This window comes from Streptomyces sp. SAS_272 (assembly GCF_052543235.1).
Window position 1 is genome coordinate 1 of record NZ_JBMNDR010000068.1, and the last position, 52,005, is coordinate 52,005.

The 52,005-nt window shown below is 72.8% G+C and carries 33 protein-coding genes and 2 pseudogenes; 23 read left to right on the forward strand and 12 right to left on the reverse strand.

Annotated elements, in window-relative coordinates; genetic code table 11:
• Window positions 1-229: 229 nt before the first annotated feature.
• Together ACN6LD_RS30570 and ACN6LD_RS30575 are read right to left on the reverse strand one after the other, a co-directional pair.
• Window positions 230-2,926: a SpoIIE family protein phosphatase gene (locus ACN6LD_RS30570; RefSeq protein WP_319195414.1), complete on the reverse strand. Its 2,697-nt coding sequence runs from the start codon at window positions 2,924-2,926 to the stop codon at window positions 230-232.
• Between the two features lie 68 nt (window positions 2,927-2,994).
• A complete protein-coding gene (locus tag ACN6LD_RS30575) occupies window positions 2,995-5,778 on the reverse strand; it encodes a SpoIIE family protein phosphatase (RefSeq protein WP_445044884.1) in 2,784 nt (927 codons plus the stop codon).
• A 121-nt stretch (window positions 5,779-5,899) separates the two neighbouring features.
• On the opposite strand from ACN6LD_RS30575, the gene ACN6LD_RS30580 reads away from it, so the two are divergent.
• A complete protein-coding gene (locus tag ACN6LD_RS30580; RefSeq protein WP_445044885.1) occupies window positions 5,900-6,745 on the forward strand; it encodes a DUF72 domain-containing protein in 846 nt (281 codons plus the stop codon).
• Window positions 6,746-6,811: 66 nt separating this feature from the next.
• On the opposite strand, the gene ACN6LD_RS30585 is transcribed toward ACN6LD_RS30580, so the two are convergent.
• The gene (locus tag ACN6LD_RS30585; RefSeq protein ID WP_445044886.1) at window positions 6,812-7,450 is read right to left on the reverse strand and encodes a lipoprotein; all 639 of its coding nucleotides are present in this window, start codon (window positions 7,448-7,450) and stop codon (window positions 6,812-6,814) included.
• A gap of 273 nt (window positions 7,451-7,723) precedes the next feature.
• Here ACN6LD_RS30585 and ACN6LD_RS30590 point away from each other — a divergent pair, with 273 nt between their 5' ends.
• Both ACN6LD_RS30590 and ACN6LD_RS30595 read left to right on the forward strand, forming a co-directional pair.
• Entirely contained in the window at window positions 7,724-8,260 is a 537-nt protein-coding gene (locus ACN6LD_RS30590) for a cysteine hydrolase family protein (protein WP_445044887.1), read from the forward strand.
• A gap of 171 nt (window positions 8,261-8,431) precedes the next feature.
• Window positions 8,432-9,859 carry an alkaline phosphatase family protein gene (locus ACN6LD_RS30595; protein WP_445044888.1) on the forward strand — a complete coding sequence of 476 codons (1,428 nt, stop codon included), beginning with the start codon at window positions 8,432-8,434 and terminating at the stop codon, window positions 9,857-9,859.
• Window positions 9,860-9,927: 68 nt separating this feature from the next.
• Here ACN6LD_RS30595 and ACN6LD_RS30600 read toward each other — a convergent pair whose 3' ends face one another.
• Window positions 9,928-10,314 carry a cupin domain-containing protein gene (locus tag ACN6LD_RS30600; protein ID WP_319195424.1) on the reverse strand — a complete coding sequence of 129 codons (387 nt, stop codon included), beginning with the start codon at window positions 10,312-10,314 and terminating at the stop codon, window positions 9,928-9,930.
• Window positions 10,315-10,616: 302 nt separating this feature from the next.
• On the opposite strand from ACN6LD_RS30600, the gene ACN6LD_RS30605 reads away from it, so the two are divergent.
• The 4 genes from ACN6LD_RS30605 to ACN6LD_RS30620 all read left to right on the forward strand — a co-directional run bounded on the left by ACN6LD_RS30605 (window position 10,617) and on the right by ACN6LD_RS30620 (window position 16,191).
• Window positions 10,617-11,420: a hypothetical protein gene (locus tag ACN6LD_RS30605; RefSeq protein ID WP_319195429.1), complete on the forward strand. Its 804-nt coding sequence runs from the start codon at window positions 10,617-10,619 to the stop codon at window positions 11,418-11,420.
• Between the two features lie 216 nt (window positions 11,421-11,636).
• On the forward strand, window positions 11,637-13,805 hold the full coding sequence (locus ACN6LD_RS30610) for a DUF1996 domain-containing protein (protein ID WP_445044903.1): 2,169 nt from the start codon (window positions 11,637-11,639) through the stop codon (window positions 13,803-13,805).
• Window positions 13,806-14,234: 429 nt separating this feature from the next.
• On the forward strand, window positions 14,235-15,626 hold the full coding sequence (locus tag ACN6LD_RS30615; protein WP_445044889.1) for a diacylglycerol/lipid kinase family protein: 1,392 nt from the start codon (window positions 14,235-14,237) through the stop codon (window positions 15,624-15,626).
• Entirely contained in the window at window positions 15,619-16,191 is a 573-nt protein-coding gene (locus tag ACN6LD_RS30620; protein WP_319195450.1) for a phosphatase PAP2 family protein, read from the forward strand. The genes ACN6LD_RS30615 and ACN6LD_RS30620 overlap by 8 nt, the downstream gene beginning before the upstream one ends.
• 19 nt (window positions 16,192-16,210) lie before the next feature.
• Here the strand turns inward: ACN6LD_RS30620 and ACN6LD_RS30625 are convergent, their stop codons facing one another.
• A complete protein-coding gene (locus ACN6LD_RS30625; RefSeq protein ID WP_445044890.1) occupies window positions 16,211-16,846 on the reverse strand; it encodes a class I SAM-dependent methyltransferase in 636 nt (211 codons plus the stop codon).
• 202 nt (window positions 16,847-17,048) lie between these two features.
• On the opposite strand from ACN6LD_RS30625, the gene ACN6LD_RS30630 reads away from it, so the two are divergent.
• The gene (locus tag ACN6LD_RS30630; protein WP_319195446.1) at window positions 17,049-17,222 is read left to right on the forward strand and encodes a hypothetical protein; all 174 of its coding nucleotides are present in this window, start codon (window positions 17,049-17,051) and stop codon (window positions 17,220-17,222) included.
• 149 nt (window positions 17,223-17,371) lie between these two features.
• On the opposite strand, the gene ACN6LD_RS30635 is transcribed toward ACN6LD_RS30630, so the two are convergent.
• Window positions 17,372-19,129, reverse strand: a complete 1,758-nt coding sequence (locus tag ACN6LD_RS30635) for a C40 family peptidase (protein ID WP_445044891.1) — start codon at window positions 19,127-19,129, stop codon at window positions 17,372-17,374.
• Window positions 19,130-19,440: 311 nt separating this feature from the next.
• The gene (locus ACN6LD_RS30640; RefSeq protein ID WP_319195444.1) at window positions 19,441-19,761 is read right to left on the reverse strand and encodes a helix-turn-helix transcriptional regulator; all 321 of its coding nucleotides are present in this window, start codon (window positions 19,759-19,761) and stop codon (window positions 19,441-19,443) included.
• Window positions 19,762-19,887: 126 nt separating this feature from the next.
• Between ACN6LD_RS30640 and ACN6LD_RS30645 the strand changes: the two genes are divergently transcribed.
• The 8 genes and pseudogenes from ACN6LD_RS30645 to ACN6LD_RS30680 all read left to right on the forward strand — a co-directional run bounded on the left by ACN6LD_RS30645 (window position 19,888) and on the right by ACN6LD_RS30680 (window position 29,579).
• Window positions 19,888-20,691, forward strand: coding sequence for an anti-sigma factor antagonist (locus ACN6LD_RS30645; RefSeq protein WP_319195442.1), 804 nt, complete (start codon window positions 19,888-19,890; stop codon window positions 20,689-20,691).
• 85 nt (window positions 20,692-20,776) lie between these two features.
• A complete protein-coding gene (locus ACN6LD_RS30650; RefSeq protein WP_319195440.1) occupies window positions 20,777-21,382 on the forward strand; it encodes a flavin reductase family protein in 606 nt (201 codons plus the stop codon).
• Window positions 21,383-21,406: 24 nt separating this feature from the next.
• A complete protein-coding gene (locus ACN6LD_RS30655) occupies window positions 21,407-21,763 on the forward strand; it encodes a hypothetical protein (RefSeq protein WP_445044892.1) in 357 nt (118 codons plus the stop codon).
• Window positions 21,764-22,183: 420 nt separating this feature from the next.
• A pseudogene (locus tag ACN6LD_RS30660) lies at window positions 22,184-22,645 on the forward strand (hypothetical protein); the annotation flags it as partial.
• Between the two features lie 99 nt (window positions 22,646-22,744).
• On the forward strand, window positions 22,745-24,085 hold the full coding sequence (locus tag ACN6LD_RS30665) for a hypothetical protein (RefSeq protein WP_319195452.1): 1,341 nt from the start codon (window positions 22,745-22,747) through the stop codon (window positions 24,083-24,085).
• 8 nt (window positions 24,086-24,093) lie between these two features.
• Entirely contained in the window at window positions 24,094-25,629 is a 1,536-nt protein-coding gene (locus tag ACN6LD_RS30670; RefSeq protein ID WP_445044893.1) for a VWA domain-containing protein, read from the forward strand.
• A 30-nt stretch (window positions 25,630-25,659) separates the two neighbouring features.
• Complete coding sequence (locus tag ACN6LD_RS30675; protein ID WP_057582699.1) at window positions 25,660-26,784, forward strand: ATP-binding protein; 1,125 nt, start codon at window positions 25,660-25,662, stop codon at window positions 26,782-26,784.
• Window positions 26,781-29,579, forward strand: a complete 2,799-nt coding sequence (locus ACN6LD_RS30680; RefSeq protein WP_445044894.1) for a hypothetical protein — start codon at window positions 26,781-26,783, stop codon at window positions 29,577-29,579. Before ACN6LD_RS30675 ends, ACN6LD_RS30680 begins: the two co-directional genes overlap by 4 nt.
• Here ACN6LD_RS30680 and ACN6LD_RS30685 read toward each other — a convergent pair.
• The gene (locus ACN6LD_RS30685) at window positions 29,572-31,140 is read right to left on the reverse strand and encodes a hypothetical protein (RefSeq protein ID WP_445044895.1); all 1,569 of its coding nucleotides are present in this window, start codon (window positions 31,138-31,140) and stop codon (window positions 29,572-29,574) included. The genes ACN6LD_RS30680 and ACN6LD_RS30685 overlap by 8 nt on opposite strands.
• A 92-nt stretch (window positions 31,141-31,232) precedes the next feature.
• Window positions 31,233-36,410, reverse strand: a complete 5,178-nt coding sequence (locus tag ACN6LD_RS30690; protein ID WP_445044896.1) for a family 43 glycosylhydrolase — start codon at window positions 36,408-36,410, stop codon at window positions 31,233-31,235.
• 463 nt (window positions 36,411-36,873) lie between these two features.
• Here ACN6LD_RS30690 and ACN6LD_RS30695 point away from each other — a divergent pair, with 463 nt between their 5' ends.
• Window positions 36,874-40,248, forward strand: coding sequence for a pyruvate carboxylase (locus ACN6LD_RS30695; RefSeq protein WP_319190897.1), 3,375 nt, complete (start codon window positions 36,874-36,876; stop codon window positions 40,246-40,248).
• Window positions 40,249-40,320: 72 nt separating this feature from the next.
• Here the strand turns inward: ACN6LD_RS30695 and ACN6LD_RS30700 are convergent, their stop codons facing one another.
• On the reverse strand, window positions 40,321-41,247 hold the full coding sequence (locus ACN6LD_RS30700; protein WP_445044897.1) for a GNAT family N-acetyltransferase: 927 nt from the start codon (window positions 41,245-41,247) through the stop codon (window positions 40,321-40,323).
• Window positions 41,248-41,427: 180 nt separating this feature from the next.
• Between ACN6LD_RS30700 and ACN6LD_RS30705 the strand changes: the two genes are divergently transcribed.
• The 6 genes and pseudogenes from ACN6LD_RS30705 (at window position 41,428) to ACN6LD_RS30730 (ending at window position 47,705) form a co-directional block, all read left to right on the forward strand.
• Window positions 41,428-42,156 (forward strand): FAD binding domain-containing protein, encoded by a 729-nt coding sequence (locus tag ACN6LD_RS30705; RefSeq protein ID WP_445044898.1) that lies wholly within the window; start codon window positions 41,428-41,430, stop codon window positions 42,154-42,156.
• Window positions 42,157-42,437: 281 nt separating this feature from the next.
• A pseudogene (locus tag ACN6LD_RS30710) lies at window positions 42,438-43,393 on the forward strand (STM4015 family protein).
• A gap of 12 nt (window positions 43,394-43,405) precedes the next feature.
• Window positions 43,406-44,551 carry an STM4014 family protein gene (locus tag ACN6LD_RS30715; RefSeq protein ID WP_445044899.1) on the forward strand — a complete coding sequence of 382 codons (1,146 nt, stop codon included), beginning with the start codon at window positions 43,406-43,408 and terminating at the stop codon, window positions 44,549-44,551.
• A 7-nt stretch (window positions 44,552-44,558) separates the two neighbouring features.
• On the forward strand, window positions 44,559-45,461 hold the full coding sequence (locus ACN6LD_RS30720) for an STM4013/SEN3800 family hydrolase (RefSeq protein ID WP_445044904.1): 903 nt from the start codon (window positions 44,559-44,561) through the stop codon (window positions 45,459-45,461).
• Entirely contained in the window at window positions 45,458-46,816 is a 1,359-nt protein-coding gene (locus ACN6LD_RS30725; RefSeq protein WP_445044900.1) for an STM4012 family radical SAM protein, read from the forward strand. The genes ACN6LD_RS30720 and ACN6LD_RS30725 overlap by 4 nt, the downstream gene beginning before the upstream one ends.
• Window positions 46,817-46,826: 10 nt before the next feature.
• Window positions 46,827-47,705 (forward strand): STM4011 family radical SAM protein, encoded by an 879-nt coding sequence (locus ACN6LD_RS30730; protein WP_445044901.1) that lies wholly within the window; start codon window positions 46,827-46,829, stop codon window positions 47,703-47,705.
• Between the two features lie 46 nt (window positions 47,706-47,751).
• Here the strand turns inward: ACN6LD_RS30730 and ACN6LD_RS30735 are convergent, their stop codons facing one another.
• Entirely contained in the window at window positions 47,752-49,779 is a 2,028-nt protein-coding gene (locus tag ACN6LD_RS30735; RefSeq protein ID WP_319190884.1) for an RICIN domain-containing protein, read from the reverse strand.
• 146 nt (window positions 49,780-49,925) lie between these two features.
• Complete coding sequence (locus ACN6LD_RS30740) at window positions 49,926-51,971, reverse strand: beta-galactosidase (protein ID WP_445044902.1); 2,046 nt, start codon at window positions 51,969-51,971, stop codon at window positions 49,926-49,928.
• Window positions 51,972-52,005 lie beyond the last annotated feature (34 nt).

Consider the following 52,005-nt stretch of genomic DNA (forward strand, 5'->3'; position numbering starts at 1 on the left):
ATCCCGGCGGGGCCGGCTCCGACAATGGCTACCCGCAGGGGGCGGGGCATGATCAGGTTCCCTTCGAGCGGCGACAGATCGACTCGGGGGAAGCCTAAACTAAGGCATACCTAACTCGGTACGCGGGTCCACTCTATGAGCTCATAAACGCCATTTATGAGCGGACGGCGCTCCCCGACCCCAGCCGGCAGCGGTTCCACGCGTATGCAGGACGGCGGTCCACGCACCCTCAGGGCAGCGGCTGTTCGGCCCAGATGACCTTGCCCTTGGGCGTGTACCTGGTGCCCCAGCGCTCGGTGAGCTGCGCCACCAGGAACAGCCCGCGCCCGCCCTCGTCGGTCATCGCCGCGTATCGCAGGTGCGGCGAGGTGCTGCTGCCGTCGGAGACCTCGCAGATCAGCGTGCGGTCGCGCAGCAGCCGCACCCGCACGGGCGCGCTGCCGTAACGGATCGCGTTGGTGACCAGCTCGCTGAGGATCAGCTCGGTCGCGAAGGACAGCTCGTCGAGGTCCCAGCGCGCCAGCTGCCGCATCGCCGCCGACCGCACCTCGGCGACCGCCGCCGGGTCCACCGGCACGTCCCACTCGGCGACCCGGTCGGCGCCCAGGGCCCGGGTGTGCGCGACGATCAGCGCGATGTCGTCGCCCTGCCGAGCCGGCAGCAACGCGTCCAGGACCGCCTGGCAGGCCTCCTCCGGCGAACCGTCGGCGCTCCGCTCCAGGGCTGTGCGCAACATCTCCAGACCGGTGTCGATGTCCCGCTCCCGGTCCTCCACCAGCCCGTCCGTGTACAACGCCAGCCGGCTGCCCTCGGCCAGCTCCAGCTCGACCGTCTCGAACGGCAGACCGCCGAGCCCGAGCGGGAGCCCCGCCGGCACGTCGGCGTACTCGACCCGGCCGTCGGGATGCACCACCGCCGGCGGCGGATGACCGGCCCGGGCGATGGTGCAGCTCCGGGACACCGGGTCGTAGATGGCGTACAGGCAGGTCGCCCCGGAGACGGCGGCGTTGCCCCGGTCGCCCGCCTCGTCCTGGTCGATGCGCGCCACCAACTCGTCGAGCAGCCCCAGCAGTTCCTCGGGGGACAGATCCAGCGCGGAGAAGTTGTGCACCGCGGTGCGCAGCCGCCCCATGGTGGCCGCCGCATGCAGTCCGTGGCCCACCACGTCACCGACGACGAGAGCGACCCGGGCACCCGACAGGGGCAGCACGTCGAACCAGTCGCCACCCACACCGGCCTGCGCGGGCAGATACCGGTAGGCGATGTCCAGGGCGTTCTGCTCCGGCAGCGTACGGGGCAGCAGACTCCGCTGCAGCGTGACGGCCATGCCGTGCTCGCGGGTGAAACGGCGCGCGTTGTCGATGGAGATCGCCGCGCGCGCCACCAGCTCCTCGGCGAGCGCCACCTCGTCCGGATCGAACGGGTCGGGCCGCTCCGAACGCCAGAAACTGACCACGCCCAGGATCAGCGCTCCGGCCCTCACCGGCACCGTGATCAGCGAGTGGATGCCGAACTCCACGACCTGCTCGGTCCGTTCCAGGTCCTGGGCCCGCCAGCCCGGCGCCCGGGTCAGCCGGGCCTCCAGGACGGCCCGTGCGGTGCTCAGACTGCGGGCCTGCGGCGCGGAGTCGACGAACCGGATCCGATCGCCCACCGCGTACAGCGGGGCGCCCTTGCGGATCCCGTCGACCGCGGTGCGCCGCAGCGAGCCCCGCGCCTGAGGCTCCTCGCCGTCCAGGACGGCGTCGAACAGGTCGACGGTCGCGAAGTCCGCGAACCGCGGCACGGCCAGCGCCGTCAGCTCCTCGGCCGTCCGGGTCACGTCCAGGCTCGTCCCGATGCCGACTCCGGCCGCGTACAGCATGTCGAGACGCTCGCGGGCCGCCTCCGCCCGCCCGGACAGGGCGCGCAGCTCGGTGGAGTCGCGCAGCGTCGCGACGCTGCCGGCCGGACCGCCCGCCAGGTGGGTGGGCCGCTGGTTGATCGCCAGCAGCCGTTCCCCGACCAGGTGCACCTCGTCCGTGACCATCCGCCCGGAGGCCAGCAGCCGGGCGGTGTCCTGGTCCAGGCCCAGATCGAGGACTTGCCGCCGCTCGGCGTCCGGGGGCAGGTCGAGCAGCCGCTGCGCCTCGTCGTTGGCCAGCAGCAGATCGCCCTCGTCGCCGACGATGATCACGCCCTCCCGCACGGCGTGCAGCACGGCGTCGTGGTGCTCGTACATCCGCGTCATCTCGCGCGGTCCGAGACCGTGCGTCTGGCGCTGCAGCCGGCGGCTGACGAGTGCGGTGCTCGCCGTGGCCAGCACCAGGGCCAGAGCGGCGCTGCCGAGGACGAGCGGCAGCTGCCGGTCGGCGTTGCCGCCCACGTGCGCGGTCGTGATGCCGGACGACACCAGTCCGACCACCTGCCCGTCGGGGGCCTTCACCGGGACGACGGCCTGGACCAGCCGGCCGATGGTGCCGTCGACCTCCTCGACCACGACGCCGCCGTCCAGCGCCGGTTGGAGGGTCCCGACGAACTTCTTGCCGATGCGGTCCGGCTTGGGATGCGTGTAACGGACGCCGTCGGTGTTCATGACGACGATGAAGTCCACTTCCGCGGCCTTGCGGGCGGCCTCGGCCTTGGGCTGCAGCACGGCCGTCGGATTCGGGCTGTTCAGCGCCGCCACCATGCCCGGCGAGTTCGCGAAGGTCTGCGCGACGGCCAGCGAGCGGTTGCGGGCCTCCTGAGTGGTGTCGTGCCGCACCTGCAGCAGCAGCGCCACCACGGCCGCCACGACCAGCAGCAGCACGATGACCACCTGCAGCACGAACACCTGCACGGCGAGACTGCGCCCGCCCAGCGTGGTCTCGGGAGCACGCCGACCCAGCGGGCCCCGGGGACCACGGGCCTGACGGGCATCCGAGCGCCCCAGGAGTCGGACCATGTGCTCATGTCTACACTGCCCGGCCCCCTGAGGCGAGAGCCGTCACCGAGGGTGACAGGCCGCGCCGCTCACACCCGGCGCGGCGACTCGGGCGCGGGCCCGGGCCGGCCCCGCCGGGTGGCCAGCAGCAGCGCGATGTCGTCGAACCGGTCCGTCGACCGACGGGCCGCCGCGGTCAGCCGGTCCGCCACGTCGGCGAGCGAGCGGCCGGCGCCGCCGACGGAGCCGGTGCGACCGGTGGTCCGGGCCGAGGTGACGGGGTCCCCCTCAGGCGGGCGGCCCTGTGCCCCGCCGGCCTCGGCCAACGTCCTGCGCAGCGCCGCGATGCCGTCGTCGATGTCATGGCCGGGCTGCTCGACCAGCCCGTCCGTGTAGAGGGCGAGGATCGCGCCCGGCTCCAGCAGCAGCTCGGTCACCGGATAGTGGGCGCGCGGATCCACCCCCAGGACCACCCCGCCGGGCAGCTCGAGGACCTCGGTTCGGCCGTCGGGGTGGCGCAGCAACGGGGGCAGATGCCCGGCGCGGGCGGCCCGCGCCCGACCCGTGGACGGATCCAGCCGGACGTAACAACAGCTCGCGAACTGGCCGGGGTCCAGGTCGATGAGGAGGTGGTTGGTGCCGCCCATGACCTCCTCGGGAGGCCGGTCCCCGAGCGCGAACGCGCGCACCGCGCTGCGCAGTTGCCCCATGGTCGCCGCGGCCTGCACCCCGTGTCCCTGGACGTCGCCGATGACCAGGGCCAGCCCGTCCCCGGCCTCCACCACGTCGTACCAGTCGCCGCCCACGTCCATGCCCTCGGTGCCCGGCAGATAGCGTCCCGCGGTCTCCACGCGCGCGTGCTGCGACAGCCGGCGGGGGAGCAGGGCCTGCTGCAGCCCGCGTGCGAGGGCCGCCTCGGTGTCGTAGCGCTGAGCCTTCTCCATCGCGTGGGCGATCAGCCCGGCCAGCGCGGTCAGCACCGTGCGTTCCTTGGAGTCGAAGCTGCGCGAACGGTCGAAGCCGAGGATGCACGAGCCCACCGGGCGGCCCGAGGCGATCAGCGGGAGGAAGGCGCGGGCGCCCTCCTCCGCGTCGAGTTCGATGCCCGGGTAGGCGTCGGCCAGCTGCTGCATCGAGTCGAAGAAGAGCGGCCGGCCCGTGGTGAGCGTCTCCACGCCCGGCAGCCGGGCGTCCAGGGCCACCCCCTCGAAGGGCGCCAGGAAGCCCTCGGGGAACCCGGACTCCCAGGCCAGGTACAGATGCCGCTCCTGAAGCAGGTAGATGGCCAGCCGGCGGCCGCCGAACGCGGGCAGCAGCTCCTGCATGACCACCGCCGACACCTGCCGGGCGGTCACCGCCTCCGTCAGCGCGATGGCCAGCACGATCGGACGGTACAGCGGAGCGGTCGAGGCGGCGGCGTCCGGCGCCGGGCCGTCCGGACCGGAGGCCTCAGGGACGTCGTCGTGCGGCACACGGTCGGCCGGGACGGCCTTGCAGGTGACGAGATCCGCGCCCGGGTACAGCGACATCCGCAGCCAGTCCCCCTCGTACGGCCGAGGCGCCGCGGGCCTCTCGGGCGCGGCGGGCAGCCGCACGTCGAAGTGCGCGGGCTCCTGCGCCAGCAGAACGCCCCGCAGGTGCTCCTCGTACGTGGGCTGGTTCAGCCACGGCACGGCCTCCCACAGCGGCCGGCCGACGAGCACCTCCTGCGGCACGCCCAGGAGGTGGCCGGCCCGGGGGTTGGCGTAGACGACGAGGCCCGTCCGGTCGAGGCAGAACACGCCCTCCGGGAGCAGGTCGGCGGCTCCGTCCGCGAGCGCGCCCGGCCCCGGGTCCAGGACGACCCCGGCGACGGGGTGCGGTGCGTCGGGAGAGGCAAAGTTTCCGCCGCCGTCCCCCGCGGCAGGCCCGCCGGACTCCGGCGCCTCCTGGGCCTCACCGGTCGCCCGGGCCCGCTCGGGCCGGCGGGACGGCAGAGACGCCCTCCCGTGCTCGTGCGCCTCCCCCCTGCGGACGGCGGGCCGCAGGGCTTCGGCGGCCGGGCCGATGCTCGCGGCCTCCGCGTCCGTCGCCCGCCACAGGTCCAGCAGCCGCAGACCGCCCTCGGCGGTCCGCACCTGGATCGGCAGCGGCGGGGGCCGGCCCCGGGCCGTCCGGCGCAGCAGGTCGGGCAGCCGGTGGGCGTCCGCCGGGTCGACGGCCCTGGCCAGGGCGTCCAGCGTGCCGGGGAAGTCGCCCGGCGGCAGACCGAGCAGGGCGCAGGCCTGCGCATCCACGGCCAGGGCGCCGGTCGCCGGGGTCCACGAGAGCCGTCCGACGCGCTCCGGCGCCGGTCCGACGGCCGGCGGCCGCACGCACAGCGGCGCATCGTCCCAGGTGACGGTCCCGCCGTCGGCGCCCAGCCGCAGCAGGTCCGCGCCCAGGGCGTCCGCCACGGCCGACAGCCGCTCGCCCTCCGCCTGCACCTCCGCCGCGTCGGCCGTCGGCGCCCGCAGCACGGTCAGCACCCCGAAGGCCTGGTCCCCCGCCACGACGGGCACATGCAGCGAACCGAACTGGAAGGGCAGCCCGGCCGCGAACTGCGGGTAGCGGCGCATCACCTCCGTGGCGTTCGCCAGCATCACCGGGACGCCCGTCCGGTGCACGTCGGCCACCGGGAACGGCCGGTCCACGTTCACCCGCCACCAGGGGCGGAACAGCTGACCGGGCAGCCCGGAGAGGACCGCTAGACGCAGCAGTTCGGAGCTGCCGGAGCGCAGGTAGACGCCCGCCGCGCGCCCGGCCGTCGTCCGCAGCGCGTCCGCGACAGTCCCGGTCAGCAGCGCGGGCGGCGGTCCGGACGGCTTCCGCTCGTCCCTGGCGCTCCCAGTCATCGGCCCTACCTCGTCCGTGCGCCGCCGCGTGGGGCGACACAGCAAGAATGCGCCACATGTGACCGGATGTGCATCCGCTCGCACCGGAGAAAAGCCCTCCGGACGGGGTAACCGGCCGCCCATGGGTGAGATTCTGGTGGGCGCCTGCTCGTGGACGGACCGGGCCCTGGTGTCCAGCGGCTGGTATCCGGCCGGGCGGCGCGACGCGGCGGGCCGGCTGCTGCACTACGCCGAACGGTTCCCGGTCGTCGAGGTCGACGCGACGTACTACGGGCTGCCCCGCGAACGCACCAGCCGGCTGTGGACCGAGCGGACCCCCGACGGGTTCGTGTTCGACGTGAAGGCGTTCTCGCTGCTGACCGGCCATCCCACCCGGCCGGCCGCGATGCCGCCCGGTCTGCCGGCGGACTCCCGCGGGCCGCGGGCCCTGGACGAGGTGTGGCGCAGGTTCGCGGACGGCATCCGTCCGCTGCGGGACGCCGACCGGCTGGGCGCGGTCCTCTTCCAGTTCCCGCCCTGGTTCCGCCCCGGCGCGCGGGCCCACGCGTTCCTCGCCCAGTGCGCGGAGCGCACCGCCGGGTGGCCGGTCTGCGTCGAGTTCCGGCACCCGGACTGGTGGCGGGGCGAGCAGGAGCGGGCGACGGCCGACCTGCTGCGGACCCACGGCTTCGCCGCCGTCGCCGTCGACATGGAGCAGTCCCTGCCGACGGCCGTCCCACCCGTCACACCGGTCACCAGCGAGCGTCTGGCGGTAGTCCGGCTGCACGGCCGCAGCCGGCACTGGGGCACGGGCAGCAAGGAGGACCGCTTCCGCCACGAGTACGGCGCCGGCGAGCTCGACGAGTGGGCGCCGAGGGTTCGCGCGCTCGCCCGGCGGGCCGACCAGGTGCATGTGCTGTTCAACAACTGCTGCGGAGACGCCGCCGTCCGGGCCGCCGCCCACCTGCGCGCCCGGCTCGGCGGCTGACCGGCCCGCGGGGGGCCGCCGGACGGGGGTGCGCCGGCCGGACGGCGCCGGTCAGGCGGGCAGGCGTCAGGCGGCGTCGAGGTGCAGGGTGCTCTTGGCGAGCTCGTAGGCGGGCAGCATCGCCTCGTGCTCGCCGGTGTCCATGCCGCCGAGGTGCAGGACGACGGAGCCCTTCGAGGTGGTGACGGCGAAGGCGTGCTCCTGCTTGCTCTCGTCGAGGAGCTTGCTCGTGGTGGTGTAGGCGACCTCGACGCCGGTGACGTCACCCGCTTCGAGCTCGCGGTACACGGCTCCGCTCGCCGCCGGCTCGGCGGCCACGAACTGTTTCAGCACCGTCCGTGCGTCGGCCTTGCCGGGCGCACCGGTCCACACCCGGAGGAACCCGATCTTGCCGGCGGGCTTCGCGTCGATCTCGCAGACCAGGGTGACCGGGCCCTGGTGCAGGAACGCGTCCCCGAGCTCGGCCGGGCCGGCGGCGGACGTGTCCCCGCCGTCGACGGCCTCGGCCTTCCAGAACTCCGCGACGTCGAAGGCGACCGGCAGTTCGCAGGCCGACCCGGCGGCCCCTACCGACCCCCCGCGCTTCGCGACCTTCGCGCTCCCCTTCGCGGACGTCCCGGTCGCGGCGTCCGAGCCCCCCTGGTCGGCCGCGCACCCCGTCACCAGACCCGTCACCAGCCCTGTCGCCAGGACCGCCAGCGTCATCCTCCGCCGAAGCCGCCCCGCGTTCCGCACGATCCCCGTGCTCCCCATGATCTCCGCGTTCCGCACGATCTCCGTGCTCCCCGCGTTCCCCACCCCAAAGCGCACCGCTGTGTCCCCTCGCCGGGCCGGCGCGTTGCCGGCGGAGCACTGTAACCGAGAGATGCGCCGTCTTCGCCACCGAGATTCGCACCACCGGACCGCAGCACGTGAGGCGGACGAGTGACGTGCCGTCATATCGGCGTTCGCATGGGGCTGACGGGAACCCATAGCCGCATGAGCAAGACCGCACTGATCGTCATCGACATGATCAACACCTATGACCATCCGGACGCGGAGCTGCTGCTGCCGTCCGCCGACAGCGTGGTCCCGGTGATCGCCGGTCTCCTCGAACGGGCCCGCCACGCCGGCGTGCCCGTCGTCTACGTCAACGACAACTTCGGCCAGTGGCGCTCCCACCACGGAGAACTCCTCGAAAGGGCGCTCGCCGGCCGGTACGCCCGACTCGTCGAGCCGCTGGTGCCCGACGAGGCGTCCCTCTTCGTCGTCAAGGCGCGGCACTCCATCTTCTTCGAGACCCCGCTGTCGTACCTCCTCGACCAGGAGGGAATCGACCACGTCGTGCTCTGCGGGCAGGTCACGGAACAGTGCGTGCTCTACTCGGCCCTCGACGCCCACATCCGTCATCTCGAGGTCACCGTTCCCCGGGACGCCGTGGCCCACATCCACGCCGATCTGGCGGACGCCGCGCTGAGCATGATGCGGCGCAACATGGGCGCCCAGGTGTGCGACGGCGACGAGCTGTGGAAGTGAACGGCCGGGCCGGGCACGGCGGCTGACACCACCGTCGGCCGGCCGGCACGGAGCGCCGACCGCAGTGACCCTCCGCGTCCCGGCCCGGGCGGAGACGAGCGCAGAACCGCCCCCGAGCGGCACGGGCCGCCCTCCCACCGGTTCCTCCCACCACCAAGGGGCACACCGCACATGGCAGAGCTGACCCGACGCAGACTTCTGGGTTCGGCCGCGGGCGCGCTGGGCGCCGCAGCGGCCCTCGCCCTGCTCCCGCCGAGCGTCCAGAAGGCCGTCGCGGCCGGACAGCCCCGTCGGGGCTCGCTCGCCGACATCGAGCACGTCGTCCTGCTGATGCAGGAGAACCGCTCGTTCGACCACTACTTCGGCACCCTCTCCGGTGTGCGCGGCTTCGCCGACCCCGAGGCGCTCACCCTCGGCAGCGGACGGTCGGTCTTCTACCAGCCCGACGACGAGAACCCCAGCGGCTACCTGCTGCCCTTCCACCTCGACACCCGCACCTCCAGCGCCCAGGCCATCCCCTCGACCAGCCACTCCTGGTCGGTGCAGCACGACGCCTGGAACGCCGGCCGGATGGACCGCTGGCTGCCCGCCCACCGCAAGGCCGACGGCGCCAACGGCCCCTACGTCATGGGCTACTACACACGCGAGGACATCCCGTTCCAGTTCGCCCTCGCCGAGACCTTCACCGTCTGCGACCACTACTTCAGCTCGGTGCTGGGCCCGACCTGGCCGAACCGCCTGATGTGGATGACCGGTTCCATCGACCCGGAGGCGCTCCACGGCGGCCCGGTGACCCGCAACTCCGCGCCGACGCCCTTCAGCTGGACGACGTACGCCGAACGCCTCCAGGAGGCAGGCGTCAGCTGGAAGGTGTACCAGCAGGAGGACGACTACGGGTGCAACGTGCTGGAGCAGTTCGCCGCTTTCCGGAACGCGCTGCCCGGAACCGAACTGTACGAGCGGGGCGTACGACCCCAGCCGGAGGGCGCCTTCGAGGACGACGCCCGCAACGACCGCCTGCCGACCGTGTCCTGGATCATGCCCCCGGGCCACCAGTCCGAGCACCCGGACTACCTGCCGGCGGCCGGCGCGGCCTTCGTCGCCTCGAAGATCGAGGCCGTCGCGGCCGACCCGCAGGTCTGGGCCAAGACCGCGTTCATCCTCAACTACGACGAGAACGACGGCCTCTTCGACCACGTGCCACCCCCCACCCCGCCCGCCGGCACGCCCGGCGAGTTCGTCGGCGGCCTCCCGATCGGCGGCGGCTTCCGGGTCCCGGCGATCATCGTCTCGCCCTGGACCGTGGGCGGCTGGGTGGCCGGTGAGGCCTTCGACCACACGTCGACCCTGCGGCTGCTGGAACGACTCACCGGGGTCCTGGAACCCAACATCAGCGAGTGGCGGCGCAGCGCGTTCGGCGACCTCACCTCGGCGTTCCGCTTCGCGGACGGCAGCGCGCTCGCGCCGGCGCTGCCCGACGACACGGAGGAGCAGCTGGCGAAGGCGCGGACGGAGGTCGCCACCCTGCCCAAGCCCACCCTGCCCGGCGCCGACCAGACCTTCCCCTACCAGGAGACGGGCCGCCGCCCGCAGCGCTGACGCCCCGGCCGGGGTGTGCGCCGGCAGAGCCGCCCGAACCGTGACGTCCACGGCCGACCAAGGTCCGGTCAGTCGCGCGCGGCCGCCGGAGGGTCTGCGCGCGTAGACAGTGCGCAGTCCCGGGGAAGGAAGAACAGGGCGCAGATGCGCAGGGGCCCGGGCTCCCGGTTCTCCGCCATGTGGACGCCCCGCGGCCCCACCGGCTCGACGATGCAGCCCCCCGCGGGCGTCACGCACTCGGATCCGTCCGCCAGCGTCCGGGTCAGCACCCCGGCCGTCACGACGGCGACGACCCGGCCGTCGTGATAGTGCCAGGGCAGTGAGCCGCCCGGCGGGATCTCGTAGTCGGCGACCACCACCCGGGTGCCCTCCGGCGCGGCCAGGGCCAGCCGTTCGGTGAGGAGGCCGTCGGCGAGCAGAACCGGTGCGGGTTCGGCGGCGGTCCCGTTCCTCACGGGCGTGCGGCGGTTCACGCGGCGGTCGCCGGCAACGGCAGGGGCCCGGGGCGCCGGGCCCGCCGGAGCCCTCCGGGGCCCGCCCGGTCCGGTAACTCGGCAGGGTTCATGTTCCGCTGGTCAGTGCGTTCCACAGCGGTGACACTAGCCCACCGGTGTCACACGGCGTCACACGGGCGTGACGCCGGGGTGACCGGGAGTCAAGGCCGGCCCACCGAGTGATCCTGCCGCCCGATCTCTGCGTCTCCCAGGGCGGGACTCGCACACATCTCGTGCGACGAGTGGTTGGGGAGACCATGAGCATGCTGCGCCTGCGCCCGGAAGTGGAGCGGCCTCACGAGGGCCACGCCGGTGGCGAGCCTCGCGCCGACGGTACCGCGGACCAGCCGCCGGGCAACCCGCTCCGCCGTGCCGGGGCATTCGTCGGCCGCACGGTGCGGGGTGAATGGCACGGCATCGTCGTCGACCCCGTGCGGCAACTCGTCCGGCGCGGGCCCGCGGCCCTGCTGCTGGCGGTCGTCGCCTGCGTGGGCGTGATCTTCTTCCACGGCATCGCCCAGCACCCCGTGGGCGCGGCGGCGGTGCGCCTGCTCGGCGGGGTCCAGGGCGACCTGCCCCTGTGGCTGGCCCTGCTGCGCACCCCGGTCTCCCTGTACGTCCCGGCGCTCGACCTGCCGGTGTGGGCCGGCATCACCCAGTTGTTCCTCGCCTTCGCCCTGGCGGAGCTCGCCCTCGGGCGTCGCAGGACCCTGCTGATCGCCTACGCCTCCACCCTGGCCGGCACCCTCACCGTGCGGGTGATGCTGGCGATCGGACCCGGCTCGTGGGGCCTCGGACTGCCGCCCGAGGCCGGACAGGTGCTCGACACCGGTCCGTCCGCCGCGGTCGTCGGGCTCTTCACCTATATCTCCGTCGTCCGCCGCGCGCCCATCGTGTTCACGCTCACCGGCGGCTCGATGGTGTGGGAGTCGATAGCCAAGCCCAACCTCGCCGGTCGCGAGCATCTGATCGCCGTGGCCGCCGCCGTCGTCATGGGTCTGCTGCAACTGCGCGCGGACCGCAGGCGGCAGGCTCGGCCCGACCTCGTGGATGCTCCGGCGGGATGACGGCCGGCTGTGCCCTGCGCGCGGTGCGGGCGCGGGAGAGGGGGCTTGTCTGAGATCTTGCTATGAATTCGCCGTGCGGTTGAACACTTCCGCGCCCGGCAGCGTATGAGGCCGGGGGATTTCATGTCCGTGGCCGCCGACGACGCGTAGGAGCACTCCTTGGCACAGAACAGGCGCAGAAGACCGACGGGCGGACGGCGGGCCGGCTTCGCCGCGATGGCGCTCATCCTCGGCGGCGGCGGGCTGATGGCGGCGAACGTCTACGCCTCGGCGACCGAGGACGGCACCGCGGGCAACTCCGTGCGCAAGGGCGGCAACAGCGCCGTCACCATCGACTGCCCGGACGTGGGTGCCAAGCTGACGACCGTCCCGGAGCAGGCCTCCGCGGAGGTCGACCGCGAACTCGCGGTGCTCGACGAGCAGGTCGCCGCGGCCTACCGGCAACTCCAGGAGTCGGCGCAGTCCGTGCGCCAGGACGCGGGCTTCGCCGACAACGCGGTGATGAACCCGCTCAAGGAGAAGCGCGGCGCGACGATCGAACGGATCGCGGTCGCCATCGACCGGGTCGGCGACCGCCCCGAGGGGCTCGAGTCCCTCGCCTCCTGCACCCTGCGCGCCTCCGACGACCAGGCGGACGAGGGCGCCGACGGCAAGGGCGACGAGAACCAGGGCGACGGCCAGGACGGCCAGGACAAGGGCGACAAGGGCCAGGACGGCAAGGGTCAAGGCGGTCAGGGCCAAGGCGGTCAGGGTCAGGGCGGCGGCCAGCAGGGCAACGGCGGACAGGCCGGGAACGGTCCGGTCGCCGCGGACTTCGCGGACATCACCTCCGTCCAGCCGGCGCAGCAGAGCCCCGACCCGCGCTCCGGCCCCTCCCGCGGCGTCTTCGTCACCAGCTGCGGCGTCAATGCGGGCGGCCTGTTCAACTCGGACAACGTGATCGTGGCGCCGGGCGTGAGCAACGGAGCCCACCACTTCCACGACTACGTCGGCAACCAGTCGAACAGTGCCTTCGCCTCTGACGACGACCTGGCCAAGGCCGAGACGAGCTGCGTCGACCAGGGCGACAAGTCGACCTACTACTGGCCCGTGCTGCGCCTGCAGAACGGCGCCCAGGAGCAGGACGCCCAGAGCCCGGGCGGCGGCGTCGAGGGCAACGCGGGCAAGATCATCACTCCGAAGGACGTCACGCTGACCTTCGTCGGCAACCCGCGCTCCAAGGTCACGGCCATGCCGCGGCTGCTGCGCATCATCACCGGCGACGCGAAGGCCTTCGTCAACGGCACGGCCAACGCCAACGCGTCGTGGAGCTGCACCGGGTTCGAGGACCGGCAGCTCAAGGACAAGTACCCGCTCTGCCCGTCCGGCAGCGACGTGGTGCGCACCTTCCGTTTCCAGAGTTGCTGGGACGGCTCCAACATCGACAGCGCCAACCACCGCACCCATGTGGCGTTCGCCGGCGCCGACGGCTCCTGCCCGGCGGGCTTCGAGGCCGTGCCGCAGCTGGTGCAGCGCATCGTGTACGACGTCGACGCGCCGAGCCTGCAGGACGGCGGCAGGACGACCCCCCTCTTCGCGGTGGACTCCTTCCCGGAGCAGCTGCACAAGGCGGTCACCGACCACGGCGACTTCATCAACGTCTTCGACGAGTCCCTGATGCGGCAGATGGTCGACTGCATCAACGACGGCCGCCAGTGCGGAGCCGGCCAGAACGGCGGCGGGAACGGCGGCAACGCAAACGGCGGGAACGGCGACGACAACGGCGGCAACGGTTCCGGTAACGGGGACAACGGAAACGGCGGCGACAACGGTTCCGGTAACGCCGGCGGCGACGGTTCCGGTAACGGTGGCGACAACGGTTCCGAGAACGGCGGCGGCGACGGCGCTGGTAACGGTTCCGGTAACGGGGACAACGGAAACGGCGGCGACAAGGGTTCCGGTAACGCCGATGGCAACGGCGGCGGAAACTCCGACGGCAACGGTTCCGGAAACGCCGACGGCAACGGTTCCGGAAACGACGACGGAGCCGGTCAGAACGCACAGCCGTCCGCAGGCAAGCCCGCTCCCCAGGCGCAGCCCAGGAACGAGCCTCGCGTCGACGCGAAGCCGTCGGCGAAGGCGGCCGCCTCGGCGCCTCCGGCGCCTCCGGCGGGTTCGGGCGGCGAGATCGGCGCCCCTGCGACCGCCCCGCCGACCGTGTCCGCCCCGGCGCAGTCGCAGGTCCAGCCTCCGGCCGACACGGGAGTCGTCACCGGCGGCACCGAGCAGCAGGCGGTGCAGGGCGGTCTCGCCGAGACCGGCGCCAACCTGTGGCCCGGGGCGCTCGGCGCGCTGCTGGTGATCGGCGGCTTCGTCGTCCTGCGCCGCAACGCCCGGCGCAACTGAGCTGCTGAGTCCGATCGGCATGACCAGGGGCCCGTCGCACCGCGACGGGCCCCTGGTCGTCCGTCTCCCCGGGCCGAGACCCGGTAAGTGGCCCCGCACGCCGAAGGCGGAACTCACGTCACGGCACCACCGGTTCGCGGTCCCAGCCCCAGCCCCAGCCCCAGCCCCGGCGACGCGCCGTCCGGCGGCAGGCGGCAGGCGGCAGGCGGCAGGTGACGGGCGACGAGTGACAGGTGCGCGGCGGCGGCGAACACACGTCCGGCGTGCGGCGTCGACCGGCCTGTCGAGGTCGCCGCGGAGTGGAACGCCGACCCGGACACCGCATCGCGGGGTCGCGGTCACGCCGGGGCGCTGCGCCATGGACAATTGATCGAGATCGTTGGTGCTGTCGACGCACGACAAGGAGCCTCGGAGCATGGCGGGCGCACGGTGAACGGAACAGGCAGATCGAAGTGGGCGCTGCCGCACGTCGGCCCGGCGCAGCAGGACGCCGTCGCCCGCGCGCGCGGCTGGGCGCGGCTCGCCCTGGCGCTGGTGGCCGCGTGCGTGGCGGTGGTCATGGTCGGCACCGGTTCCGGCGGCTGGCTGGTACTGCTCTCCGGGTTCGCCCTGCTCGCGCTGGCCGCGGCGGGCGTGTGGTGGATGCTGGCGCACCGGGGAGGGCCCCGGCTGCTCGGGGGTCTGCTGGCGGTGACCGCGCCCGTGGGCGTGCTGGTGCTGTACGCGACGTCCGGGCTGTGGCCGGTGGCGGTGGGCGCGCTCGCGCTGTGGGCGGGGGCGCTGGCCTCGGCCCGGGCCGCGTTGCGCAGCGTGCGCCGTCCCAAGGGCACCCACGGCCGCAGGACCCCGCCGCCGCGCCGACCGGTGCTGATCATGAACGTGCGCTCGGGCGGAGGCAAGGTCGTCAAGCACGACCTCGCGGCGCGCGCCGAGTCCCTCGGGGCCCGGGTGATCCTGCTCGGCGTCGACGACGGTTACGTCGACCCGGCGGCGGAGGCCCGTCGGGCCGTCGCCGAGGGCGCGGACCTGCTCGGCGTCGCGGGCGGCGACGGCACCCAGGCGCTGGTGGCGGGCGTGGCGGCCGAACTCGACGTGCCCTTCCTGGTGGTCGCCGCCGGCACCCGCAACCACTTCGCCATGGACCTCGGCCTCGACCGCACCGACCCGGTGCGCAGCCTCGACGCCCTCACGAGCGGCGTCGAACTGCGAGTGGACCTCGGTGACGTGAGCGGACGGCCCTTCGTCAACACCGTCTCCTTCGGGGCTTACGCGGAGATAGTGCAGAGTCCCGACTACCGCGACGCCAAGGCCGCCACGGCCCTCGACCACCTGCCCGACCTGCTGCAGGGCGCTTCGGGCCCGGTTCTGGCCGTGCGCACGGACGACACCGCGGTGCACGCGCCGCAGGCGCTGCTGGTCAGCAACAACGCCTACGCCCGCGCGGACCCGTTGGGCGGTGGCCGTCGCCCCCGGTTGGACTCCGGGCTGCTCGGTGTGATCGGCGTGCGGGTGGAGAGCGCGGCCCAGGCCGCCGAACTCGCCCTGCTCGGCGAGCGCGCGGGCAGCATCACCTCGGTGACCTCCAAACGCGTCGTCGTCGAGGCCGACCGCGAGCGCATCGCGGTGGCCGTCGACGGTGAGGCTCTCGAACTCGACATTCCCGTGGTGTGCACGGTACGGCCCGCCGCGCTGCGGGTCCGGGTGCCGCGGCACCGCCCGGGCGCGGCCTACGCGCCCCCCACGGTCGACTGGCGGCGCGTCGCCCGACTCGCGCTCGGCCATCCCGACCCCCGCACGATCAAGGAGGCCTACGATGTCTGACCGCCCAGCGAAGCTGACCGCCCGGCGACTGGTCGGCGACCTCGCCACCCTGGACCAGGCTCTGTACGAGGCCGTCACCGTGACCAGGACGCCCACCCTGGACACGGCGCTGCGCCGGCTGTCCGCGGCCGCCGATCACTCCAAGCTGTCCTTCGCGGTCGCCGCCGCGCTCGCCCTGCGCGGCGGTCGCCCGCGCCGGGCAGCGCTGCTCGGCGTCGCTGCCATCGGCGTCGCCTCGGCCAGTGCCAACCTGCTCGGCAAGCAGCTCGTGCGCCGTCCCCGGCCGCATCGTGCGGAGGACTCGCCGTACCCGGGCCGGCACGTGCCGATGCCGCACTCGGCGTCGTTCCCGTCCGGGCACACCGCCTCGGCCGTCGCCTTCGCCGCCGCCGTCGGCCCGACGCTGCCGGTCTCCGCGGTACCGCTCGGAGCGCTGGCCTGCGCGGTGGGTTACTCGAGGGTCCACACCGGCGTGCACTATCCGGGCGACGTGGTGGCCGGCGCGGTCCTCGGCACGGGTGCGGCTGCACTCGTCCTCGCTCTCGCCGCCCGCGTCGGGGACTGATCGCCGGCGGCGGGCGGGCCTACGGCTTGCCGCAGTGCAGGAACAGATGGGGCTCGGGGCCGGCCTCGGGGTGGTCGGGGGTGAACAGGACGCTCTCCTCGTCCAGCACGGTGAGGCCGGCGGCGGTGACGACGTCGACCAGGCCGTCCCGGGCGTAGCTGGTCACCCGCACCGGCTGCCCCATGAAGACGGCGTCGACGCCCTCCACGTCCACCGGCACGGTGGCCAGGGCGAGGCTGCCGCCCGGCAGCAGCGCCCGCGCCAGTCTGCCGATGAGCTCGCTCTGTTGCGCCCGTTCCATCTGCAGCAGGGAGAAGTACGCGCAGGCGGCGTTCAAGGAGCGCTCTCGCAGCGGGAGCCGCCGTACATCCACGCACCGGAACGTGGCGTCCGGCACCTGGCGCGCGGCGAGGTCGACCATGACGGGGGAGACGTCGACGCCCAGCACGCGATGGCCCGCGGCCGCCAGGGTCGCCGCCGTGGGCCGTCCGGTTCCGCTGCCGACGTCCAGGACGTCGCTGCCCGGTGTGAGTCTCCCGAGCAGCCAGTCCAGGGATCTGCGGTGCGCTTCCGAGTGGGCGAACGCCTTCTCGTACGCGGGTCCCAGCGCGTCGAAGACCCGCGCCGCGCGCTGTTCGTCGTCCTCGCTCGTCACGTCGGCTCCTCCTCGTGATGTGCGGGTCCCGGGGGCCGCGCACGGATGGGTTCACGCCAGGTGAGCGGAAACACTTCCCGAAACGGGCCGGAATCATGTTTTCCACTACCGTAAGTAACATGATGCAATCCCCTTGACGCGGAAGCTACTGGTGAGTAGCTCTGACTGCCGCGGACCGTCGTTTCGTTCGGAGGACCCCCCCATGAACTCACCCGAGGACGCCCTGCAGGAGACCCGCGCCGCCTACGACGAGCATGGCCGCACGTGCCGTCAGTGTCACTACGACGGGGCGCCGTGCGCCGTCTCCAAACTCCTTCTGCGCGCCTACAACAACGCCAGAAGGGCGCAGGCGCACTCCCGTCCCGCCATGCGCTGACGAGCCGGCGGCTCACGTCGGGGCGGCCGGTCCCCGCCCCGCCCCGGTGCATGCGATGCGCGCGAGGGGACGCACCCGGGTGTGCGGCGGGCGCGAGGGGACGCCGCCGGGTGTGCGGCAGGTGCGAGCGGACGCCCCCGAGGCCGGCCTCAGGCGGGGCGGACGGCGCCGCGCAGCGCGCCCTCCCCGTAGGGAAGGATCGCCTCTTCGCGGATGGCGGCGCCCGGACCGGGGGCGTGGATCATCATGCCGTTCCCCGTGCACAGCCCGACATGACTGAGGTCGTCGAAGAAGAAGACGAGGTCGCCGGCGCGCAGGTCGGCCAGGCTGATCCGGGTGAAGGCCTTGGCCTGGTCGATGGCGGCCCTCGGCAGGCTCACCCCGGCGGCCTTCCAGGCGGCCTGGGTGAGGCTGGAGCAGTCGTAGGACTCCGGTCCCGTGGCTCCCCACACACAGGGCCGTCCGGTCTGGGCCCGGGCGAAGGCGAGCGCCTTGTCCGCCTTGCCCAGGTAGGCCGTCCCGGTGGCGCTGACGGTGATGTCTGCGGGGGCGGCGGGCCGGACGGGCTCGGGGAGCGGGGTCGCGGGCGCGGCGAGGCCGACGGAGGTCTGGTAACCGTGCCCGGCGGTCGGCATGTCCGGCGTGGGCGCCGGGAGGCCGAGTCCGGACGTGGGGTAGGCCGGGGCGGGGGCCGTTCCGACCGAGGCGAAGCCGAACTCGGGGGACGCGACCGGAATCTCGGGGTACGCGTAGCCCGCGGGAGGCGTCATCGTCCCCAGTTCGTCCATGAGATGGTCCGGCGCGACCGCACCCGCCGTGGAGGCCGCGAAGCCGGATTCCGGTGCCGCGGCGCCGAGGCCGGGTATCGCGTAGCCGAACGACGGTGTGCCGAAGCCGGTTTCCGCGCCCCCCTGGTCGGGTGCCGGTTCCACCAGGGCGATGTCGGACGCCGAGAACGCCGGCGCCGGCGCGGGGAAGGAGAACCCGCCGGTGTCGAGGAGGCTGTCCGGCCCGGCCGGCGGTACGGCGACGGGAGCCATGGCGGGCGCGACGGCGGGCCGTCCCGCCCAGGCGGCGGTGATCTCCGCACGGAACGCCTGCTGTTCCGCGGTGTCCCAAGGCTGTTGGACCGGCTGCGGGTCGGCCGGCTGCTGAGGTCCGGCGGCGGGCGGATAGCTCGTCTGCGCGGTCGCCGCGGGCAGGGACTGCGTCGACGGCGAGGATGTGGACTGTGCGGGGATGAACGCGGTGAGCGCGGGCTGTCGGGCGGGCGCAGGCTGGGCGACAGCCCGGGCCAGCATCTCGCGGGCCGTGGCGAGCTTGCGCCCGATCCGTTCCTTGGTGCTCCTGAGCGAGGCCTGCCGGTCTGCGGGAGCGACGGCGGCTGAGGCGGCCGGCTCGGGAGCGGCGGGGAGCGCGGCCAGGGCGGGCAGGGGCGCGGGGAGCGCGGCCGGTACGGCGGCCTCCAGGGTCCTGGGCTCGCTGCGGCGCGGTTCGATCGCTGCGGGCGGCGCGGCCATGGCGGGTCCGGTGAGCTCCGGAATCCGTCGCGCCGCGGCTTCGAGTTCGCGGATCGTCGCACTGTCCGCGGAGGGTCCGGGCCGGGCCGGACGGGGCGATCGGCGATCGGCCGGCAGCACGGCGGCGGTGGTCGGTCCGATCTTGTCGCGCGCCACCTCGAACCACTGCTTGGCCACCGAGTCGAGCGAGGGATCGACGGACCCGCGGCCGCTGTCGGCTACGGAACCGACCGTCCGGCGCGAGAGGTTCGACATCGCGCGCGTGGCGTTGTAGGTGCCCGTGTCGGTCTCGGCCCGGTCGTACAGCGAGCTGACACGCTGCTGGATCTCCGCCCGGCTCGGCTCGTTGGCGCCGCCTGGGGACCGGGGGCTGCGATCCGTCGCCATGGAAGACGTTCTCCTTCCGTGCTCCGCCGGTGTGTTGCGGCGGAATCCGGGCGACCCCTGTTGCGGGTGACCCAAGCCCCCTGCCTTGAAAGGCAGTCGAACGGCCTGGGCGTCAACCTAGCCAACTTGTGTGCCTGGTGTGAAGATTGAGGTGTTAAATGTCCGATACGTATTCGTGACCTTCGTCTCTTGTCGGTGACGCCCCGTCGTCGTGCCGACAACGGGGCGCATCCTGGTGTCCGGCTGTGCGCGGCCGGCGTCTGTCGGTCACGAGCGGCGGATCGTTCCGCCTTCGCCCCGGCCTCGCGGGCTCACGGACGCCGGATGCGGCCGGCCTCGTCATGGGCCAGCAGCGACAGCAGCGACGCCACGCTCAGTCCCGCCTCGGCGGGATGACGCAGCGCCTGTCCGGGCTCGATCCGGTAGATGTTGCTGCGCCCTTCCTTCGTGTGGGACAGATAGCCGTCCTGCTCCAGGTCCGCGATGATCTTCTGGACCGCCCGCTCGGTGAGCCGGCAGTGTGCGGCGATGTCCCGGATGCGGGCGCTGTGGTTGTCCGCGATGGCCGCGAGGACGCGGGCGTGGTTGGTCAGAAACGTCCATCCGCTGTGTGGCTCGGGCACTCCCTCCATGAAGCCATCTTATGCCCGAGCTTTCGCGAATACAAAGGACGGAAGTTCATTTCGTGTATCTGTTGACGTACGACGGTCGGAGGGTGAGTCTTGAGGTGACATGTGGAGTGACCGAGGGAGGCGGTCATGGCGGAACCGGTATACGACGCGGACGCCGGAGGCGGCGATCCGTGCACGGGTGCGGAGTCCCGCGACGCGCACCACGTCGGCGCGACGGCCGGGACTGACATCAGCGTCCGCACCGACGGGGAGCGGGTCGTCGTGGCGGTACGGGGCGAGCTCGACCTCGACTCGACCGTGCCCCTCGAACGAGCCCTGGGCGCCGCGCTCGACGCGGCGGAGGCCGGGATCGACCTGGAGCTGGACGGAGTCGTGTTCTGTGACTGCTCCGCCCTGAACGTGCTGCTCGGCGCGCGCGAGCGAGGCCTGCGGCAGGGCAGGACGGTCGTCCTGCGCTCGGTCGGCCCGGCGGTGGAACGGCTGCTGACGCTGACCGGCACGGGATCGCTTTTCGCGGCCGTCCCCAGCCCCGAAGGCGCCGCACGTGGCGCCGTCGACCGCGACGGCGACCGCGCCCACGACGGTGCCCTCGACCAAGGGGCCGGGCCCGGTTCGGGCGGCACCCGCTCAGCCTGCCCGCCGGACGGAGAGCTCGACGGAAGCCCCCCGGGACACCTGCGCATCGAGCTCGTGCGACTGCGGCGGGCGTTGCGGACCCGCCCGGTGATCGACCTGGCCTGCGGCGTCCTCATGGCGTCCTTCGATCTGAGCGCCGACGACGCCTGGCGGGTCCTGGTGCTGGCCGCCCGGAACACCGACGGCACGGTGCGGGGCCTCGCCCGGGACCTGGTCGGCGCCGTCGAGGGGAACCCGGCGCCGGGCGCCCTGCCGGAAGCGGTGACCGCGGCGGTGGCCGAAGTCAGGTCCTAGCGGGCGCTTGCGGCGGTCGCCGCGGTGGCCGCCGCGCGGCGTCCGGTTCCGCCCTCGGGGGCGTTCTCGGGTAGAAATGGCTGACATGCGCGTCGATCATGATCCCGAAACCCTGGGCGCGGGCGCCTTCTACCGGCTGCTCACCGCCGTCGTCGTACCCCGGCCGATCGCGTGGGTGTCGACCCTCGCGGCGGACGGCACCGCCAACCTCGCCCCGCACTCGTTCTTCACGGTGGCCTGCACCGACCCGCCGATCGTCCAGTTCACGTCAGTGGGACGAAAGGACTCGTTGCGCAACGTCGAGGCCACCGGCGAGTTCGTCGTCAATCTCGCACCCGAGGAGCTGCTCGGGCAGATCAACGCCACCGCCACCGACTTCCCCGCGCACGAGGGCGAGTTCGACGCGGTCGGCATCGAACGGGAGCCCTCCCTGCGCGTGCGGCCGCCCCGCGTGGCGGACTCGCCCGTGGCCCTGGAGTGCCGTCTGCACTCCACCGTGGTCATCGGCGACTGCACGCTGGTCCTCGGGGAGGTCGTGCACGTCGCCGTGGACGAGGACGTCGTCGTCGACGGCCGCCCGGACATCCGAAGGCTGAGGCCGCTCTCGAGGCTGGGCGGCAACGAGTGGGGCACCGTCGGCGAGGTCCACGACCTTGCCCGCGTTCCCTACCGCGACCTGCCGCCGTCCTGACCGGTACGCCTTTATGCTCGGCTCATGACGAGACGGGCGACGAAGGGCGACGGGGCCGACGGCTCCTGGTGTTCGCTGTGGTCGAGGAACTCGGCGTTGTCGATCGGCTCCGTCAACTCCTTCCTCTCCGTCGGCTCGGTGGGCAGCTCCCTCTCCGTCGCCTCCGTCGGCGGATTCCTGTCCGTGGGGTCGGTCGGCTCCGCCCTGTCCGTCGCCTCCGTCGGATCCTGGCTCAGCGCAGGCTCGGTGCTGAGCGCCCGTTCCACCGGCTCGGTGCTCACCTACCGTTCGCGCGTAACGGTGGCCGCGGCGACGACGGCCGCCGGGCTGGCGCTGCTGGCCTGTACCTGGAAGTACGGCCGCAGCCGCCCCGTTTCGTGAGTCATCCGGTGGGCTGCGGATTCCCCGTCCCCGCCACTCGCGCGCGGTAGGCGCGCAGGCCGCCCGGAGATCCCGGCTGAAGGGCCGGATCGGCGGCGCCCGGCCGCCGGGCGACCGCCGACACCGTGGGCAGAGGGCTCGGACCGGGTGAGTGTGCCAGGGCGCACCGTGCCGGGCGGCGCCCCGGATCAGCCGGGCGACCGTGACGCCCTCCGTCCCGAACCGCACACGGACCGGGCCCCGCGGCCTCCGGTCGCGCACGGCATTGTCAGTGGCCGCCGCTAAGTTCGTTCGTGTCGCGCCGCTCAGGTGCGACGACCCCCCTTGTGCTGCGCCGAGCCGGCGTGTGCAGCCGCGTGCCGCAAAGGAGATGGTGTGTTCTCGGACCGGGAGAACTGGGAGAGGGCGAGCACGGCCCGGGTGGTGCCGCCCGCGCGGCCGCGCAAACTGGCCAAGGTCCCTTTCGTCGAACTGGCCGACGGACGCCTGCAGGGCGTCGTCTCCAGCGGCTCGGACATCGAGCGGGTGTACGTCTCGTCGGTCGCCGCGGGCACCTACGCCTTCGCGTGCAGCACCAACAACAACCGCCCCTGCGGCGGCGCGCGCGGCTCGTTCTGCAACCACATCCGCGCTCTGATCACCGAGGCAGTGCTGCAGTACGGGGCCGACCGCGTCGCCCGCTACCTGCGCGTGGAGCCCGCCGGCCCGCAGGCCGACGCCGGCGCCCTCACCGTCGCGATGACCGGATCCCGCCCGCCCCAGGCGGACGGCAAGGCGACGGCCGCCCCCGTCTTCAGCCGGTTCCTGCGGCACCTGGCCTATCTCGAACTGGCCCCCGTCACCGTGCCGCTGCCGGAACTGCAGTGGTTCCCGCCGACCCGACCGGAGTCCGCCCCGGCAGCGACCGGACACGGGCCGCAAGCCGCGCAGGGGGCCCGGACCGGACCTCACGCCGCACCCGTCGAGGGACTCGACGAGGCGCTGTCGGCGGTCGACGCCTTCGACCACGCCCTCGCCGGCGGCCTGCTGCGCCCGCGCCCCGACCGGGTCGGCGGCCTCGGCGACCTCGCCCGGGCGGTCTCCGGCAGCCCGCTGGCCGCACGGGTGGAGGAGGCGGCCGAGAAGGCCGCGGCGGGCTCCGCGAGCGAGGACCACCTCGTCGCCCTCGCCGCCGCACGCACCGCCCTGCTGGGCGCCGTGCACGACGCCCTCGTCGCGAGCGCCGACGAACTGAGCGGCCGCCTGCGCGAGGAACCCGCGCCCGTGGTCGCCGGCCGGCGCACGACGGTGAACCTGCTGGCGGCAGCCCGCACCTGGCTCACGGACCTCGCCCGCACCGGCTGGCAGGGCATCGACCACGAGCTGGCCGGCGGAGCCGCCCCGATCGTCTCCGCCATGCTGCCGGAGCCCGGACTGCGCCGGCCGGCCACCCTGCTCGACGGATTCGCCGCCGAACTCGCCGCCTCCTGCCCCGGCGCGGCCCTGGACCGTGTCCCGGAGCGCCGCTGGGCCGACCTGTGGTCCCGCGCCCTGTTGCTCACCACCCCCGGCGCGGCCGACACCCCCGTGGCCGGCACCGCCACCGGCCGGCTCCTGCCGCTCGGCGTCGACCTCCACGAACACGCGACCGCCGCACAGGCCCAGGTCCACGCGGTCTTCGAACCGGCCGACGGCAGCGCGCCGCGGCTGGTCCGCGCGAGCGTCTGCACGCCGAAGCCGGACACCGTCGTCGCAGCCGGCGTCTGGCAACTGCTGCGGCCGCACCTCTCGCTGCTCACCGCCCTCGGCGAGGGCCGGTCGATGGAACTCGACGCCATGCCCCTCACCGAGGAGGGCGACCTTCTCTGGGACGACGCCCTCGCCCGCCCGGGCGACCCCGCCGACGCCCTCGCCACCGCGCGGGTCGTCCTGCCGACCGCCGTCGCGCCGCTCACCGCACCCCTTAACCGCCATCCCGCGCGCATCGCCGAGCCGGTGTTCCTGGAGGGCTACGACCGGCGGGAGGACGGCGACGTCCTCATCTTCACCGTCGCCGGCCGCGACCTTCTCGTCGACACCGACCGCATCCCGGCCGCCGGACCGCTCACGCCCGAGGCCGTGGCCGGCTCCCGCGCCTGCGTGGGCCTGCTCCGCTGGGACGACGGGGGCCTGCGTCTTCAGCCGCTCGCCGTCGAGACCACTGTGCGCAGGAAGGCCGTCGCCCTGCACGCGGGGGCGTGGGCCGGCGGCACCGATGACAAGGCCGGCGCCCGGGCCGAGAAGGCCGCCACCGATGCCGTGACCGTCCTGCGCGAACGGGCGGGAAGGCTGCTGCGGAAATGAGCGACGACATGCTGCGACCAGGCGCCGAGGTTCCCACGATCCCTGCGGTCCGCGCCGTCCCCGACGACAACCGCCGGCAGGTTCTCTACTGGCGGCTGCTGGCCCGGCTCTTCGATTCCGAGGAGCAGATCGCCCTCGAGTCCGCGAGCCTCGCCGTCGTCGAGGACATCGGCCTGCCGGCCGCCCTGCTGGACCCGCGGTCCTCCGTGGACTCCCTCGTCCAGCGTCACCCGGAACTCGCAGCGGAATTCGACGGGTTGATGGTCCCCGAAGCCGAAGCCGAAGCCGATGCGGGAGTGGGTGCCGAAGCCGAAGCCGATGCGGGAGTGGGTGCCGAAGCCGAAGCCGAAGCCGATGCGGGAGTGGGAGCCGAAGCCGAAGCCGATTCCGAAGCGGGAGCGGGAGCCGACGCGGGAGCCGAAGCCGAAGCCCGCAGCGGCGAGGGCCGCCACCGGGCCGACGAGGTGCGGCGGGCCGCGCTCGTCTCCAAGGTGCTGCTGAACGTCTTCGCGACGGGCGCCGGAGCCGTCAGCGCCGAGCAGCTGTCCCGCTGGCAGAGTGACGCCGGCTGGCTGGAGCGCGCCCTCGGATGTCGCCCGGGCGACCTGCGCGGCGGGCGGGGTCCGGCCGCAGGCGCGGGCGGCCTCGTGCCCGGCATCGGTGCGGAACTGGCAGACGTGGAAGCCGACCTGGTACAGCGCATGCATCTGCGCGAAGTGCTCGCCGACCCCGCCCTGGCCGCGCGGCTCACCCCGAGCATGTCGCTCATCGAGCAACTGCTCCGCGACAAGGACAACCTCTCCGGCGTCGCTCTGGCCAACGCCAAGGCGCTCATCCGCCGATTCGTCGACGAGGTCGCGGACGTGCTGCGCACCCAGGTGGAGAAGTCCACCGTCGGCGCGATAGACCGCTCGGTGCCGCCCAAGCGCGTGTACCGCAACCTCGACCTCGACCGGACCGTCTGGAAGAACCTCACCAACTACAGCCCCGAAGAGGAACGCCTCTACGTCGACCGCCTCTACTACAGGCACACCGCCCGCAGAACGACACCGCAGCGGCTCGTCGTGGTCGTGGACCAGTCGGGCTCGATGCTCGACTCCATGGTCAACTGCACCATCCTGGCGTCGATCTTCGCCGGACTGCCCAAGGTCGACGTGCACCTGATCGCGTACGACACCCGCGCGATCGACCTCACTCCCTGGGTCCGCGAGCCGTTCGAGGTGCTGCTGCGCACCAAGCTCGGCGGCGGCAACGACGGCCCGGTCGCCATGGCCATGGCCCGTCCGAAGATCGCCGAGCCCAAGAACACCGTCATGGTGTGGATCTCGGACTTCTACGAGTTCGACCGCTCCCAGCCCCTCTTCGAGGGCATCGAGGAAGTCCACCGCTCCGGCGTCAAGTTCATCCCCGTCGGCTCGGTCACGAGCTTCGGCCGGCAAGAGGTCAACCCCTGGTTCCGGGAGCGGTTCAAGGCGCTCGGCACACCCGTGATCTCCGGCCGCATCGACAAGCTCGTCCACGAGCTCAAGTCGTTCCTCACCTGACCCGCACGCTCCCTTCCGAAAGGCCCCCCGATGACCGACCTGCTGCGCGCCCCCGCCGAACTCAAGTACGCCGAGGAACTCGACTGGCTGGAGTCGATCGACGACAACCCCAAGCCGTTCTCCTGGCGGCTCTCGCCGAAGATGGTCCGGCTGTTCGTCCTCGGTTCCGAGCGCGCCGACGGCCTCGACCGGGAGATCGCCCAGAAGTGGTTCGGCGACCGCAGCTTCGTCGAGCGCTCCATCGTCACTCTCGCCTCGGACCGCGGCCTGCTGCTGATCGGCGACCCGGGCACCGGGAAGAGCTGGCTGGCCGAACTGCTGTCGGCCGCGATCTCCCGCAACTCCACCCTGGTGGTGCAGGGCACCGCGGGCACCACCGAGGACCACATCAAGTACTCGTGGAACGTCTCGATGGTCATCGCCAAGGGCCAGTCGAGGGAGTCGATGATCCCCTCGCCGATCATGACGGCCATGGAGACCGGCGCGATCGGCCGCTTCGAAGAGCTCACCCGCTCCACCAGCGACGTCCAGGACGCACTGATCTCGATCCTCTCCGAGAAGTACATCTCCGTCCCGGAGCTGGGCAGCGACCAGGACAGCGACAACATCGTGTTCGCCAAGCCCGGCTTCTCCGTCATCGCCACCGCCAACAGCCGCGACCGCGGCGTCAACGACCTCTCCTCGGCGCTCAAGCGCCGCTTCAACTTCGTCCGCATCCCCGTCGTCACCAACAAGAAGAGCGAGGCGGAGATCGTCCGCTTCCGCACCGAGGAACTGCTGCGCCGCCACCGCATCGAGCTGGACGTCCCGCCGACCCTGCTCGACGTGCTGCTGCAGAGCTTCGCCGACCTGCGGGCCTCCTCGGCGGCCGCCGGCAGCGACGACGAGAAACTGGAGTCCGCCCTTTCCACCGCCGAACAGATCGGCGTCCTCGAGGACGCCGTCCTGCACAGCAACTTCTTCGGCGAGCGAGCGCTCACCGCCCGCACCCTCGCCTCCTCGCTCGTCGGTTCGCTGGCCCGGCGCGCACCCGAGGACCTCGCCATCCTCAACAAGTACCTGCACGGCGTCGTCGAACCGCGCAGCAAGGAACAGGGCGGCTCCTGGCCGGAGTTCCTCGAGGGCGGCCGCGACGCCATCGCGACCCTGTCATGAGCGGCGCCTTCGACGCGTTGCGCGGTCAACTGCATGAGGCGGCAACGGCGTTCGCCGACGGACCCGGAGCGCTGGAGGGCATCCTGCGGGGCATCGTCGACGACGTCGAGCGCGCCGTGCGCGAGCCGCTGGAGATCTTCCCGGTCTGCCACCACTCGCCGGCCTCGGCGATCGCCATGGCGCGCCGGCTGCGCGAGAAGCAGCCCAAAGTCGTCTACCTCGAGCTGTGCGAGGACATGGCGCCGCTCCTGACCGAGCTGCGCAACTGCCGCCTGCCGGTGGCGGTGCAGTCGTTCGCCACCGAGATCGAGGGGTTCCCCGCCGACTGGTCGCCGCTGTCGGTGGTCGCGCCGGTCACCGAGGCATCGGCCGAGTACCAGGCCATCGCCTACGCGCTCGACACGCCGGGCGTCGAACTGGTCCTCGTCGACCGTTCCTCGGACCACGTCTTCCAGTGGGAGACCGACTCCGGCGCCGACCCCCTGGCCGAGGCCGGCGCAGACGTGCCCGAGACACCGGAGCAGACCGCCCTGCACGGCGACGCCGTCGGCGTGGAGATCGGCGACCTGCGCCCGCGCTTCGCCGAACTGGAGGAGCATCTGCTGCGTCACGGCCGGGTGCGGCACTGGTCGGAGTGGTGGCACCAGTACGTGGAGCTGCCCCTCGGCGACAGCGACCACGACACCTACCGTCAGGTGATGCTGCTCATCGGCAGCCTCTTCCGGCGTCTGGCCCCCGGCGACCCCGGGAAGGTGCGGGTCGACGAGGACCGCGAACGGTACATGTGGACGAGGATGCGCGAGCACCTGGCCGCCACCGGCGCCGACCCCGCCGACTGCCTCTACGTCTGCGGCGCCTTCCACGCGGCCAGCCGCGTCGCGGAGTTCGGCGTCCACGGCAGCGACGGCTTCGTCATCGGCCCGCCGAGCGGCACCCGGTGGCGGCACGGTCTCATCCCCTCCAGCCACGCGGCGATCGAGGCGCAGTTCGGCCTCGCGGCGGGCTCGGTGTCCATCGCCGCGGCGGAATGGGCCAAGAACGTCCGGCGCACCGGCGTCCGCCCCTACCGCCTGGACGGCCAGGCGGGCACGAAGCGGACCGCCAAGCCCAAGCAGGCCCTGCCCGCCGCCGTTCCGGCGCCCGCCCTCCCGCCCGCCGACCGGCTCACCGGCTTCCTCCGGCGGCCGCCCGCCCTCGACGCCCTCGACGAGGCCGAACTGCTCGGCTGGTCGGTGGAGATCGTGCGCGCCGCCCGCCGCAACGGCTACCTCGCCTCCACCGCCGACGCCATCGCCGTCTTCGAGACGTCCATCCTGCTCGCCGGGATGCGCGACCGCGCCAAGCCCACCCCGTACGACTTCCAGGACGCGGCGGTCACCTGCATCGAGAAGGACGCCGTGCCCGGCCGGCGGGACGTGGGCCGGCTCGTCGAGATCATGATGGGCGGCGACCGCCTCGGCCAGGTCGGCTACGACGCGCTGCCGCCGCTCGCCCGCGACGTGCACGACCGGCTCGCCCCGCTGAACCTCGGGCTCGAGCAGCGCGGAGTGCAGCGCGCCCTGCTGGACATCGCCTCCCGGCCGGACCTGGCGCACTGCTCCGACCTGCTGTGGATGCTGCGCAGGCTGCTGCCGCAGGGCGCCGCCCGGCCGATCATGGGAGAACGGCGGCTCGGCGAGCGCTCCCTGCAGGAGTCCTGGGACTTGGCGCTGGGCACCCATCAGCGCGCGCTCATCGAACTCGGCTACGAAGGCGTCAGCGTCGAGCAGGTCCTCGAGCAGCGGCTGCGTCGTGCCGCCTACGCCCCGCAGGCCACCGCGGCCCAGGTCCTCGAGGCCGTCGAGGACGCCACGCTCCACCTGCGCAGCCGCCGCCTGGCCGACGAGCTGGGCACCCGCGCCCTGGAGGTGCTGGCCCACGAACGCTCCGTCGACGGCGCACCGGAGGTGCTGCGCCGCGTCCGCCGGCTGCTGGCGTACTACCGCACCGCCGAACCGGTCCTGCCGCCCTGGATGGAGTCCTTCGTCAAGACGGGCTTCGCGCATTACTGCACCCTGCTCCCGACGGCGTTCACCGACGAGGACGCGACCGTCCGCCAGGTAGCCGCCATGCTGGGCTTCCTGTTCGGCATGGAGAGCCTCGCGCTGTCCCTCGGCTGCGACCGGGCCCAGCTGGAGCTGGCCCTCGCCCAGTCCCACCCGACGGAGCCCGCGCGCACCGCACTGCTGTGGGCGGCGCAGACCCACCTCGGCACACTGCCGAGGCCGCAATTGCGGGCGCGCTGCGACGAGCTGCTCGGCAACCCGCTGGTGGTCCCCGCCTACCCCCGCTACCTCAGCGGGTTCGTGCACGCCCTGGAACCGGTGCCGGGGCTGGCCGACTTCGTCGTCGAGGCCGTGTCGAACGCGTTCGCCCGCCTCCCCGACCGGGTGCTGCTGCCCTGGCTGCCAACGCTGATCACCACGCTGCGCGCCGGCGGAGCGGAGCTGGCGCCGCTGCTGATCCGCGAGGCCGGCCGGGTCTTCCCCGCCAGGCTGCCGGAGCTCGACGCGTGGGTGCCGCCGTGGCGGCTGCCGCAGGAACCGCCGGGCGTGCGTCCGCGGGCAGGCGAGGGGGCCGGAGGCGGCGGCGTGCCGCTCCTGGCCGCCCACCCGGCGACCTGCGACGCCCTGGCCGACCTGCTGGGCTGCGACGGGGAGTGGGGGACCGCAGGGGCCGCCCCGTCCGGAGCGGTCCTCCTCGGCCGCCACCCGGCGACCGCCGACGCCCTGGAGGCGCTGCTGGCCGTCAGCTGAGAGGCAGGGACGACGTCACCAGGCGGCGGATCGCGGCGGCGGCCAACGCCGGGGCGGCGGCGGCATGGTGGGCCAGCTCCTCGTCCCCGAGGAGTTGGGCCAGCCGGGGCCCGGGGAGGTTCGGGTGGCGGGCGAACGCGGCCCGCACGGCGGGGTCGGGGTCCCGGGTGAGCCGTTCCACGGTGTGCGCAGGGGTCTCGGGATCGCGGGCGGCCAGGCGGCGGACGGCCGGGTCCGTGTCGTCGGCGTGGACGGCGAGGCCCTGGCTCGGGAAGCCCGGCCGGGTCAGGAGGCACTCGCGTTCGCTGCCGGTGTACTCGAGGAAGCAGCGCAGCAGCAGGTCGGCCGGGGGGCTCGGGTGGTTCTGGGCCAGCAGCACCCGGACGCCGAGGTCGTCGTCGACTGCCAGCCGCGCCACCAGGTCTGAAGGCAGCGCGCGCTCCTTCGCGGCGGCCCGCCGCAGCAGCGGGTGGGCGGAGAGCGCGTCCCGGCGGACGGCCCCGGCGTCCCGCGGCGTCTGGGAGCAGTGGTGGAAGCCGAAGTCGCCGTGCTGGGAGACCTGGTAGTCGATGGCGGACCGTTCCGGCTCGCTCCAGGCCGGGTGGACGGAGACGGACAGGCGCACCCGGGGATCGGCGTCCGTGGCGAGGGCGGCGCGCTCGTCGGGGTCGAGGTCGGGGTGCCGGGCGATCGTCCGGCGTACCGCGGGGTCGGGATCCGCGACCAGGGCGCGGCGTTCGGCGGGCCCGAGGTCCCCTCGGCGTGCGATCTCCCGCCGGACCTGAGGATCCGCGTCGCCGGACAGCAGGGTCACGACGTCGGGCGGGAGACCGGGGTTGCCTGCGATCATCCTCCGGTCCTCGGGGCCGGCCGGGGCGGTGAGGACGCCGTCCACAACGGCTCTGCTCAGCGCGCGGTGGAGCAGGGCGTCGGTGCGGCCGTGGCAGGAGTGCGGAGGCAGGACGCTCTCCACCCACGCCGGATCCTCCTCCCGTGCGTTGCGCTCGGCTCTCTTGCGTACCTCGTCGTCGGGGTCGGCCAGCAGGGCGGCCCGCGTCTCGGCGGGGAGGGAGCTCCATTGTCCGGTTCCCCAGAGACGGACCTTCGCCACCGGGTGCGTGGGCATCGCCCTTTGCAACCCGGCGGATATCTGCCGGTAGAAGGAGCCGCCGAGGAGTTCGTCCTCGTAGCTGGTGATCATGTGGACGACGGCGTCGTCGGGGAGCGGCGGGACGACGGGACCGGTCGCCTGCGGCCCGTGGGCGAGGTGGGCGCGCACGATCCAGTCCGGGTCCGCCAGCAGCCGTGCCCGCGTGCGCGGTTCGACATGGGGGTTGCGGGCGAAGAAGCTGCGCGTGTACGCGTCGGGATGCCCGACGACGGCGTCCACGACGGCGTCGGGCAGGAACCGGTCCCGGCACAGCACCATCCGTACCGCGAGCGGCCCGTCGGCCAGCAGCCGCAGCAGCAGGTCGACCGGGGTGGCCGGGTTGAGCGCGAGTCCGGCCAGCCGTCGGGTCGGCAGATCGGCCGCGGCCCAGATCGCGTCGGGCGTGCGCATGCGCGGGTCCCCCTGCATAGGCATGGGCCCCCTGCGGTGGCAGGGGGCCCATGACCCTAACCGTCCGGCACGACGAGGTGCCAGGCGTTTCTCTAGCGGTGCCGCAGTCCGACCGTGACGACACCGGCGACCTTCGTCATGATGCCGGTGTCGTAGGCGACCTTCCCGTCGGACGTCTTCCAGATCCTGATGTGGAAGGTGTCCGGGCCGTCCGTGGCGGTGACGCGGAAGCGGTAGCCGCTCTTGCCGTTGACCGTGCCGGAGCCCTCCAGGACGGCCCGGTTGCCGGTCACGACGAGCCAGTCGAGGTGAGCGGACCGGAACTTCGTGAGAGGCGACCGCAGGTCGAGCGTGACCACGCCCGCCGGGGCCGAGGCTCCCGGCAGGTAGCCGGCCGACAGGGAGAACTTCGGCTTGCCGCGGGACGCGGACAGGCCCGCGCCCACCACCGGACCGGCGGCCCGGTTGTACACGACCAGTTCCGGCAGGGTCGTGGTGGCCTTGCCGCCGTCGTCGTCGGTGAGGGTGATCACCGGGCGGCGCAGACCGGCCGAGGTGTAGGTGTGCTCGGCCCGGCAGCCGGACGCGGTGACGGCGCCCTTCGCCGGCCTGCTGCCGTCCTTCCAGTCGATCACGCAGGTGTGCGTGTCACGGGCGCCCGCGTCGGCGAACCGGACGGTGACGGCCGCCGGCCGGCCGACCGACACCGGGGACTTGGGGCCGGTGACGGACGTGATCGAGGGGGCCGCGTTCGTCACGGTGACCACGGCCGTGTCGGTGCTGCGTCCGGCGGTCAGGGTGAGGGTGAACGTGCCGTCGTCGGTGCAGGTGACCGTGGTCCGGGTGGCCGTCGGGTCGGCGACCGTGCAGGGCGCGCCCTGTTCGACCGTCCACTTCGGGCTGCCCGCTCCGGAGAGCGTGCCGTTCAGGGCGATCGGGTCGCCCTCCACGCCCTTGGCGTCCGGACCGGCGTGCACGACGCCGACCGGGTCGATGCTCGTGAGTGTGGGCACGACCTTCTTGATCAGTCCGTCGGCGTCGAACTCCAGCTTGTCGACGGTGGTCTCGCGGTGCATGCCGTCGCCGCCGGGGATCGCGAACCGGTGGTAGGCGATGTACCAGTCGTCGGTGCCGGGCACGTTCACGACCGAGTGGTGGCCGGTGCCGAGGATGCCCTGTGCGGCGTCCTTCTCCAGGATCACGCCCTGCTTGGTCCACGGGCCGGTGGGCGAGTCTCCGGTGGCGTAGGCGACCCGGTAGTTCTCGTCCCGGGTGTCGTTCTCCGACCACATGAAGTAGTAGACGCCCTTGCGCTTGATGACGAAGGCGCCCTCGTTGTAGCCGCTCGGGGTGATGTCCACGACCTTCGCGGTGTCGATCGAGGTCATGTCGGCGTTCAGCGGGACGACGTACCCGTGGCCGTTGCCGAAGTAGAGGTACGACTGGCCGTCGTCGTCGGTGAAGGCCGCCGGGTCGATCATCTGGCCGGGGAACTGGCCCGCCTTCAGCAGGGGCTTGCCGAGGGCGTCCTTGAAGGGGCCGGTGGGGGAGTCGGAGACGGCGACGCCGATGTTGGCGTCGGCGCAGAAGTAGAAGTAGTACTTGCCGTTCTTCTCGGCGATGGTGGGAGCCCAGGCCCTGCTGTCGGCCCAGCTCACGTCGGGACCGAGGTCCAGGATGACGCCGTGGTCCGTCCAGTGCACCAGGTCGGTGGAGGAGTAGGCCTTGAACTGCGTGCCGCTCCAGCCCTCGAAGCCGTCGGTGGTCGGGTAGAGGTAGAAGGTGTCGCCGAAGCGGACGATGTTCGGGTCGGCGTTCAGACCGGGCAGGACCGGGCTCTTCATGATGAGCGCGGACACCGTCCAGGTGCGCTTCCTGCCGTCGGAGCCGGTCACCTCGTAGGTCTGCGGCTTGCTGAAGTCGCGCAGGGTGCCGGAGGCCGGGCTGATGCCCGCGCCGTGGGCCAGGGTGAACTGCGGCGCCAGGGCGGTGACGTCGCTGCCCTCGGTCAGCGGCAGGACGATCGTGCTGTTCTTGTCGTTGATCAGCGCGTCCACCTTGAGCGCCGGGTGGGTCGCCGCGGCGACGCCGGTGGTGTTGCCGGCGAGCTCCAGGACCTCGGCGGGCGACAGGGCCCGGTTGTAGATCCGGAAGTCGTCGACCTCGCCGGCGAAGTACGGGTCCGGGGAGTACAGGGACTTGCCGATGTAGCCCGAGGCGTCCTTCGCCGCGTCGTACAGCTCGGACGGCTTGACGGTGACGCCGTTCACGCGGGCGACTTCGGCGCCGTCCACGTAGAGGACCGCCGTCTGGGTCGCTCCGTCCAGCGTGACGGTGAGGTGCTTCCACTCGCCCGGGGTGAGCTGCGAGCCGCCGATCATCTGCTTCTCACCGGACCAGGTGGCCTTGGTGATCGCGGAGAACAGCTTGCCGCCGCCGTTGGAGGGGGTGGCGAAGAGGTACTTGTTGCTGTCGGGGCCGAGCCCGAACAGCCACTGGAAGTTGTCGCCGCCCTTCCACTTCACGTACGTGGAGACGGTGACGCTGTCGACGTTCTTCAGTACTCCGTTCGGAATCTTCACGTACGGCGAGTCGGAGGTGCTGGAGCCGCCGGACATCTTGAACGAGCCGCCGTCGACGCCGGTCCCGAAGGCGGGCGTACGGACGTAGGTGCCGTGGAAGCCGTGGCCGCTGGAGTCACGGACGATGTTGCCGCCGCTCTCGTCGAAGCCGTAGTGCAGGAGCAGGTCGGCCGGGACGTCCGGGCCCTCCGCGGAGACCGTGACGTCCGCGTGGACGTCGATCGCCGTGTCGCCCGGCAGATCGCCCTTCACCTTGAAGGAGCCGGCCTGCGCGTACTGCGACGCGTCCACGTCCGCCCAGGTGACGGTGACGGGCCGCTTCGCGCCGTCGGCGTAGGTGGCGATCACGGTGGCCGGCAGCACCGGCGCCTCACCGATCCGCGTCTTCACCGACACGTCCTCGACGCCGGTGACGATCTGGTCCGGCTGGTAGGCGCGCAGCAGCCGGTCGTACTCGGCCTGGGTGACCGGCAGGACGGTTCCGTGGCGCGGCTTCGACGGAAGGTCGTAGCCGGTGGACGGGGTCCAGGCGCCGGTGGCGAGGTCCGTCGTCTCGAAGGGGATGTAGCCGCGGCCGCCGAACTCGTCGAGGAAGGCGTACCACTTCTCCTCGGTGTTGGACTTGAACACCAGCGGCCCCTCGGCCGCGTTCATCGCGCCCTTGCCGATGCCCTCGGCGACCGGGGTCCAGGAGAGGTTCAGCAGCGAGTCGCTCTTCTCCTCGAAGATGAACTTGCTGTTGGGCGTGGAGGAGGTGTTGTTGCGCTCGTCCTTCGACAGGCGGAAGTACGTGCCGTCGTGCTGGATCACCGTGGAGTCGATGACCGAGTAGCCGCGGTCGATCCAGACCTTGGGCTCGCTGAAGGTGTAGAAGTCGCGGGTGGTGGCGTACATCATCCGGTTGTAGGTGTCACCGGAGTGCGACGCGTTGTCGTACAGCTTGGACGCCCAGAACACCACGTACTGGCCGAGCTTGGAGTCGTAGTAGGCCTCCGGCGCCCAGGTGTTGCCGGCGCTGTCCGGGGAGACCTTCACCAGACGCTGGTCGGTCCAGTGGACGAGGTCGGTGGACTCCCACACCATGATGGACTTGCTGCCGCTGCGCTGCGAGCGGTCCCAGTCGCCGTTGCCGTAGATCCGCAGGTCGGTGGCGATCTGGTAGAACTTGTCGCCCTCGGGGGAGCGGATGATGAACGGGTCGCGCAGGCCCTTCTCGCCGAGCGTGGAGGTCAGGACGGGCTTGCCGTCGTTGAGCTCCCGCCACTTCAGCGGGTCGTTGCCCTTGCTGAGAGCCGCGTAGAGCTGCTCGCCGTCCGCGGTGCCCTCGCCGGTGAAGTAGCTGAACATGTAGCCCTTGAGGGCTTCCTTCACGGGGAGTTCGGGGACCTTCGCGGTGAACGTGCGGGTCGTCTTCGCGTCCCCCTTGGCGACGGTCGCGGTCAGGTCGACCGTGGTGGCGCCGGCGCCGTGCGCGGGACGGTGGACCACACCGTCGGACGAGACGACGTCTGCGCCGGCGGAGGACCAGGTCACGGAGGTGCCGTAGGCGCCCGTCGCGGGGAGGGTGAGGTTGCCGCGGGCGTCGTCCAGGTTGTGGACGGCGAGGGCCTTGGCGGCCTGCTCGGTGGCGGCCTTGTCGTCGAGGTCCGGCACGACGGTGACGTCGAAGGTCCGGGTGGCCGAGACGGAGCCCTTCTTCAGGGTCGCGGTGAGCGTGGCGTGGCCGTCGGGTTCGCCCGCGGCCGGCCGGATCACCTTGCCCGCGTCGGACACCACGTCGGTGTGGTCGCTGGACCAGGTGATCGTGGAGCCGCCGGCCGGGCCGGTCTTCGGCAGGGTCAGATCGGCGGTGACGGCGCTCGTGTCACCGAGGGTCAGGGCGGCCTTGTCGTCCGCGACCCCCTGGGTGGCGACGGGCAGGGAGAGCTGCTCGACCTCGCCGGCGTCCAGTGCGCGGTTGTACACGCGGAAGTCGCGCATGCTCCCCTTGAACAGTCGGTCGCCCGAGTAGACGGACTTGCCGATGGCGTTGGCGGTGGTCGTGCCCGAACCGATCGCGCCGGGGGTGATCGTCACCGACGTGTTGCGGGCGACCTCGACGCCGTCCTCGTACAGCACGCCCGTGGTGCCGGTCTGGGTGTAGGCGAGGTGCTTCCACACCGCGCGGGTCAGGTTGTGGGAGTCGGCGGGCTTGGTGTTCTGCTCGGTCGACCAGTTGCCGGTGGCGATCGAGGTGCGCAGGGAGTTGCCCGTGGTGAACAGGTAACCGTTGCCGTTGCCCCCGCTGGTGTTGCCGAAGCCGTAGAGGAAGTAGGGCGTGGCCTGGGCCGCGTCCATCTTCACGTCCATGGCGACGCTGATCGACGTCATGCCCTTCATCACGTCGTTCGGCACCTTGACGTAGGTGTCCGAGCCGTTGAAGGAGAGGCCCTGGCCGGACGAGGACCAGTCGGCGGTCCCGTTGACCGTGCCGTTGAGCGCGTGGCCCGAGGCGTCGGCGACCGTGGTGCCGGAGGCTCCGTCGAACTTGTACCAGAGGGCCAGGCCCTCGGTGACGTCGGCGGCCTCCGTCGCCTGGACCGGAGTCGTGGCCACGGCCAGACCCGCGATCAGGGACACGGCGGTCAGCGCGGCCAGTCGTCCTGCCCCGCGCCCTGCCCGTCCTCGGAGTCTGTGTCTGTGTGCCATGGGCGGACCGCCGTTTCAAACGTGTGACGTGATGTTGCTGGAGTGTCAAACGGTGTACATGGCCGCGTCAAGACTTTCCGAACGATGTACGACAGGTCGAACGGCCGGGGCGACGTCCAGAGGCCCGTAATCGGTGCCCAGTTGAGGATTCCAGCCACCCGGGGAGCGCCTCCCACCAGTGCGGCGAGGCCGGCGGGCCCCCGTTTCCTTGGCCCGGGAGACCTAGGTGATCCACGGGAGCCCGCCGAGCGGGCGGCGGATGCTTTCGGGGCGGGAGAACAGCGCGGCCGCCGCCTGCTCCCGGGTCGCGAGGCGCGCCGAGCCGCCACGACGGCCCGGCGGTCTCCCGGGACAAACACGGTCCAATCGAGCGACACATGCGGTGAGTGGCCCGACTCACATGGCCAACAAGGTCACCCACCGCCACGATGGGTCCGTCACCGTCAGGCTGAAGGGGTCCAGGATGTTCCGCAAGGTGCTGGTCGCCAACCGCGGCGAGATCGCGATCCGTGCATTCCGCGCCGGCTATGAGCTGGGTGCCCGCACGGTCGCCGTCTTCCCGCACGAGGACCGCAACTCGCTGCACCGGCTGAAAGCCGACGAGGCGTACGAGATCGGCGACCCGGGACACCCGGTGCGCGCCTACCTCTCCGTGGAGGAGGTCGTCGGCGCCGCGCTCCGGGCAGGCGCCGACGCTGTATACCCTGGCTACGGTTTCCTCTCGGAGAACCCCGAACTCGCCCGCGCCTGCGAGGAGGCGGGCATCACCTTCGTGGGCCCCGACGCCCGCACCCTCGAGCTGACCGGCAACAAGGCGAGCGCGGTGGCCGCCGCGCGCTCCGCCGGCGTCCCCGTGCTCGGCTCCTCCGCGCCCTCCAACGACGTCGACGAACTCGTCCGGGCCGCCGAGGACATCGGCTTCCCGGTGTTCGTCAAGGCGGTCGCCGGCGGCGGCGGGCGCGGCATGCGCCGGGTGGAGAACCCGGCCGCCCTGCGCGAGTCCATCGAGGCGGCCTCCCGCGAGGCGGCCTCCGCCTTCGGCGACCCCACCGTCTTCCTGGAGAAGGCCGTCGTCGACCCCCGCCACATCGAGGTGCAGATCCTCGCCGACGGCGAGGGCAACGTCATCCACCTCTTCGAGCGCGACTGCTCCCTCCAGCGCCGCCACCAGAAGGTCATCGAGATGGCGCCCGCGCCCGATCTCGCCCCCGAACTGCGCGACCGGATCTGCGCCGACGCGGTCCGCTTCGCCCGGCAGATCGGCTACCGCAACGCCGGCACCGTCGAGTTCCTCCTCGACCCCGCCGGCAACCACGTCTTCATCGAGATGAACCCCCGCATCCAGGTCGAGCACACGGTGACCGAGGAGGTCACCGACGTCGACCTCGTCCAGGCCCAGCTGCGCATCGCCGCCGGCGAGACCCTCGCCGACCTCGGCCTGTCGCAGGAGACCGTCACCCTGCACGGGGCGGCCCTGCAGTGCCGCATCACCACCGAGGACCCCGCCAACGGCTTCCGCCCCGACACCGGCCGCATCAGCGCCTACCGCTCCCCGGGCGGCTCCGGCATCCGCCTCGACGGCGGCACCACCCACGCGGGCACCGAGATCAGCGCGCACTTCGACTCCATGCTGGTCAAACTCACCTGCCGCGGACGGGACTTCCCGACGGCGATCGGACGCGCCCGGCGCGCCGTCGCCGAGTTCCGCATCCGCGGGGTCGCCACCAACATCCCGTTCCTGCAGGCCGTCCTGGACGACGCCGACTTCCAGGCCGGACGGGTCACCACGTCCTTCATCGAACAGCGCCCGCACCTGCTCACCGCACGTCACTCGGCCGACCGCGGCACCAAACTGCTCACCTACCTCGCCGACGTCACCGTGAACAAGCCGCACGGCGAACGGCCCGACCTGATCGACCCGGTCGCCAAGCTGCCGGCGACGCCCGCCGGCGAGCCGCCCGCGGGCTCCCGCCAGCGGCTGGTCCACCTCGGCCCCGAGGGCTTCGCCCGCTGGCTGCGCGAGTCGCCGACCATCGGCGTCACCGACACCACCTTCCGCGACGCCCACCAGTCCCTGCTGGCCACCCGGGTGCGCACCAAGGACCTGCTGGCCTCCGCCCCGCTGGTCGCCCGCACCCTGCCGAACCTGCTCTCCCTGGAGTGCTGGGGCGGCGCCACCTACGACGTCGCGCTGCGCTTCCTCGCCGAGGACCCCTGGGAACGGCTTGCGGCGCTGCGCGAGGCCGTCCCGAACATCTGCCTGCAGATGCTGCTGCGCGGCCGCAACACCGTCGGCTACACGCCGTACCCGACCGAGGTCACCGACGCCTTCGTGCAGGAGGCCGCGGCCACCGGCATCGACGTCTTCCGCATCTTCGACGCCCTCAACGACGTCGGCCAGATGCGGCCCGCCATCGACGCCGTGCGGGAGACGGGCACGGCGGTCGCCGAGGTCGCCCTGTGCTACACCTCCGACCTGTCCGACCCGAACGAGCGCCTCTACACCCTCGACTACTACCTGCGCCTCGCCGAGCAGATCGTCGAGGCCGGAGCCCATGTGCTGGCCGTCAAGGACATGGCCGGCCTGCTGCGCGCCCCGGCCGCCGCGAAACTCGTCTCCGCTCTGCGCCGCGAGTTCGACCTGCCGGTGCACCTGCACACCCACGACACCGCGGGCGGTCAGCTCGCCACCTACCTGGCCGCGATCCAGGCCGGCGCGGACGCCGTCGACGGAGCCGTCGCCTCCATGGCCGGTACGACCTCGCAGCCCTCGCTGTCGGCGATCGTCGCCGCGACCGACCACTCCGAGCGGCCCACTGGCCTCGACCTCCAGGCCGTCGGCGACCTGGAGCCGTACTGGGAGGGCGTCCGCAGGATCTACGCCCCCTTCGAGGCCGGCCTCGCCTCCCCGACGGGGCGCGTGTACCACCACGAGATCCCCGGCGGCCAGCTCTCCAACCTGCGCACCCAGGCCGTCGCGCTCGGCCTCGGCGACCGCTTCGAGGACATCGAGGCGATGTACGCCGCCGCCGACCGCATCCTCGGCCACCTGGTCAAGGTCACCCCCTCGTCCAAGGTCGTCGGCGACCTCGCGCTGCACCTCGTCGGCGCCGGCGTCTCCCCGCACGACTTCGAGGCCACGCCCGACCGGTACGACATCCCCGACTCCGTCATCGGCTTCCTGCGAGGAGAGCTCGGCACACCGCCCGGCGGCTGGCCCGAGCCGTTCCGCAGCAAGGCCCTGCAGGGCCGCGGCGAGGCCAAGCCGGTCCAGGAACTGAGCGCCGAGGACCGCGAGGGCCTGGACAAGACCCGCCGCGCCACCCTCAACCGACTGCTCTTCCCCGGCCCGACGCGGGACTTCGAGACCCACCGGCAGGCCTACGGCGACACCAGCGTGCTCGACAGCAAGGACTTCTTCTACGGTCTGCGCCAGGCCAAGGAGTACGCGGTCGACCTCGAGCCGGGCGTACGTCTGCTGATCGAGCTGCAGGCCGTCGGCGAGGCCGACGAACGCGGTATGCGCACCGTCATGTCGACGCTGAACGGCCAGCTGCGGCCCATCCAGGTCCGGGACAAGGCGGCCGCCTCCGATGTCCCCGTGACCGAGAAGGCCGACCGCACCGACCCCGGGCACGTCGCCGCCCCGTTCGCGGGCGTCGTCACCCTGACGGTCACCGAGGGCGACGAGGTGGCGGCGGGCGCGACCGTCGCGACCATCGAGGCGATGAAGATGGAGGCCACGATCACCGCCCCGAAGGCCGGCCGGGTGAGCAGGCTCGCCATCAACCGCATCCAGCAGGTGGAGGGCGGCGACCTGCTCGTCGTCGTCGGCTGACGGGACGGTCGCCGGCGCTCACCCGCCGGCGACCGCCCACCCCTTTGCGGCCCCTGCGCGGCGACCCCGCGGTCACCGCAGAACGACCTCCCAGGTGTCCACGGCGTAGTGCAGGGTCATGCCGTGGCGGGCGTACAGCGCGGGCGCGCCGGTCGCGTTGGAGGTGTCCACGCCCAGGCCGACGGTGTCCCGCCCCCGCGCGGCGAACGCCGCGAAGGCGTGCCGCAGCAGCAGCCCGGCGAGACCGCGCCCCCGGGCCTCGCCGAGGACGCCGACGGCCGGTATCCACCCCATGGCCTCACGGTCGTCACGGGCCATCAGGAAACCGCAGTCCCCGGTGTCGTCGGCGCCGGCGATCCACACGAGGGACCAGTCGAGCCCGGCGGCGTCCACGTCGTGCAGCCACTGGTCGTAGCGCCGCGGCTGGAAGTCGAAGTGCTCGGCGAACGCGGCCTGGAACAGCTCGTGGACGCGCCGCCGGTCCGCCTCGACGGCACAGGCCCGCAGCCGCACCCCGGCGGGCAGCCGCGGCGGCCGGTCGGCGGCCGGGTCCAGTCCCCGGCGCAGCACATGATGCCGCCGTACCACGGACCAGCCCCGCTCCCGCAACAGCGAGACGTCGGTCGTGGGACGCGCGTTGAGGTTCAGGTGCACCACGGCCCGCTCCGCGCCGTTGCCCCGGGCCTTCTCCAGCGCCCGCGCCTCCATCGCGGCCAGGACGAGCAGACCCGCCTCCTGCCGGTCGGGCAGGACGTAGTGGTCGATGTCGACCCGCTCGCCGCCCGACTCGTCCCACAACAGGCCGTAGACCACCGGCCGGTCCCCGTCGAAGGCGAGCCAGGAGTCGCGTCGGAGATCGACGTCGGGATGCCTGAGGTCCGCCTCGACGGAGTGCACATCCGTCTCCGGGCGGCCGATCTCGACGAGGTCGATCTCGTTGAGGAGCCCGGCCACCGCCGGAGCGTCGGCGAGGGCGGCGGGGCGCAGGAGGGAGAACATGCCTCCCAGGGTCCGTGCGAACGGAGCAGGGCCGCAACACGATTTCCCGTGGCGCACGGGTGCGGCCATGAGCCCTGTATGCGCCCCCGCGAGTCTGGGCAGAATCCGTTCTGCCATTGATCACGCCGGGGACGACGCGCCGTCGCCCCACGAACTCCACGGGAAGGCGGGTCGGTTGTCGTGCAGTTGCGTCTTCCCTCCTCCATATCCGAAGCACAGCGGTGTCTCGCCGAGGGCGCGGTGCCGGTCGGCGGGGCCACCCTGGTGTGGGCGGGCTGGCAGCGGGACGGCTTTCCCGAGCAGGCCGTCTCGCTGCGCCGGCTGCCCGAGGCCAACGGGTTCGGACCGGAGGAACTCGGCGGGGCCGTTCTGCTGCACCACGTCGACACGACCGTGCCCGAGGTGCTGCACCGGGCGGCCGGCCAAGTGGGCACCGGCGCCGTACGCCGCGCGGCCACGGTGGGCGGCAACATCGTCGGCAGCACCCTGCGCTGTCTGCTCCCCGCCGCTCTCGTCCTCGACGCCCGGGCCACGGTCCTGACCGCCGACGGCGTCTACGAGACCGACCTGACCGAGCTGGTGGCCAAGCGTCCTGTGCTGCTCTCCCTGCGCTGGCGCACGCCGCTGGCCAGCGGCTACCGCAAGCTGGCGGGCGAGGCGGGCGGCGCGCCGCCCCTCGTCGTCGCCGTAGCGCTGCACACCGGGGACGACGGCCCCGCCCGCCTGCGCGTGGCCGTCCGCGACGGTTACGACGTGCTCAGCGAGAGCGCCCCGTACGAGCCCGGTACCGGCGCCGAGGAGGTGCTGCGCGTCCTGGAGGGCACGGAGCTCGGCGAGTTGCCCGCCGACGCCCGGGACGCCGTACGCGGCCAGGTCGTCGAGGTGCTGGCCCGCGCCGCCGCCGGCTGACGGGGCGGCGTGCCGCGCCGAGGAGCGGGGCGCCGCCGCGCCGGGCGCGGAGCAGTCGGCCTGACGCACGCCCCCGCCGGGCCGTCGCGCGGCCCGTCCGCGGCGTGCTCGTCCGCCGCGCGGAACGCGACGGGCGGCTGTGGCGTGCCGGCCGGGCACGGGACGATCCCGCCCCTGAACCCGGCCTCGAACGCGGCCCCGGGGTCGGCGATGTCAGTGGCTGTTGGTAGAACTGCGGACACATCGCAGTTCGCACACCATTTCCCCTCGGGAGCAGCCGTATGACCATCGGTGAACACCTCAAGGCGCTCCACGGGCTGCCCGCCTACACCTTTCCCGCCGCCCGGCACGCGTCGCGGCCGGTCGACCCGGACTCCGTGGCCTGGCGCGTCACCAGCGACGTCTACGACGCCGACGAGAAGTGGACGGACGCGTTCGCCCGCTTCTGCGCCGCGGTCGACACCACCCGCGTGAGGGCGCTGATCGTCGGAGCGTGGGAGGAGGCCTACGAGGACGACCCCGCGCCCGTCGTCGAGGCGCTGACCGCCGCCCGGAAGCGGTTCCCGGCCCTGCGCGCGCTGTTCTTCGGAGACATGGTGATGGAGGAGTGCGAGATCTCCTGGATCAACCAGACCGACGTCACCCCGCTCCTGACGGCGTTCCCGGCGCTGGAGGAGCTCGGGGTGCGCGGCGGGTCGGGGCTGCGCTTCCCCGCCCTGAACCACGGCGCGCTGCGCCGGCTGGTGATCGAGGCGGGCGGACTGCCCGCCGAGGTCGTGCGCGGAGTGGCCGGCAGCGACCTGCCCGCGCTGGAGCACCTGGACCTGTGGCTCGGCACGCCCGAATACGGCGGCGACAGCGAGGCGGCCGACCTCGGGCCGATCCTGTCCGGGGCCGGCTGCCCCGCCTGCGGCATCTGGCCCTGCGCAACAGCGAGATACAGGACGCGGTGGCCGGCGCGGTCGCGACGGCCCCGGTGGTGCCCCGGCTGGAGGTGCTGGACCTCTCCATGGGCGTGCTGACGGACGAGGGCGGCGCCGCCCTGCTCGACGGACAGCCGCTCACCCACCTCAAGAAGCTGGACCTGCACCACCACTACCTCAGCGAGCCGCTCCAGGAGCGCATCCGGCAGACCCTCGAGACCGCGGGCGTCGAGGTGGACCTCGACCGCGGCGACGCCGACGAGGACGCCGACGACGACGGCACGGTGTGGCGTTACGTCGCCGTGGGGGAGTGAGCGACGAAACCCATGGACCGCACGCCTGCGCCGGTGAGTGATCTTGTGCCGCGACTCGCGGTGGTCGCCAACCCCGAGAACCGCCGGGTCGCCCTGTTCGAAGAGGCCGTGCGGACGGCCGGACTGCCCGCCCCACGGATCGTCCCCTGGGCGGACGTCCTGCGCGGCGCCCGGGGAGCCGACTTCGCCGTCGACGAGATCGTCCGGATCGACTCGCCGGGGGAGAACCGCGAGGTCGACCGGTTGCTGCGGGGCGCCCAGGACCCCACCCGGGTCGAGGGTTCGGCACGCTGGTACGCCGCGTTCGTCGCCGCCGTGGGCAGCCTGCGCGGCGGCGTCCGCCTCACCGACCCCGACGACCTGGCGGTGCTGTTCGACAAACGGCTCTGTCACGGCGTCCTGCACGCGGCGGGCGTCCCGGTGCCCGCCTCGCCCACCTCGGGCCCGGACGGCATGCCGGTGCGCGGCTGGGACGACGTGCGCGCCGCGATGCGCGAGCACCGGATGCCCCGGCTCTTCGTGAAGCCGGCGCACGGGTCGTCCGCCTCGGGGGTCCTCGCCGTCGAATCGGGCGGCGGCGGCCGGATCAGGGCCACCACCTCCGTCGAACTGACCGCCGACGGCAGCCTGTACAACTCCCTCCGGGTGCGCCGCTACGACCGCGAGCGGGACGTCGCGGCCGTCGTCGACGCGCTCGCCCCCGACGGACTGCACCTGGAGCGCTGGCTGCCGAAGGCCTCCCAGAGCGGCCGGGCCGCCGACCTGCGGGTCGTCGTCGTGGCCGGCCGCGCCACCCACGCCGTCGTCCGCACCAGCCGCTCGCCCCTGACCAACCTGCACCTCGGGGGCCGCCGCGGCGATCTGGACAGCGTCCGCGAGGCCGTCGAGGCGGCGGGCGCCCGCTGGGCCGACGTGCTCGGCGTGTGCGAGCAGGCCGCGGCCTGCTTCCCGCGCACCCTGTGCGTCGGCGTCGACCTGCTGCCCGCCGTCGGCTGGCGCGGGGCCGCGATCGGCGAGGTCAACGCCTTCGGCGACCTGCTGCCCCGGCTCACCGGTCTGCCCGGCGGCGGGGCGGAGGGCCAGGACACGTACGCGGCCCAGGTGGCGGCCGTGATGCGCGGTTTCGTCCCGCACAGAACAGGAACACCGCATGCCTGAGCCCGACATGAACGACGTCGTCGGCAGCCACGACATCCTCCTGGTCACCCTGGACACCCTGCGGTACGACGTGGCCGCCGAGCTGGCGCAGGCGGGCCGCATCCCGCACCTCGCGCGCCACCTCCCGGACGGCCGCTGGGAACGCCGGCATGCCCCGGGCAGCTTCACCTACGCCTCCCACCAGGCCGTCTTCGCCGGTTTCCTGCCCACCCCGGCCGCCCCCGGGCCGCATCCGCGCCTGTTCGCGGCGAGCTTCGCCGGCAGCGAGACCACCGCCGGCGGCACCTTCGTCTATGACACGCCCGATCTGGTCTCCGGCCTCGCGAAGGCGGGGTACCACACCGTCTGCGTCGGGGGAGTGGGCTTCTTCAACAAGCTGGGTCCGCTGGGCTCGGTGCTGCCCGGTCTGTTCCACGAGTCCCACTGGGCACCGGAGTTCGGCGTCACCTCGCCGGAGTCCTTCGAGAACCAGATCGCCCGCGCCGAGCGGACCGTCCGCGAACTCCCGCCCGAGCAGCGGCTGTTCCTCTTCGTGAACGTCTCCGCGCTGCATCAGCCGAACTGGTTCCACCTGCCCGGCGCGACCCGCGAGGCGGGCGACAGCCGCGAGACGCACGCCGCCGCGCTGGAGTACGTGGACCGGCACATCGGGCGGCTGTTCACCGCAGCGAGCAGCAGACGCCGCTGCTTCGCGATCGTCTGCTCCGACCACGGCACCGCCTACGGCGACGACGGCTACACCGGCCACCGCCTGGGTCACGAGTCCGTGTGGACGGTGCCGTACGCCCACTTCTTCCTCGACCCCCCACCCGTCGACTCCGCACCCGTCGACTCCGCACCCCTCGATTCCGCACCCCCTGATCCCGCACCCCGTGATCCCGCACCCCGTCCGACGGAGACCGCCCGATGACCACCGCCGAGCCGGTCACCCGCACCAGCCCGTACCAGCACTACGTCTACGCCTACCCGCACAAGACGGCCTACCGCCCGCTGTCCGACCGCCCCCTCCTCGCGGAGCTCTGGGCGGGTGAGCCCAAGGACGCCCTCTCCCTCTATCTGCACATCCCGTTCTGCGAGGTCCGCTGCGGCTTCTGCAACCTCTTCACCCGCATCGGCGCCCCCGACGGCCTGACGGACGCCTACCTGAACGCGCTGGAACGGCAGGCCACCGCCGTGCGCGACGCTCTCGGGGAGGGGCCCCGGTTCGCCACGGCGGCCTTCGGCGGCGGCACCCCCACCTTCCTCACCGCCGCCGAGCTGGAGCGCCTCTGCGACATCGCCGAGCACCGCATGGGCGCCGACCTGCGCGCGGTCCCGCTCTCCGTGGAGGCGTCGCCCGCGACGGCCACGTCCGACCGGCTCGCCGTCCTCGCCGACCGCGGCGCCACCCGGCTCAGTCTGGGCGTGCAGAGCTTCGTCGACGCCGAGGCCCGGGCCGCCGTACGCCCACAGCGCCGCGCCGACGTGGAAGCGGCCCTGGGGCGCGTGCGCGAGACCCGCATCCCGGTCCTCAACATCGACCTGATCTACGGCATCGACGGCCAGACCGAGCAGACCTGGCTGCACTCCCTGGACGCGGCCCTCGCCTGGCGCCCCGAGGAGCTCTACCTCTACCCCCTCTACGTCCGCCCGCTGACCGGTCTCGGCCGTCGCCACCCCGCCCCCGACTCGCGGACCGGCGGCGATCCGGCCTGGGACGAGCAGCGTCTGACCCTGTACCGGGCCGGCCGCGACCACCTCCTCGCGCACGGGTACACCCAGCACTCCATGCGCATGTTCCGCCGCGCCGACGCCCCGCCGCAGGGCGCCGACGACTACGCCTGCCAGACCGACGGCATGATCGGCCTCGGCTGCGGCGCCCGCTCCTACACGTCCGGGCTGCACTACTCCTTCGACTACGCCGTGGACATGCACCAGATCCGCGGCATCATCGACGACTACGTCGCCGGCGACGCGGACGGCTTCGCCCGCGCCCAGGTCGGGCACCGCATGACCTGGGCCGAGGCGCGCCGCCGGCACCTCCTCCAGTCGCTGCTCCAGGCCGACGGACTGTGCCTGGACGAGTACCGGGACCGCTTCGGCAGCGCCCCCGCCGACGACTTCGGCCCCGAGCTCGAACGGTTCGCGGACCGCGGCTGGCTGACCGACGCCGACCCGGCCGCCCTGCGGCTCACCCCCGAGGGCCTCGCCCACTCCGACGCCGTCGGCCCGGAGCTGTTCTCCCCGGCCGTGCGCACCGCGATGGCCGCCTACGAGCGGAAGTGACCGGGCCGCCATGGATCTGACCGTGCTCTACCGCGGACCGCTCGCCTCCTGCGACTACGACTGCCCCTACTGTCCGTTCGCCAAGCGACGCGACTCGACCGCCGAGCTGCGGGCCGACCGCGCCGCCCTGGAACGGTTCGCCGCATGGGCGGCGGACCGGACCGGCGACCGGCTCTCCCTCCTGTTCACCCCCTGGGGCGAGGGCCTGGTCCGCTCCTGGTACCGGCGCGCCCTCGCCGACCTCTCCCGCCTCCCGCACATCCGCAGGGTCGCGATCCAGACGAACCTCAGCTGCCGCACCGACTGGCTGGCCGAGGCCGACGCCGACACCCTGGCCCTGTGGTGCACCTACCACCCGGGCCAGACGCCGTACGACCGTTTCCTCGCCAAGTGCCGTGACCTGGCCGACCGGGGCGTGCGCTTCAGCGTCGGCGTGGTCGGACTGCCCGCGCACCGGGAAGCGGCCCGCCGGCTGCGCGCCGACCTGCCCGCGCACGTCTACCTGTGGATCAACGCGGCCGAAGGGCACGCCTACACGGACGCCGAGGCCGACGACTGGACCGCGCTCGACCCGCTCTTCCCGTACAGCCGCCACCCGCACACCAGCGCCGGCCTGCCCTGCCGCACCGGCGAGTCGGTGATCTCGGTCGACGGCGAGGGCACCGTGCGGCGCTGCCACTTCGTCCGCGCCGAACTGGGGAACCTCTACGACGGCTCCTATCGTGCCGCGCTGCGCCCGCGGGCTTGCCCGCTCGCCGTCTGCGACTGCCACATCGGTTACGTCCACCTGGAGACGCTGCCGCTGTACGACGTCTTCGCCGGGGGCGTCCTGGAACGCATCCCGGCGGCCGCCCCCGCACAGCACCACTCCCGCGTCACGGGGTCGTGACGCGGGCGGGGACGAGGGACCGACGGGTGTGCGGACGCAGGACGCGTTACGGCGTCACGTCCGTGACCCTCCAGCGCTGGTTGGAACCGGAGTTGGCCTGCCAGGTGGTGACGGCCGCGCCCTCGTTGGTGGCCTGGCCGCCGACCTCGAGGAGACGTCCGGTCGCCGCGTTGACCAGGGTCCACGTGCTGTCACCGGTGGTAGACATGATCCACTCGGTGGCGGGGTCACGCTTGCCGGTGTCGGGCTCGACCACCGGCACGTTGTCGCGGACGGCGAGACGCTTGCCCTCGGCCGGGTTGGCGAAGACGTAGCGCTGGCGCGCGCCCTTCTCGCCGTGCCGTGCGTCGAGCTGCCACGCCTGCGCGGTGCTGCCGTTGGCCGAGCCGATGACGAGGCTCGTGCCGTTGGCTGCGACGGTCACCGCCTTGCCGCTCTGCACGCCGGTCAGCGTGTACGAGTGACCCTTGCTGAACAGACCCGCGTTCTTCGCGACGCCCGAGACGCCCTTCACGGCGAAGGAGGTCACGGACTGCGCGGGGACGGTGTAGGTGGCTTTGCCGTCGACGACCTTGACCGGGGCCTGCTGCTTCAGCTTGCCGTCGGCGCTGGTCACGGTCGGTGTGACGGTCGCGCCCCGCTTGACGGTGCGGAACTTCGACAGGTCGAGGGTGACCGTGCGTGCCGCGGTGGTGGAGTTGACGTGGACGAGGGAGAGGCCCTTGCCGTCCTTCGTCACGGCGGCGGCGCTGGAGGTGTCGTCCACCTTGATGAGCTTGTCGCCGGGCTTGATGAAGTGCGTGAAGTTGCGCGCCGTGTCGAACTTGGTGTTCGTGTAGATCGGGCACGACTTCAGGGTGTCCGCCTTGGTGCAGCTGAACGGGAGCTGGATCTCGCCCCAGTTGCCGCCCTTGGCGGACTCGCCGCCCGGCTTCATGTTGTCGTAGTCCTCGACCGGCTGCCAGAACACCCAGGCGCTGGGCTCCAGTTCACGCAGGTCGTTCACCATCTGCTGGGCGAGCCCGAGGCCCGGACGCATGTCGGTGAAGCTCTGCCCGTCGCCCCAGTCGCCCTCGACCTCGCTCATCCACAGCGGCTTGTCGGCGGCCTTGGCCAGGTCGCGGACGGTGGTGCGCTGACCGGTGCCGTAGGTGTGGACGTTCATCTGGTCCACGAGGTCCTTCGAGGCCTGCGAGTAGGAGTTCCAGTTGGTCGCGAAGATGGACGGGTTGGTCTCGTCCATCGCCGATATCTTCGCCTTGGTCTTCGCCTTCTTCAGCGCGGGGGCCAGCGCGGCGAGCACCTTCTGCTGGAGCGCGGGACCGATGTGGGCGCCCTCCTGGCGGCCGCCGACCGGCAGGCCGTTCGCGTCGAGGCGGGTGCCCCAGTAGCCGGTGTTGGGCTCGTTGAAGGGGTCGACGGTGTCGACCTTGATGCCCTCGGCCTTCTCCAGCCGCTTCGTCGCGCCCGCGATGTAGGCGGCGAAGTCGTCGACCGAGTCGGCCTTCAACTGGTCGGTGTTGGCGTTGAAGCCGCCCGAGACGTAACCGCTCTCCGTCATGAACCACGGCGGGGAGTTGCTGAACGTCTCCCAGTGGGTGATGTCCTTCTTGATGCGGTCGACCCACCAGCGCTGGGTGGCGTCGGCGTTCTTGTTCCAGTCCGCCGGGTCGTCCGCGCTCCACCAGTCGGTGTCCGCGCGGGTGGTGCCCGCGGGCGCCTTCCACCAGCCCTCGACGGCGCCGCCCGCGCGCAGGTAGTCCTTCACGTCCGGCGCGTTGCCGCCCCCGATGTTGTAGCGGGCGATGTTCAGCGCCAGGCCGTCGTCGCCGAACAGCAGCTTGGCGAGCTTCTCGCGGACGGCCGGCGGGTAGTCGCCGGTGGCGTTCGCGAACCAGACCAGGCTGGTGCCCCAGCCCTCGAACTTCTCCTGCTGGTACGACGGGTCCGGCGTCACGGTGACGGCGGCCTCGGCGTGCGCCTGCACGGGGACGCCGAGAAGCGCGGCCCCGGTGGCCAGGGCGGTGAGTGCGGCGGCCCCGAGGGTCCGTCTGCTGCGGGTACGGCGTGCCATCTGTGCTCCCAACTGCGGTGCGGTCGCTGTGGTGGGCCCCTGCCGCCGCGCGGGCGGCAGGGGATGGCCCCCGGCCGCGGGCGCATGCCGTGCCGGGGAGTCGTGGGGGGTGCGGTGACGACGAGGCGCTGTGCGGCGTGTCCTGGCTAGTGAGCGGGCTGTCGCAGGACGGCGACCTCCCGCGGGCCGAGCACCGGCGTGCCGTCCGCGCCGCTGGAGCCGATCAGGATCTCTCCCTCGAGCCCGGTCACCGGCACCGTCGCGTCGGTTCGGTTGACGAGGAACAGGAACCGTTCCCCGGCGCCGCGGCGGACGGTCAGCTCGACCTTGCCCCGCGCGTCGGCGGGGAGTTCGCTGCTGACGCCGGCCGGGTCCAGCAGCCGCGGCAGCAGCGAGCGGAGCCCGTCGACGCCGAGCCGGGTGGAGACGTAGGAGGCGGAGCCGCCGCCGGTGGGCCGCCGGGTGACGGCCGGACGGCCGGCGTGCACTCCGGTGCGGTAGCGCGCCAGCACCTCGGTGGCGTCGTCGGTCACGGCGATCCGGTCCGTCCACAGGGCGCCCCAGGTGGAGTCGTCCAGCTCCACGCTCTCCCCGGCGAGCAGCGGGCCGAACTCCTCGATGCGGACGCCGAGCAGGTCGCGCAGGGCGCCCGGGTAGCCGCCGAGCCACACGTGGTCGTTCTCGTCGACGATCCCGGAGAAGTACGTGGTGACCAGGTGGCCGCCCTGCTCGGCGTACCGCGTGAGCTCCTTGGCGAGCTCGGCGGGGACGACGTGCAGCACGGGCGCGACGAGCACCTGGTGACGGGAGAGGTCGGCGCGGGTGGTCACGAGGTCGGCGCGGACGCCGAGGGCGAGCAGCGCCGAGTACCAGTCGAGCGCCTCCTGCCGGTAGTCCAGCAGCGCCGTGGGGTGCGAGTCCTGCTCGCTCGCCCACCACGACTCCCAGTCGTAGAGGATGCCGACGGAGGCCGGCTCGCGCTCCGAACCCGCCACCGGGGCAAGGGACTTGAGCTGGGCGCCGAGGTCGGCGACCGCGCGGAAGAGGTCGCTGTCGGGGCCGGCGTGCGGAACCATCGCCGAGTGGTACTTCTCGGCGCCCGCCGCGGACTGCCGCCACTGGAAGAAGCACACCGCGTCAGCGCCGTGCGCCACGTGCAGCAGCGAGTCGCGGGCCAGGTCGCCGGGCCGCTTCGCCACGTTGACGGGCTGCCAGTTGACCGCGCTGGTGGAGTGTTCCATGAGGAACCACGGCCGGCCTCCCGCGATGCCGCTGACGAGGTTCGCGCTGAACGACAGCTCGTCGCGGTCCTGGGGGCCGGGGTGCACGTAATGGTCGTTGGAGACGAAGTCGATCTCGCTCGCCCAGTCCGCGTAGTTCATGCCCTTGGTGCCGCCCATCACCATGAAGTTGGTGGTGACCGGGATCCCGGGGGTGATCTCCCGCAGGATCTCCCGCTCGGCGACGAGGTGGTCCTTGAGGGCGTCCGAGGAGAACCGCTTGAAGTCGAGCTGCTGGGTCGGGTTGGGGTGCGAGGCGGCCAGCCGGGGCGGCAGGATCTGCTCCCAGTCGCTGTAGCGCTGCGACCAGAACGCCGTTCCCCAGGCGTGGTTGAGCGCGTCGAGGCTGCCGTAGCGGGCGCGCAGCCAGTTCCGGAAGGCGCGGGCGGCGTCGTCCGAGTGGTCGTACACGTTGTGGCAGCCCAGCTCGTTGGAGACGTGCCAGGCGACGAGGGCCGGGTGGTCCTTGTAACGGCCGGCGATCTCCCGGACCAGCCGCAGAGCGTGCTCGCGGAAGACCGGCGAGGTGGGCCGCCAGTGCTGGCGCGCCCCCGGCCACAGGGTCTCGCCGTTCGCCGTCACCGGCAGGATCTCGGGGTGGGCGGTGGTCAGCCACGGCGGCGGGGAGGCGGTGGCGGTGGCCAGGTCGACGCCGATCCCGCCGGCGTGCAAAAGGTCCATGACCTCGTCGAGCCAGCCGAAGTCCCAGGTGTCCGGGCCCGGCTGGATGCGGGCCCAGGAGAAGATCCCCACGGAGACGACGGTGACGCCGGCCTCCTGCATCAGCCGGACGTCCTCCGCCCACACGTCCCTGGGCCACTGCTCGGGGTTGTAGTCGGCGCCGTAGGCCAGACGCGGAGCGGGGTCACCGTCCGCCCCGCTCAGCATGCGGGACTGGAGGGTGGAGATCATGGCGGTCCTTCCGAATGCGGTGCACGGGGGCGGC

Bases quoted from the DNA above. Each gene is read 5' to 3' on its own strand.
- ACN6LD_RS30645 (WP_319195442.1), top strand. From the start codon at position 19,888: ATGGCGGAACCGGTATACGACGCGGACGCCGGAGGCGGCGATCCGTGC.
- ACN6LD_RS30570 (WP_319195414.1), bottom strand. From the start codon at position 2,926: ATGGTCCGACTCCTGGGGCGCTCGGATGCCCGTCAGGCCCGTGGTCCC.
- ACN6LD_RS30680 (WP_445044894.1), top strand. From the start codon at position 26,781: ATGAGCGGCGCCTTCGACGCGTTGCGCGGTCAACTGCATGAGGCGGCA.
- ACN6LD_RS30720 (WP_445044904.1), top strand. From the start codon at position 44,559: ATGAACGACGTCGTCGGCAGCCACGACATCCTCCTGGTCACCCTGGAC.
- ACN6LD_RS30635 (WP_445044891.1), bottom strand. From the start codon at position 19,129: ATGGCGACGGATCGCAGCCCCCGGTCCCCAGGCGGCGCCAACGAGCCG.
- ACN6LD_RS30605 (WP_319195429.1), top strand. From the start codon at position 10,617: ATGCTGCGCCTGCGCCCGGAAGTGGAGCGGCCTCACGAGGGCCACGCC.
- ACN6LD_RS30725 (WP_445044900.1), top strand. From the start codon at position 45,458: ATGACCACCGCCGAGCCGGTCACCCGCACCAGCCCGTACCAGCACTAC.
- ACN6LD_RS30620 (WP_319195450.1), top strand. From the start codon at position 15,619: ATGTCTGACCGCCCAGCGAAGCTGACCGCCCGGCGACTGGTCGGCGAC.
- ACN6LD_RS30690 (WP_445044896.1), bottom strand. From the start codon at position 36,410: ATGGCACACAGACACAGACTCCGAGGACGGGCAGGGCGCGGGGCAGGA.
- ACN6LD_RS30595 (WP_445044888.1), top strand. From the start codon at position 8,432: ATGGCAGAGCTGACCCGACGCAGACTTCTGGGTTCGGCCGCGGGCGCG.
- ACN6LD_RS30695 (WP_319190897.1), top strand. From the start codon at position 36,874: ATGTTCCGCAAGGTGCTGGTCGCCAACCGCGGCGAGATCGCGATCCGT.
- ACN6LD_RS30715 (WP_445044899.1), top strand. From the start codon at position 43,406: ATGGACCGCACGCCTGCGCCGGTGAGTGATCTTGTGCCGCGACTCGCG.
- ACN6LD_RS30580 (WP_445044885.1), top strand. From the start codon at position 5,900: ATGGGTGAGATTCTGGTGGGCGCCTGCTCGTGGACGGACCGGGCCCTG.
- ACN6LD_RS30655 (WP_445044892.1), top strand. From the start codon at position 21,407: ATGACGAGACGGGCGACGAAGGGCGACGGGGCCGACGGCTCCTGGTGT.
- ACN6LD_RS30585 (WP_445044886.1), bottom strand. From the start codon at position 7,450: ATGACGCTGGCGGTCCTGGCGACAGGGCTGGTGACGGGTCTGGTGACG.
- ACN6LD_RS30630 (WP_319195446.1), top strand. From the start codon at position 17,049: ATGAACTCACCCGAGGACGCCCTGCAGGAGACCCGCGCCGCCTACGAC.
- ACN6LD_RS30670 (WP_445044893.1), top strand. From the start codon at position 24,094: ATGCTGCGACCAGGCGCCGAGGTTCCCACGATCCCTGCGGTCCGCGCC.
- ACN6LD_RS30700 (WP_445044897.1), bottom strand. From the start codon at position 41,247: ATGTTCTCCCTCCTGCGCCCCGCCGCCCTCGCCGACGCTCCGGCGGTG.
- ACN6LD_RS30650 (WP_319195440.1), top strand. From the start codon at position 20,777: ATGCGCGTCGATCATGATCCCGAAACCCTGGGCGCGGGCGCCTTCTAC.
- ACN6LD_RS30685 (WP_445044895.1), bottom strand. From the start codon at position 31,140: ATGCGCACGCCCGACGCGATCTGGGCCGCGGCCGATCTGCCGACCCGA.
- ACN6LD_RS30735 (WP_319190884.1), bottom strand. From the start codon at position 49,779: ATGGCACGCCGTACCCGCAGCAGACGGACCCTCGGGGCCGCCGCACTC.
- ACN6LD_RS30575 (WP_445044884.1), bottom strand. From the start codon at position 5,778: ATGACTGGGAGCGCCAGGGACGAGCGGAAGCCGTCCGGACCGCCGCCC.
- ACN6LD_RS30610 (WP_445044903.1), top strand. From the start codon at position 11,637: ATGGCGCTCATCCTCGGCGGCGGCGGGCTGATGGCGGCGAACGTCTAC.
- ACN6LD_RS30590 (WP_445044887.1), top strand. From the start codon at position 7,724: ATGAGCAAGACCGCACTGATCGTCATCGACATGATCAACACCTATGAC.
- ACN6LD_RS30740 (WP_445044902.1), bottom strand. From the start codon at position 51,971: ATGATCTCCACCCTCCAGTCCCGCATGCTGAGCGGGGCGGACGGTGAC.
- ACN6LD_RS30730 (WP_445044901.1), top strand. From the start codon at position 46,827: ATGGATCTGACCGTGCTCTACCGCGGACCGCTCGCCTCCTGCGACTAC.
- ACN6LD_RS30675 (WP_057582699.1), top strand. From the start codon at position 25,660: ATGACCGACCTGCTGCGCGCCCCCGCCGAACTCAAGTACGCCGAGGAA.
- ACN6LD_RS30640 (WP_319195444.1), bottom strand. From the start codon at position 19,761: ATGGAGGGAGTGCCCGAGCCACACAGCGGATGGACGTTTCTGACCAAC.